The organism is Aquipseudomonas alcaligenes, assembly GCF_003205495.1.
GTDB classification, from domain to species: domain Bacteria; phylum Pseudomonadota; class Gammaproteobacteria; order Pseudomonadales; family Pseudomonadaceae; genus Aquipseudomonas; species Aquipseudomonas alcaligenes_B.
The window spans coordinates 216770-269389 of the sequence record NZ_QJRX01000003.1; the positions used below are offsets into that span (position 1 = coordinate 216770).

Sequence of the window (52620 nt, forward strand, 5' to 3'; positions counted from 1 at the left end):
CTGGAAACCCGGCTCGCCTTTCAGGATGACACCATCACGGCGCTCAATGATGTGGTGGTGGAGCAGCAGCGTGTGCTGGAGCGTCTGCAGTTGCAGATTGCCGCTCTGGCGCGTCGTCAGGAGGAAATGGCCGGCCAGTTCGGTATCGCCGAGGATGAGGCGCCGCCACCGCATTACTGAATAAATGAAAAAGCCCGCGTTCTGCGGGCTTTTTCATGGGGGGCGTTCAGCGCTGGCCGGGCAGGGCCACTACCACGTCTTCGGCCTGCAGGCCCTTGTCGCGCTGCATGACCGAGAACTCGACGCGCTGGCCTTCGACCAGGATGCGGTGGCCCTCGCCGCGGATGGCGCGGAAGTGCACGAAGATGTCATCGCCCCGGTCGCGGGAAATGAAGCCGAAGCCCTTGGACGTATTGAACCACTTCACCGTGCCGGTTTCGCGATTCTCGTCGAGTTCGCGGCGGGTGGTCTGGGGACGCGCGCTGCGCTTGCCCAGGTTGATGGCCAGATGCAGCAGGACTGCGGCCAGCAGTATGGCGAGGCTCAGGGCGACCGCCGGCTGGTTGCCGATCTGCGCCAGCGGGGCGAGCAGGATCAGTGCCTGCAGTACGCTGGCAAATACCAGCAGGGCCGATACCAGGGCCTGCAGCTGGTTGCGCAGGCCGACATGGCGTACCGGCAGCAACGGAGCCAGGAACAGGTTGGTCAGGCCGAACAGGGCCAGATAGAGCGCGTCGGGTTGTTGCAGGTAGGGCAGGGTTGCGCTGCGCAGGCTGGGCGCAAGGGACAGCAGCAGGGCGCCGCAGCCCGTGATCAGGTGAACGATCTTCAACATGGTCAAGAAACTCGCTTGTTCGAGATGGCTTATCGAGGAGCGGAGCCGGCGTGAACCCGATGAATGGATGCGACGGTCCGCCTATGCCGCCGTGGCGCGGCACAGGCAGTATTTAACCGCAAAGGGGATGGTCACTCAAATCAAGCGCTTAGCGCGGTTTCCGGGGTGGGTGGGTGGATCTGGTTGCGGCCATTGCGCTTGGCCTTGTAGAGAGCATCGTCGGCCCGGGTGACCAGGCTGTCGAAGGTGTCGCCCGGCTCGGCCAGGGCCAGGCCGAAGGATGCGGTGATGGTATCCAGTACCTTGTCGGTGCTGCGCACCTTGACCCGCAGTGCCTGGATTTTCTGGCGCAGCTGTTCGGCGAAGTCGCTGGCGGTGCCGATGTCGAAGCAGTCCTGGAGGATCACGCAGAATTCCTCGCCGCCGTAGCGGGCGGCCACGCCGCGGGCGGGCAGCAGGTCGCGCAGCAGTTGGCCGACGTGCTGCAGCACGCGGTCACCCAGGGGGTGGCCGTACTGGTCGTTGAACTGCTTGAAGTGGTCGATATCCAGCATCACTAGTGCCAGGCCCTTGGTGTCGCCAACCAGTGCCTGTTCCAGCAGGCGGGTGAAAGCATGGCGGTTGAAGACGTGGGTCAGGCTGTCCAGGGTGGCGGCGGCCTGGGCGCGCTCCAGCTGGCTGCGCAGGTTCTGGATCTCCGACTGGGCGGCGCGCAGTCGATAGAGGAACTGTTCCTGCTGATCCTGCATCTGCTGGGTGCTCAGCTGCAGCTCGTTGAGTACGCCGGGCAGGTCGTCGACTATCGGCTCCTGCAAGGCGGCCAGGCCCTGGGACAGGCTGGCCTGGTAGTGCTGGCTGCCGCTGACGCTGCGCGCCACGCCGTGCTCGATGTCGTCGACCAGTTCGATCACCTGCTGCTGGCCGGTACGCGCCTCCTCCAGCTCGCCATGGATCACGTATTCACGGAACAGTTTGAGTGCGGTTTCCGGGGGGAAGCTGATGAAGTCGTTGACGATCTTGTCCAGGCGCCGGTTCAACTCGGGCTCCCGGCCCTGGCAGTAGGTGTACCAGAGGGCGTAGTGCACCGGGTTCGGCGGGATGTCGTGGCGCACCATGTGCGGCACCGCCTGCTTGAGCAAGTCCGCGGCCTCGCGGGTTTCTTCCGGGTATTGCTCGAGGATGGAGGGAGCTTTCGGCGGCTGGCTCATGCACGTCACTGTGGGGTGGGGCGAATGGACAAAGAATAGAGTAGTTGGGGGCGAATCGCCTCGCAAAAGGCCCGGTCTGGCCGGGCCTTTCGTCTGCGCCGAGTGGTCAGGCCGCCAGCAGGCTGCGCAGCATCCAGGCGGTCTTCTCATGCACCTGCATGCGCTGGGTCAGCAGGTCGGCGGTCGGTTCGTCACTGACCCGGTCCAGCAGCGGGAAGATGCCGCGGGCGGTGCGCACTACCGCTTCCTGCCCCTGGACCAGCAGTTTGATCATGTCCTCGGCGGAGGGTACGCCTTCCTCTTCCTTGATCGACGACAGGCGTGCGTAGGCGGCATAGGTGCCCGGTGCCGGGAAGCCCAGGGCGCGGATGCGTTCGGCTATCAGGTCCACCGCCAGGGCCAGCTCGGTGTACTGCGCCTCGAACATCAGGTGCAGGGTGTTGAACATCGGACCGGTGACGTTCCAGTGAAAGTTGTGGGTCTTCAGGTACAGGGTGTAGGTGTCCGCCAGCAGGCGGGACAGTCCTTCGGCAATGGCGGCGCGGTCCTGTTCGGCGATGCCGATGTTGATTTCCATACCTTTATCTCCTCTCAGGTTGCCGGGGCAGACGCCCCCCTCGATGGCGGCAGCCTATCACAGGGCGGGCGGCGCTCGGCTTGTCTTGTGTCAATCGGGCTCATGGTCGCTGGCTATGGCGCTCGCCCGCTGTCACAGATGGGCCAGCTCCGGTCTGAGTTGCAAGGTGCGGTTGAAGTGCTCGACCCAGTGGCGGCTGAACTGCTGGCCGGCCAGGTTGTTGATCTCGAGGATGGCGCGCAGGCGCGGGCGCTTGCTCAGGGTCTGGTGGGCGCGCTCGTGGGTGCGGGCGTCGAAAGTGTCGGTGATGTTCAGCAGCAGGGCGCCGGGGTGGATCTCGGCTTCGCGCAGGCCTTTCGGGTAGCCGCTGCCGTCCGCATGCTCCTGATGTTGCAGGATGATTTCGCGCGCGCTGGCCCAGGCCGGCATGTGTTTGAGCAGTTCACCGGCCAGGCGCGGGTGACTCTGCATCAGACGGCGCTCCTCGCGGCTGAGTGCGCTCCGCTTGTGCAGCAGGTCCAGGGGCAGAAAGGCCATGCCGAGGTCGTGCAGGCATACCGCGGCGGCCAGTTGTGCCGGCTCCACCGGTTCTCCTGCGCTGTGGTTGATGGCCAGCGTCAGTTCGAGCAGGCGCAGGCCGCGGCCATGCCAGAAGGACGAGCGATGCTCGCCGGCGCTCATCAGTTCGATGAAGAACTGCAGGTCGGCATCCAGGGTTATGGCGTGGCGTTCGAACAGTTGGCGGATCTGTTCCTGGCTGGCGACCTCGGCCGGTTGCAAGCGGGTGCTGGGGTCCAGGTGCTGCAGCAGGGTGCGGCGGATCTCGTCCTGCTGCGCCGGCGGGGCAGCCGCCAGCGCCCGCAGGGCCTGGCACTGGCTGGCGATGCTGTGCGGATCGGGTGGCTCGGCCAGCCCCAGCGCCGCATCGATCAGGCTGCGCAGCTGGTCGAGGCTGAGCAGCAGGATGTCGCCGAGCAGGCTGTCGAAGTGCAGGGCGCCCTCGCGCAGACGCTCGAGCACGTCCTCCATGGCCTGTGGTAGCGGCAGCAGGTGGTTCAGCTCGACATAGCCCAGGCTGCCCTTGATGGTGTGTACCAGGCGGAACAGTTCGCGCAGGCGCGAGCTGTCGTCGGGAAAGCGTTCCAGCTCGATCAGCAGCTGCTCGCAGCGCGGCAGCTGCTCGGCGGTGTCGAGGCGGAACTCCTCCAGCAGTTCACTGGGGATGTCGGCGGTGCGGGGTAGGGCCATGGGCGGTCTCCGCGAGGCGGGAGTATCAGTATAGGAAGGTGCCGTATGGTCGCGCGGGCGGTGGGCTGCGCCTGGGCGATTAACCCTATATAATCGCGCCCCTTGTTGCGGATGCGGAATCGCACCGATCACGGCGCCTGGGTGCCATTGGTCGCCTGTTTCTGCTGTTTCCCCTCCGAATTGCAGAAAATGCCTGCTGCCTGTCGGGGTTTGCCCCGGGCGCGAATTCAAGACTGATTAGAGAAGCGAACCACGATCATGATGCGCAGCCACTATTGCGGCCAGTTGAACGAGAGCCTGGACGGCCAGGAAATCACCCTTTGCGGTTGGGTCCATCGCCGTCGCGACCATGGTGGCGTGATCTTCCTCGACATTCGCGACCGTGAAGGCCTGGCCCAGGTGGTATTCGACCCGGATCGCGCCGAGACCTTCGCCAAGGCCGACCGCGTGCGCAGTGAATACGTGGTCAAGATCACCGGCAAGGTGCGCCTGCGCCCGGCTGGCGCGGTCAACCCGAACATGGCTAGCGGTGCCATCGAGGTGCTGGGCTACGAGCTGGACGTGCTCAACGAGGCGGAAACCCCGCCGTTCCCGCTCAACGAATACACCGACGTCGGCGAGGAAACCCGCCTGCGCTACCGCTTCGTCGACCTGCGCCGCCCGGAAATGGCCGAGAAGCTCAAGCTGCGTTCGCGCATTACCAGCAGCATCCGTCGCTACCTGGACGACAACGGTTTCCTCGACGTCGAGACCCCGATCCTGACCCGCGCCACCCCGGAAGGCGCGCGTGACTACCTGGTGCCGAGCCGTACCCATGCCGGCAGCTTCTTCGCCCTGCCGCAGTCGCCGCAGCTGTTCAAGCAACTGCTGATGGTGGCCGGCTTCGACCGCTACTACCAGATCGCCAAGTGCTTCCGCGACGAGGACCTGCGTGCCGATCGCCAGCCGGAATTCACCCAGATCGACCTGGAAACCAGCTTCCTCGACGAAAACGACATCATGGGCATCACCGAGACCATGATCCGCAACCTGTTCAAGGAAGTGCTGGGCGTCGAGTTCGGCCCGCTGCCGCACATGACCCTGGCCGAGGCCATGCGCCGCTTCGGCTCCGACAAGCCGGACCTGCGTATCCCGCTGGAGCTGGTGGATGTCGCCGACCAGCTCAAGGACGTCGAGTTCAAGGTGTTCTCCGGTCCGGCCAACGACCCGAAGGGCCGCGTCGCTGCCCTGCGCGTGCCGGGCGCCGCTGCCATGCCGCGCAGCCAGATCGACGACTACACCAAGTTCGTCGGCAACTACGGTGCCAAGGGCCTGGCCTACATCAAGGTCAACGAGCGCGCCAAGGGCGTCGAGGGCCTGCAGTCGCCGATCGTCAAGTTCATCCCGGAAGACAACCTCAAGGTCATCCTCGACCGCGTCGGTGCCGTCGATGGCGACATCGTGTTCTTCGGCGCCGACCGCGCCAAGGTGGTCTGTGATGCCCTGGGTGCCCTGCGCATCAAGGTCGGTCACGACCTCAACCTGCTTACCTGCGAGTGGGCGCCGCTGTGGGTGGTCGACTTCCCGATGTTCGAGGAGAACGACGACGGCAGCCTGACCGCCATGCACCACCCCTTCACTGCGCCCAAGTGCAGCCCGGCCGAGCTCGAGGCCAATCCGGCCGCGGCCCTGTCGCGCGCCTACGACATGGTGCTCAACGGTACCGAGCTGGGTGGCGGTTCGATCCGTATCCATGACAAGGCCATGCAGCAGACCGTGTTCCGCGTGCTGGGCATCAGCGAGGAGGAGCAGCAGGAGAAATTCGGCTTCCTGCTGGACGCCCTCAAGTACGGTGCGCCGCCCCATGGCGGCCTGGCCTTCGGCCTGGATCGCCTGGTGATGCTGATGACCGGCGCCAGCTCGATCCGCGAAGTGATCGCCTTCCCGAAAACCCAGAGCGCGGCCTGTGTCATGACCCAGGCGCCGGGTGTGGTGGACAACAAGGCGCTGCGCGAGCTGCACATCCGCTTGCGCGAACAGGCCAAGGCCGAGTGAGTCGAACAGGAGCCTGGCATGCCAGGCTCCTTGCATTCTGCTAGAGCAAAACTGATCTGAAACAGACGGAGTGAGTTATGGCCGGTCATTCCAAATGGGCCAATATCAAGCATCGCAAGGGGCGTCAGGACGCCAAACGCGGCAAGATCTTCACCAAGCTGATCCGCGAGCTGACCGTGGCCGCCAAGCATGGCGGCGGCGTGCCGGCGGACAACCCGCGTCTGCGCCTGGCAGTGGATAAGGCCCTCACGGCCAATATGTCGCGCGATGTGATCGACCGCGCCATCGCTCGCGGCACCGGCAACACCGAAGCCGACAACATGGTCGAGCTGAGCTACGAGGGCTACGCGCCGAGTGGCGTGGCCATCATCATCGAAGCCATGACCGACAACCGCAACCGCACCGCCGCCGAAGTGCGCCATGCCTTCACCAAGTGCGGCGGCAACCTGGGCACCGATGGTTCCGTGGCCTACATGTTCGAGCGCAAGGGGCAGATCAGCTTTGCCCCCGGCGTGAACGAGGACGCCCTGATGGAGGCGGCCCTGGAGGCCGGCGCCGACGATGTGGAGATGGGCGAGGACGGCTCGGCGATGGTGTCGACCAGCTTCGCCGACTTCCTGGCGGTCAACGAGGCGCTGACCGCTGCCGGTTTCAAGGGCGAAGAGGCCGAGGTGGCGATGATTCCGTCGACCATGGCGCCGATCACCGACCTGGACACCGCCAAGAAGGTGCTCAAGCTGATCGACATGCTGGAAGACCTGGACGACGTGCAGAACGTCTACCACAACGCGGAAATTTCCGACGAGATCATGGAGCAGCTCGACTGATCCCGGTTCGCGTCGGCCAGGGCCGGAAGTCGCCACGCGCGCTTCCGGCTTTTTTATATCGGCGGCGCTCCGTATACTCGCGGCTGGATAAATAGACAGTGCCTTGGTGCGCGGAGCTGAACCCGGCATGACCCTGATTCTTGGCATCGACCCCGGCTCGCGCATCACCGGCTACGGCGTGGTGCGCGACACCGGACGCGGCTGCGAATACGTTGCCTCCGGCTGCATCCGCACCGGCGAGGGCGATCTGGCCAGCCGCCTGCAGAAGGTGTTTCGCGGCGTCAGCGAGGTGATTCGCCTGCACGAGCCGGTGACCATGGGCATCGAGCAGGTGTTCATGGCCAAGAATGCCGATTCCGCGCTCAAGCTCGGCCAGGCCCGCGGCGCGGCGATAGTTGCCGGCATCGAGGCTGGGCTGGATGTCAGCGAGTACACCGCCAGCCAGGTCAAGCAGGCCATCGCCGGTACCGGCGGGGCGGACAAGCAGCAGGTGATGATGATGGTCATGCACCTGCTCAGGCTCACCCAGAAGCCGCAGATCGACGCATCCGACGCCCTGGCCATCGCCCTTTGCCACGCCCATCACCGGCAGAGCCTGATTCCCCACGGCCTGCTTGGCGCCAAACGGCGCAGCGGCCGCCTGCGCCTGTAACAGAAGGAAGCGAATTCGTGATCGGACGCCTTAAGGGCACCCTGGCGGAAAAGCAGCCGCCGCACCTGATACTCGATGTCAACGGCGTCGGCTACGAGCTGGAAGTGCCGATGACTACCCTCTACCGCCTGCCGGCGGTGGGGCAGGCGGTGACCCTGCACACCCACCTGGTGGTGCGCGAGGATGCTCACCTGCTCTATGGCTTCTTCGAGAAGCGCGAGCGCGAGCTGTTCCGCGAGCTGATCCGCCTCAATGGCGTCGGCCCCAAGCTGGCCCTGGCGCTGATGTCCGGGCTGGAGGTGGATGAGCTGGTGCGCTGCGTGCAGGCCCAGGATACCTCGACCCTGGTGAAGATCCCCGGCGTCGGCAAGAAGACCGCCGAGCGCCTGCTGGTGGAGCTCAAGGATCGCTTCAAGGCCTGGGAGACCATGCCGTCCATCGCCACGCTGGTGGTGGAACCTCGTGCTGGCGTGGCAGTCTCAAGCGCGGAGAACGATGCCTTGAGCGCATTGATCGCCCTCGGCTTCAAGCCGCAGGAAGCCAGCAAGGCCGTGGCAGCGATCAAGGAAGAGGGTCTGTCCAGTGAAGAAATGATCCGTCGAGCCCTCAAGGGCATGGTCTAAGCAGTGATCGAAGCCGACCGTCTCATTACCGCCAGCAGCCGCGACCGCGACGAGCAGCTGGACCGTGCCATCCGCCCCCTGGCGCTGGCCGAATACATCGGCCAGCCGGTGGTGCGCGAGCAGATGGAGCTGTTCATCCAGGCCGCCAAGAACCGCCAGGAAGCCTTGGATCACACCCTGATCTTCGGCCCGCCCGGCTTGGGCAAGACCACCCTGGCCAACATCATCGCCCAGGAAATGGGCGTGTCGATCAAGAGCACCTCGGGCCCGGTGCTGGAGCGCCCGGGTGACCTGGCGGCGCTGCTGACCAATCTGGAGGCCGGCGATGTGCTGTTCGTCGACGAGATCCATCGCCTGTCGCCGGTGGTCGAGGAAGTGCTGTATCCGGCCATGGAGGACTTCCAGCTCGACATCATGATCGGCGAGGGCCCGGCTGCCCGCTCGATCAAACTCGACCTGCCGCCCTTCACCCTGGTCGGCGCCACCACCCGCGCCGGCATGCTGACCAATCCGCTGCGTGATCGTTTCGGCATCGTCCAGCGCCTGGAGTTCTATTCCAGCGATGACCTGGCCACCATCGTCAGTCGTTCGGCCGGCATTCTTGGGCTGCATATCGACCCCGAAGGCGCCTTCGAGATCGCCCGTCGCGCCCGTGGCACGCCGCGTATCGCCAACCGCCTGCTGCGCCGCGTGCGCGACTTCGCCGAAGTGCGCGCCGGCGGGCAGATCAGCCGGAGCATCGCCGACCAGGCGCTGAACATGCTGGACGTCGACGAACGTGGCTTCGACCACCAGGACCGCCGTCTACTGCTGGCCATGATCGACAAGTTCGACGGCGGCCCGGTGGGCATCGACAACCTGGCGGCGGCCATCGGCGAGGAGCGCGGCACCATCGAGGACGTGCTCGAACCCTACCTGATCCAGCAGGGCTACATCATGCGTACGCCGCGCGGCAGGGTGGTGACCCGGCATGCCTACCTGCACTTCGGCCTGAATCTGCCGAAGCGCCTGGGTGAAGCGCCGGTCGCGGACCTGTTCGACGGCAACGAATAGTCGAAAAACAAAGGCTTGCCCGGATTGGCAAGGCCAGGAGTAAACACTAGAGTATGCGCGCGCGAAACGAGGCTCAGCCTTTTGCCCTCAAGTGTCGGGTGTATTACGAGGACACCGACGCCGGCGGCATCGTCTACTACGTCAACTACCTCAAGTTCATGGAGCGGGCTCGTACCGAGTGCCTGCGCAGTCTGGGTTTCGCCCAGTCGCAGCTGGCCGGGGAGAACCTGCTGTTCGTCGTGCATTCCGCCGAGGCGCGCTATCACGCACCGGCCCGGCTGGACGACGAACTTTTTATCACCGCCGAGGTGATCGAGTTAAACCGTGCCAGCCTGCGTTTTCGTCAACAGGTGCGGCGGGCAACGGATGAGGCGCTGCTCTGCGAGGGGCAGTTCGTGGTGGCCTGTGTGCGCACCGACAATTTGAAACCCCGTGCCATCCCTGAGGCGCTGCGCGCAGCCTTCGCCGGCATGGGTCAAGTCACAGCAGGAGAGTAGCGTGGAAGCAACAGCCAACGCCGTTGACCATATGTCGATGTGGAGCCTGATCAGCAACGCCAGTCTGGTGGTGCAGCTGGTCATGCTGACCCTGGTCGCCGCTTCGGTGGTGTCCTGGATCATGATCTTCCAGCGCAGCACCATGCTGCGCGCGGCGAAGAAGTCGCTGGAGGTGTTCGAGGAGCGCTTCTGGTCCGGTATCGACCTGTCCAAGCTGTATCGCCAGGCCGGCAGCAACCCGGACCCGGATTGCGGCGTCGAGCAGATCTTCCGCGCCGGCTTCAAGGAGTTCTCCCGCCTGCGCCAGCAGTCCGGCGTCGATCCGGATGCGGTGATGGACGGCGTGGCCCGCGCCATGCGAGTGGCCATCTCGCGCGAGGAGGAGAAGCTGGAAACCAGCCTGCCGTTCCTCGCCACCGTCGGATCCACCAGCCCCTACATCGGTCTGTTCGGTACCGTGTGGGGCATCATGAACTCCTTCCGCGGCCTGGCCCAGGTGCAGCAGGCGACCCTGGCCACCGTGGCGCCGGGCATCGCCGAGGCGCTGATCGCCACCGCCATCGGCCTGTTCGCCGCCATTCCGGCGGTGATCGCCTACAACCGCTTCTCGGCGCAAGGCGATCGCCTGATTGGCCGTTACTACACCTTTGCCGACGAGTTCCAGGCGATCCTGCACCGCAAAGTGCACACCAGCGAGGACTGAGGCTCAGCCCATGGCCAGAATTCGCAACAGACGCAAGCCGGTCGCCGAGATGAACGTCGTGCCTTATATCGACGTGATGCTGGTGCTGCTGGTGATCTTCATGGTGACCGCGCCCATGCTCAACCAGGGCGTCAAGGTCGACCTGCCCAAGGTTTCCAGCGAGGCCCTGCCGCAGGACAACAATGCCCGTGTGCTGACCATCTCGATCAAGGCCGACAAGACCTACTACTGGAACATGGGCGAGGAAGTCGACCCGGACCAGGGCAAGGCCAGTGAGACCGCCACCGCGCTGCCGGCGCTGGTACAGACGGTGAGCGCGATCATGAACCAGAACGCAGCCCAGGGTAAGAAAGTTCAGGTCTTCGTGCGCGGCGACAAGTCGGTCGACTACGGCTCGGTCATGGCTGTCATGGGCGGTCTGCAGGAAGCCGGCGTGGGCAACGTCGGGCTGATCACCGAGGCGCCCTGATGCAGCAGAAGAGCGTGCGCTCCTCGTCGGAAAGCTACTTCTGGCCAACGGTCTGGGCCGTGACCATTCACGTCCTGCTGTTCGCCATGCTGTTCGTCAGCTTCCACTTCGCCCCGGAATTGCCGCCGGCGCGGCCGATCGTGCAGGCGACCCTGTACCAGCTGAAGTCGCAGAGCCAGGCGACCACCCAGACCAATCAGAAGATTGCCGGCGAGGCGCAGAAGACCAAGGCGCGCCAGTACGAGGTGGAGCAGCTGGAGACCAAGAAGGAAGAACAGCAGAAGCAGGAAGCGGCGGAACAAAAGAAGGTCGCGGCGGCCAAACAGGCTGAGGCGAAGAAGCAGGCCGAAGCGAAGAAGGCCGAAGAAGCGAAGAAGGCGGCCGAACAGAAGAGGCTGGCCGAGATCGCCAAGAAGAAGTCTGAGGAAGAGAAGAAGAAAGCTGCCGCCGAGGAGGCGCGCAAGAAAGCGGCCGAGCAGGCGAAGAAAAAGGCTGCGGAGGAGGCCAAGAAGAAGGCCGCCGCCGAGGCTGCGAAGAAGAAGGCCCAGGAAGCCGCACGCAAGGCCGCCGAGGACAAGAAGGCGCAGGCCCTGGCCGAGCTGCTGGGTGATACCACCGAGCGCCAGCAGGCGCTGGCCGATGAGGTGGGCGATCAGGTGGCGGGCAGTCTCGACGACCTGATTATCAAGCTGGTCAGCGAGCAGTGGCAGCGTCCGCCGTCGGCGCGCAACGGCATGAGTGTCGAGGTGCTGATCCAGATGCTGCCCGATGGCACCATCGTCAATGCCTCGATCACCCGCTCCAGCGGCGATGCGCCTTTCGACAGCTCGGCGGTGGCGGCCGTGAAGAACGTCGTGCGTATTCCGGAAATGCAGCAAGTTGATAGTGCCACCTTTAATGCCATGTACCGTCAGCGGCGGATGATTTTCAAACCGGAGGACTTGTCTCTGTGAACAGCTTGATTCGTATGGCCCTGCTTGGGCTGGCCTTGCTGGCCGGTGCCGTGCAGGCAGCGGACCCCTTGGTGGTCTCGACCGGCAGTGACCGCGCCATCCCCATCGCCGTGGTGCCTTTCGGCTGGCAGGGCGGCACCGTGCTGCCCGAGGACCTGGCCACCGTGATCGGCAACGACCTGCGCAACAGCGGCATGTACGAGCCGATCCCGCGGCAGAACATGATCAGCCTGCCGACCTCGGCGGCCGAGATCATCTACCGCGACTGGCAGGCCCTGGGCGCCCAGTACGTGATGGTCGGCAGCATCGTGCCGAACGGTGCGCGCCTGCAGGTGCAGTTCGCCCTGTTCAACGTGGCGACCCAGCAGCAGGTGGTGGCCGGCACCGTCGGTGGCACCACCGACCAGCTGCGCGACATGGCCCACCATATCGCCGACCAGGCCTTCGAGAAGCTCACCGGCATCAAGGGCGCCTTCTCCACCAAGATGCTTTACGTCACCGCCGAGCGTTTTGGTGTCAACAACACCCGCTACACCCTGCAGCGCTCCGACTACGACGGCGCCCGTGGCGTGACCCTGCTGCAGTCGCGCGAACCGATCCTGTCGCCGCGCTACGCGCCGGATGGCCGCCGCATCGCCTACGTGTCCTTCGAGCAGCGCCGTCCGCGCATCTTCCTGCAGCACATCGACACCGGTCGCCGCGAGCAGCTGACCAACTTCGAGGGCCTCAACGGCGCGCCGGCCTTCTCGCCGGATGGCAATCGCCTGGCCTTCGTGCTGTCCAAGGACGGCAACCCGGAAATCTACGTGATGGACCTGGGCAGTCGCCAGATCCAGCGCGTGACCAATTCCGGCTCGATCGAGACCGAGCCGTTCTGGGGCAAGGACGGGCAGACCCTGTACTTCACCAGCGACCGCGCCGGTAAGCCGCAGATCTACAAGCAGAGCATCTACGGCGGTGCCGCCCAGCGCGTGACCTTCACCGGCAACTACAATGCCAACCCGAAGCTGTCGGCCGACGAGAAGACCCTGGTTATGATCCATCGCCAGGACGGGTTCACCAATTTCAAGGTGGCCGCCCAGGATCTGGTGACCAGCCGCCTGCGCATTCTCTCCGAGACCAGTCTGGACGACTCGCCCACTGTTGCGCCCAATGGCACCATGCTAATCTACGCCACCCGCCAGCAGGGCCGCGGAGTGCTGATGCTCGTGTCCATCAACGGGCGTGTCAGGCTCCCGATTCCCACCGCTCAAGGTGATGTACGGGAACCGTCCTGGTCCCCTTACCTGAACTGATGCGGTACTGACTCTTTTTCTGCTGTAAACACACCTAGAACTCATTAGGAGCTCCACCATGGAAATGCTGAAATTTGGCAAATTTGCCGCTCTGAGCCTGGCCCTGGCCGTGGCTGTTGGTTGCTCGTCCAAAGGCGGCGACGCCTCCGGCGAAGGCGCTGTCGATCCGAACGCTGGCTACAACGCCGGTGGTAGCGGCGTTGACGGTGCCCTGAGCGAAGAAGCCGCTCTGCGCGCCATCACCACCTTCTACTTCGAGTACGACAGCTCCGACCTGAAGCCGGAAGCCATGCGCGCTCTGGACGTCCACGCCAAGGACCTGAAAGGCAACGGCGCTCGCGTCGTTCTGGAAGGCCACACCGACGAGCGCGGCACCCGCGAGTACAACATGGCTCTGGGCGAGCGTCGTGCCAAGGCCGTTCAGCGCTACCTGGTGCTGCAGGGCGTTTCCCCGGCTCAGCTGGAACTCGTTTCCTACGGCGAAGAGCGTCCGGTTGCCACCAGCAGCGACGAGTCCTCCTGGGCTCAGAACCGCCGCGTCGAACTGCGCAAGTAATTCGCCATGCGTAAGTGCCCTCGTATCCTGACCTCCCTGGTGCTTGCCCTGCCGCTCGCGGCGGTGGCCGAGGTTCCCGTGATCGATAGCAGCGCCGGCTACGGCAGCAGCTATCCGCCGGCGGGTTACGGTACGAGTGGTGCCTACGCCGGGGGCGGGGCGCAAGCCCCGACCTCGGCGCAGGGCGAGCTGTTCATGCAGCTGCAGCAGATGCAGCAGGATATCGCCCAGCTCCGTGGCCTGGTCGAAGAACAGCAGAACGAGATCGAGCGTCTCAAGCAGGAGAGCCTGGCGCGTTACCAGGATCTCGACAGCCGCCTGCAAGGCGGTGCCGCAGGTGCCCAGCAGGCACCGGCACAGAATTCCCCGGCCGGCGGCGCGATCAATGCCGCTGGCACCCCCGCTGCCCCGGCCTCGCAGCCCCCGGCAGCCAGCAACGAGCCGGCCGATCCGGCGAAGGAAAAGCTCTACTACGATGCGGCCTTCGACCTGATCAAGGCCAAGGACTTCGACAAGGCCAGCCAGGCCTTCGAAGGTTTCCTGCGCAAGTTCCCGCAGAGCCAGTATGCCGGCAACGCCCAGTACTGGCTGGGTGAGGTCAACCTGGCCAAGGGTGACCTGCAGGGCGCCGGCAAGGCCTTCGCCCAGGTTGCCGCCAGCTACCCGACCCATGCCAAGGTGCCCGATTCGCTGTTCAAGCTGGCGGACGTCGAGCGGCGCCTGGGTAACAATGACCGGGCCAAGGGCATCCTCCAGCAGCTGATTGCCCAGTACCCAGGCTCTTCTGCCGCCCAGCTGGCGCAGCGCGATCTGCAGCGTCTGCCCTGAGCCTTTCAACGTTGTGAAAAGCCCGCGCTGGTCGCGGGCTTTTTCATGGGCGCGTGCCCAGGTCGTCGCCTGCGCGGCGGGAAAAATGTTGCCCGGGCGCTTTTTCGCTTAGAATCGCCGCCCCAACTTTCCCGCAACGGAGGCGGATGGCCTGTTTCGCCGTCACGCCCGGTGCCGATATGCAAACAACCCTGCGCATTACCGAGATTTTCTACTCGCTGCAGGGCGAGACCAATACCAGTGGCCTGCCCACGGTATTCGTTCGCCTGACCGGCTGCCCGCTACGCTGCCAGTACTGCGATACCGCCTATGCCTTCAATGGTGGCGAGATCATGAGCCTGGAGGCCATCCTCGAGCGGGTAGCTTCCTTCAAGCCGCGTTATGTCTGCGTCACCGGTGGCGAACCGCTGGCACAACCCAATTGCATCCCTTTGCTCGAGCAGCTGTGTGACGCCGGCTACAGCGTGTCGCTGGAAACCAGTGGAGCCATGGATATTGCCCCTACGGACCGACGGGTCAGTCGGGTGGTCGATCTGAAGACCCCGGGCTCGCAGGAGGTCGCGCGCAACCTCTACAGCAACCTGGATGAGCTGACCGGCAACGACCAGGTGAAGTTCGTCATCTGCTCGCGCGAGGATTACGACTGGGCTGTCTCCAAGCTGATCGAGTACCGCCTCGATCAGCGTGCCGGCGAGGTGCTGTTCTCGCCCAGCCACCAGCAGGTGGATGCCCGCGCCCTGGCCGACTGGATCATTGCCGACAACCTGCCGGTGCGTTTCCAGCTGCAGCTGCACAAGATCCTCTGGAACGACGAGCCGGGGCACTGAAATGACCGACAAGAAAGCCGTGGTGCTGCTCTCCGGTGGCCTGGATTCGGCCACCATCCTGGCCCAGGCCAAGGCGGCCGGCTTCGCCTGCTACAGCATGAGTTTCGATTATGGCCAGCGTCACCGTGCCGAGCTGCAGGCGGCCGAGCGGGTGGCGCGCCAGCTCGGCGTGGTCGAGCACAAGGTGATCGGCCTCAACCTCAACGGCATCGGCGGCTCGGCCCTGACCGACAGCTCCATCGCCGTGCCGGAGAGTCCGACCGAGGGCATCCCGATTACCTACGTGCCGGCGCGCAACACGGTGTTCCTGGCCCTGGCGCTGGGCTGGGCCGAGGTGCTGGGTGCCCACGACATCTTCATCGGCGTGAATGCGGTGGATTACTCCGGCTACCCGGATTGCCGTCCCGAATTCATCGCCGCCTTCGAGCGGGTGGCCAACCTGGCGACCCGCGAGGGCGTGGAGGGCAGCGGTTTCCGCATCCAGGCGCCGCTGCAGAACCTGTCCAAGGCGCAGATCGTGCAGATCGGCTTGCAGCATGGCGTCGACTACGGTCTGACCGTGTCCTGCTACCAGGCCGATGATGATGGTCGTGCCTGCGGCAAGTGCGACAGCTGCCGCCTGCGCGCGGCGGGCTTCGCCGCGGCCGGCGTGGCCGACCCGACCCGCTACGCGTAAGTTTTTTTCGTGGAGTGTTGATTTCCTGAATCAAATCAGTATCATGCGCACCGCGTTGGGTCGTTAGCTCAGTCGGTAGAGCAGTTGGCTTTTAACCAATTGGTCGTAGGTTCGAATCCTACACGACCCACCATATCGCTAAAGCCAGTCATCAGACTGGCTTTTTTTATGCCCGCAAAAGATGCCGACAGAGGCGCTAGAGGGGCCGGTGGTATACTGGCCATTCGCGTACAGCGCTCGCAGGTTTCATGACATGACCCAGATTTCCGAACGCCTGCTGGTTCAGGCCCACCTCGCCGCCAAGCAGCCCAAGCCGCTGACCGCCGAGGAGGAGGCCTTCTACCGCAGCGAGATCGCCGCCGAGCTGAAGAAGCAGAATGCCGTGCTGGTGGCCCACTATTACTGCGATCCGGTGATCCAGGCCCTGGCCGAGGAAACCGGTGGCTGCGTGTCCGACTCCCTGGAGATGGCCCGTTTCGGCAACCAGCATGCGGCGCAGACCGTGGTGGTGGCCGGGGTCAAGTTCATGGGCGAGACGGCCAAGATCCTCAATCCGGAGAAGCGCGTGCTGATGCCGACCCTGGAGGCCACCTGTTCGCTCGATCTGGGTTGCCCGGTGGACGAGTTCTCGGCTTTCTGCGACCAGCACCCGGACCGCACCGTGGTGGTCTATGCCAACACTTCGGCGGCGGTGAAGGCGCGCGCCGACTGGGTGGTGACCTCCAGCTGCGCGCTGGAGATCGTCGAGAGCCTGATGGACAACGGCGAGAAGATCCTCTGGGCGCCGGACCAGCATCTGGGGCGCTACATCCAGCGCGAGACCGGTGCCGACATGCTGCTGTGGGACGGTGCCTGCATCGTCCACGAGGAGTTCAAGGCCAAGCAACTGGAAGACATGAAGGCGCTGTATCCGGAGGCCGCCGTGCTGGTGCACCCGGAGTCGCCCGAGGCGGTGATCGAACTGGCCGACGCAGTGGGCTCCACCAGCCAGCTGATCAAGGCGGCGCAGACCCTGCCGAACAAGACCTTCATCGTCGCCACCGACCGCGGCATCTTCTACAAGATGCAGCAGCTGTGCCCGGACAAGGTCTTCGTCGAGGCGCCCACGGCCGGCAACGGCGCCGCCTGCCGCAGCTGCGCGCACTGCCCGTGGATGGCGATGAATACCCTGCAGCGCACCCTGCAGTGCCTGCGTGAGGGCAGCAACGAGATCCTCGTGGAGCCGGCGCTGATTCCGCGCGCGGTCAAGCCGCTCAAGCGCATGCTGGATTTCACCCAGGCGGCGCGGCTGAAGCTGGCCGGCAACGCCTGACTATCCAGCACGCAGAAAAAAGCCCGGCCAGTGCCGGGCTTTTTCATGGCTGGGTTCAGCGCAGCATCTTGTCGATGGCGCGCTGCTCCTCCTGGAGTTCCTGCTGGCGTGCATCGATGCGCGAGGCCAGGGGGAAGTTGCTGCTGGCCCTGCGCTTGGCCAGGTCGAGCTGCTCCAGAGCCTGGTCGTAATCACCGACCAGGGCGAAGAACTCGGCGCGCGCCTGGTGCAGGCCGATGATATTGCCGGTCTGGCCGCGCACTTCGGCGACCTGATACCAGATGTCCGGGTCGTTGCCGCGCTGCTTGAGCAGTTCGTCGAGGGCGACCTCGGCGTCCTTGTGCCGGTTCTGCTTGAGCAGCAGGTCGATGCGCGCCTGCTCCAGCGGGTAGTTCTCGGGATACAGGCCGCGCAGGCGCTCGATGCGCTGGCCGGCCTCGGTCGTACGGTTGGCGGCGACATCCAGCTCGATCATTGCCAGGTTGTAGTGCAGGTCGTTGGGCGCCTTGAGCAGCAGTGCATTGAGTTCGCTGCGTGCCTCGTCGAGCCGGCCGCCCTTGATCTGCGCGATGGCTAGGCCGTAGCGCGCGGCGTCCAGCTGCTGGTTGCTGTCGAGCATGGCGCGGAAGCGTTTGGCGGCAATGCCCGGGGTTTCTTCGAAGATCAGCTGTACGCGGGCGCGCATCAGCTGGTACTCCAGGCTGTCCGAGCGGCCCTGGGCGGGGAATTGTTCGGCGCGGTTGCGGGTGTCGGCCACGCGCGACTCGGTCACCGGGTGGGTGAGCAGGAACTCCGGCGGCTTCGAATCGTAGCGGTACTGACGCATCAGGCGCTCGAACATGCTCGGCATGGCGCGTGGATCGTAGCCGGCACGCTCCAGGTTAAGCAGGCCGATGCGGTCGGCCTCCTGCTCGTTCTGCCGGGAGAAGCGCCGCTGTTCCTGAATGGCGGCAGCCTGGGCGCCCATGATGGTGGCGATGCCGGCATCGCCGGCGCCAGCGGCGGCGGCGACTATGCCGGCGAGCATGGCAGCCATCACCGGTACCTGCATGCGCTTCTGCGCTTCGACCCCGCGGGCGAAGTGGCGCTGCGACAGGTGCGCCAGTTCGTGGGCCATCACCGAGGCGTACTCGGCTTCGGTCTGGGCGTGCAGCAGCAGGCCGCCGTTGACCCCGACTATTCCGCCGGGGGCGGCGAAGGCGTTGATCTGCGGGCTGTTGAGCAGGACGAACTCCAGGCGCCGATCCTCCAGCTGGCTGGTTTCGGCCAGGCGATAGACGCTGCTTTCCACGTAGTCCTTGAGTTGCGGGTCGGACAGCTGGTCGATCTGACCACGCAGGATGCTCAGCCAGGCGCGGCCGAGACGATGTTCCTGTTCGGGCGAGAAGATCGAGGAGCTGGCGTCGCCCAGCGAAGGCAGGTCGCTGGCGCCGACGGGCAGGGCGAGGCAGGCGAGGGCGAGCAGTGTGGGGCGCAGAAGATTCATGCACGAGGCTCTGGCGTGGGCAAAGCCGTTACTCTAGCCGGCCAGGCCGGCCGCTGGCCAGGGTTGTGCGGTATCCTTGCCGGCCTGCGAGGAGATGCCCATGACCGAGATGCCCACCTGCGATGCCGAACTGGATGCCAGTGGCCTGAACTGCCCGCTGCCCCTGCTCAAGGCCAAGCTGGAGCTCAATCGCCTGCCCAGCGGCGCGGTGCTCAAGGTGATCGCTACCGATGCCGGCTCGCAGCGCGATTTCCGCGCCTTCGCCCGCCTGGCCGGGCACGCCCTGCTGCGCGAGGAAGAGGAAGACGGCGTGTTCCGCTACTGGTTGCAGAAGGCCTGATGGTGCTGCAATGAACAAGGGCCGCGTTTGCGGCCTTTGTCGTCATCCCTGGTGCAGCGCCTGCGCGGCTGCCAGCACCTCGTCCACGTGCCCCGGCACCTTCACGCCACGCCATTCGCGGCGCAGCACGCCCTCAGCGTCGATCAGGAAGGTGCTGCGGTCGATCCCCAGGTATTCCTTGCCGTACAGCTTCTTCGGCTTGATCACGTCGAACAGCTGGCAGAGCGCCTCGTCCTTGTCGCTGATCAGCTCGAAGGGGAAATCCTGCTTGCACTTGAAGTTCTCGTGGGACTTCATGCCATCGCGCGAGACGCCGAAGATCACCGTGTTGGCGGCCTGGAAGGCGGCATGCTGGTCGCGGAAGCCCTGGCCCTCGGTGGTGCAGCCCGGGGTGCTGTCCTTGGGATAGAAATAGATCACCACCTGGCGGCCCTTGAGCGCGCTCAGGGAGACCTGCTGGCCGCTGGTGGCGGCGGCGCTGAAGTCGGCGACGGGGTGGTCGAGGGAGACGGCCATCGTTAGCTCCTTACGGGTTCTGCGGGCGCCAGGGTTCGATCAGGGCGTCCAGGTTGAGAGCGTCGGCGAAGTCGAGGAACTGGTCGCGCAGCCAGCTGATCTGCGTGCCCGGCGGCAGGGTCACGGTCAGGGTGGCGTTGAGCAGGGTGCCGCCGGTCTGCGGTGCCTGGTAGGTGTCGCAGGTGATGTTCTCCAGCTCGACGCGGTGGTCGCTGAAGAACTGGCACAGCTCGTTGAGGATGTCCGGGCGGTAGGCGCAGCTGACGTAGGCGACGTAGGGCAGGGCGTTGGGGCGCACGTCGAGGGCGCCGCTACGCACCATGTTGACGTTGAAGTCGTGGCGCTTGGCCAGTGCTGGCAGGGCGCCTTCCAGGCGGGCCAGGGCATCCCAGCTACCGCTGACCTGCAGCACCAGGGCGCTGTATTCGCCGTGGCGGGTCAGGCGGCTGCTGACGACACCACAGCGGTTCTCCTGGCTGGCCCGGCAGAGCACGCTGGTCAGCTCCATGGGGTTGGCGCCGAGGGCACTGATGACGAGGAATTGTTCGCGAACCTGGGGGGTGGACATGCAGCTTTCCTGAAACGATGGGCGCCCGGCGCAATGGGGCGCCAAACAAAGGAGGAAGGGTAGCGAAAAGCGCCGCTCAGGGGAATGCTGCGGCGGTTGTGCAACACCGGAGCCGCCAGTACCATTACGGCTCTCTTTTTCCGGCAGGAGCGGTTGCATGATTTCGGGCAGTATGGTGGCACTGGTCACGCCCATGGACGCACAAGGCGGTCTGGACTGGGACGCCCTGAGCAAACTGGTCGACTTCCACCTGCAGGAAGGCACCAACGCCATTGTCGCCGTCGGCACCACCGGCGAGTCCGCCACCCTGGATGTCCACGAGCACGTGGAAGTCATCCGCCGCGTGGTCGACCAGGTGGCCGGGCGCATCCCGGTGATCGCCGGTACCGGCGCCAACAGCACCCGCGAAGCCGTCGAGCTGACCCAGAATGCCAAGAGCGTCGGCGCCGACGCCTGCCTGCTGGTCACCCCCTACTACAACAAGCCGACCCAGGAAGGCCTGTACCAGCACTTCCGCCACATCGCCGAGGCGGTGGCGATTCCGCAGATCCTCTACAACGTGCCGGGCCGCACCGCCTGCGACATGCTGCCGGAAACCGTCGAGCGCCTGGCCAAGGTGGCCAACATCATCGGCATCAAGGAAGCCACCGGCGACCTGCAGCGCGGCCAGGACATCCTCGACCGCGTCAGCGCCGACTTCCTGGTCTATTCCGGTGACGATGCCACCGCCGTCGAGCTGATGCTGATGGGCGGCAAGGGCAACATCTCGGTGACCGCCAACGTCGCGCCGCGCGCCATGGCCGAGTTGTGCGCCGCCGCCATGCGCGGCGATGCCGATACCGCCCGCGCCATCAACGAGCGCCTGATGCCGCTGCACAAGAACCTGTTCATCGAATCCAACCCGATCCCGGTGAAGTGGGCCCTGCACGAGATGGGCATGATGCAGGACGGCATCCGCCTGCCGCTGACCTGGCTCAGCCCGCGCTGTCACGAACCGCTGCGTCAGGCCATGCGCCAGTCCGGCGTCCTGGCTTAATTGAGGAAGCATTACGCATGAAGCGACTGGCTGGACTCTCCGCCCTTGCCCTGATCATCTCCAGCACCAGCGGCTGCGGCTGGCTGTGGGGCGACGAAGGCTACTTCCGTGACCGCTCCACCGACTACCTGGACGCGCGTCAGACCGCGGCCATGCAGATGCCGGCCAATGTCGACGCCAAGCGCATCGACCCGCTGTTGCCGGTGCCCGCGCACATCGCCACCAGCACCGCCACTCCGCAGGAGTTCGAAGTGCCGCGCCCGCAGGCCATCGGCATGAGCGGCGCGGCGGCCAGCGAATTCAGCCTGCAGAAGAGCGGCGACTCGCGCTGGCTGGTGGCCCAGCGCAGCCCGGCGGAAGTCTGGCCGGTGGCCCGCGCCTACTTCGAGAACAACGGCTTCCGCATCGCCGAGGAACGTCCGCAGACCGGCGAGTTCGTTACCGAGTGGCAGACTCCGGCCGAGCTGGCCCCGTCCATGGGGCGTCGCGTCGGCAGCCTGCTGTCCGACAGCGACAATCAGGTGCGCGCCCGTGTGCGCATCGAACCGGGCGTGGTGCGTGGTACCAGCGAGGTGTTCGTCGCCAGCGTCGAGCGCGAAGAGGGCAGTAGTGCCGACGTGGCCTTCCCGGCGCGCACCGGCATCGCCAGCCTCGAGGCCTCGCTGCTCGATGGCATGCTCGACGACCTGAGCAGCACCGCCGAGCACGGCTCCGTCTCTCTGCTGGCCGCGCGCAACTACGATGCGCCGAGCCGTGTCAGCCTGACCCAGGACGGTGCCGGCAACCCGGTGCTCAACCTCAGCACCGACTTCGATCGCGCCTGGTCCAGTGTCGGTCGCGCCCTGGAGCTGGCCGACGTGCGCGTCGATGACATCAACCGCAGCCTCGGCGTGTACTACGTCAACCTGGCCGAGGGTGCCAAGAAGCCGGAAGAAGAGAAGGGCTTCATCAGCGGCCTGTTCGGCAGCGAGCCGACCAAGGAAGAGATCGACGCCCGCGCCGAGCGCTATCAGGTGCGCCTGACCAGCAATGCCGGCGGCGACGTGCAGGTCTCGGTGGAGAAGGACATCAACACCGTGGCACCGGAAGACGTGGCCCGCCGCGTGCTGACCCTGATCCAGGAAAACCTCGGCTGATCGGTGCCGGCCACGCGCCGGCCATGCAGCGAATCGATAGGCGAAACCCGGTGGGTTTCGCCTGTTTCGTTTGAACCAGGCGGAAAACTCGACATGACCACTCCCTCTACCCTGAGCCTGAAGAAGATCTACTCCGGCAAGGTCCGCGACCTCTACGAGATCGATGCCAAGCGCATGCTGATGGTCGCCAGCGATCGCCTGTCGGCCTTCGATGTCATCCTCGAGGAGCCGATCCCGGAGAAGGGCAAGATTCTCACCGCCATCTCCAATTTCTGGTTCGACAAGCTCAAGGACCTGGTGCCCAACCACTTCACCGGCGACCAGGTCGAGGACGTTGTGCCGGCCGCCGAGCTGCCGCTGGTGGCCGGCCGTGCGGTGGTTGCCAAGCGCCTCAAGCCGGTGCCCGTGGAGGCCATCGTGCGCGGCTACATCGTCGGCTCCGGCTGGAAGGAATACCAGAAGAGCGGTACCGTCTGCGGTATCCAGCTGCCGGCCGGACTGAAGGAGGCGGCCAAGCTGCCGCAACCGATCTTCACCCCCTCGACCAAGGCCGCCGTCGGCGACCACGACGAGAACATCAGCTTCGCCCAGTGCGAGGCCATCATCGGTGCCGAGCTGGCGGCCAAGGTGCGCGACACCGCCATCGCCCTGTACAGTGCGGCGGTCGAGTACGCGGCCACCCGCGGCATCATCATCGCCGACACCAAGTTCGAGTTCGGCCTGGACGAGGACGGCACCCTGACCCTGATGGACGAGGCGCTGACCCCGGACTCCAGCCGCTTCTGGCCGGCCGACAGCTACGCCGAAGGCAGCAATCCGCCGAGCTTCGACAAGCAGTTCGTGCGTGACTGGCTGGAATCCACTGGCTGGAACAAGCAGCCGCCGGCCCCGGCCGTGCCGGCCGACGTCGCGCAGAAGACCGCCGACAAGTACCGCGAGGCGCTGACCCGCCTGACCCAGTGAGGCGTGGGCGCGTGAAGGAAGGGTAGCCTTGGCTCCCCTTTTTCATACGCACGGCGCAAGCGCCTGATCGGCCAAGAAAAATTGCTGGACTAAAGGCCCTCAGCTGGTATCATGCGCACCGCTTTGGGAAGATGCCGGAGTGGTCGAACGGGACGGATTCGAAATCCGTTGTGTCAGCAATGGCACCTAGGGTTCAAATCCCTATCTTCCCGCCATACTCAAAGCCTAAGCCCCTGAAATTCTTAGAGTTTCGGGGGCTTTTGCTTTTTGGCGCTTGCGACTGTCGATAAAGTGTCGAACTCCCTAGCACACGAAATACTGACGCGATAACCTCCCGAACAGTCGTCCACTGAAGTGGATCAATGCTCACAAGGGAGAGACAGATGGAAGTCGACTGGAACAGTGCTTTTTGGTGGTTAATGGGCGTTGCTGTTACGTGGATCGTTTTTATTCTGCAGGGCAGAAAAAAGAAGGCAATCCGACAAAGGCTCAGAGAGCTTGATCTGCACCTTGAATACGTAAACCGCCTAAAGGGCTCTCAAGAGTATTTATTCGGCATTGCATTCTTTGCCCTATTCATGGTGCTTTTTTTCATTTCTGTAGGGCTCATGCTTCCGGCTCTCGGCGAGTACCTGCTATCGATTCTGCCTTTTCCTCTGATTGCCAAGCTTTGCAACGCACTCTCAATGATGTCTTTCATGTTGGCGACAATAGTTGCGTTCACAGAAGCCCTGGCGTTTAGGGACTTCTCCAACATTGAGAGAACACAGCAACGCATAGAGAAAAAGCGTGCAAAGCTGCAGGAAGATCTCAACAACGCGTAATCGATTCTGCTTCATGCCACCAGATTGAGGGGCCAAATTTGGTGGCGTCCTGCAGGTGATCCGGCGCTAAGTGCGCATAGCGCATAGTCATTGCCAGCGACGTGTGCCCTAGGATTTTCTGCAGGGTCAGGATGTTGCCGCCGTTCATGATGAAATGGCTGGCGAAGGTGTGTCGGAGCACATGCGAGGACTGACCGGCAGGAACCGGTAAGCCGGATGCCCCCAGGGTCTTGTCGAAGCTGTTGATGCAGTTCGAGAAGGGGCCGTGCTGTTTGAAGTGGCGCTGAATCATCACCTCCAGCTCCTGGGCAATTGGTATCGACCGGGTGCGCTTGCCCTTGGTATTCGCGAACGTCACCAGCTGATTGCGTACCCGCTCGGGTGTGAGTGCCTGAGCTTCTCCCCAGCGCGCTCCAGTCGCCAAACAGATGGCCGCGATCATTGCGACGTGAGGCGTCTTGCAACGCTTGTGGATGGCCTCAAACAAAACCTTGATCTGGTCATTGGTCAGGTAGGTCAGCTCCTTTTCCTGAAGGCGTAGCGGGCGAACCCGTGCGAGTGGATTGGGGTAGTCGATTTCCCCGAGCTGCTGCAGCACGTTGAAGACAGACCGTAGGTAGCCGAGCCTGTTGTTTAGGGTTTTCGGATTGGCGCCGGCTTTGAGTGCTTGGGTGCGATACTCGGCGTATTCATTGCCGGTCATCTTGATGGCTACCGGGTCGCCCAGGGTCTTAGCCAGCTCATCCAGTAAGCGCCGGCGTGCTTCACCATCCGCCAGGGTGTAGGCGTGCAGGGTGGCCCAGCGGTCGATCAGCTCAGAGAGACGGCGCTTGTCCTTGGGCTTGGGGGACCAATCCGGGGTGTCGATGACCTTGGCCCTGCAGGTAGCTTCGAAGCGCAGCGCCTCAGCCTTGGTTTTGACCGTCTTGCGGAAGCGCTTGCCCTTGATGGGCTCTACATCGACCTTCCAGCGTCCGTTGGGTAGTTGCTCGATTGCCATCAGACAGCCCGCCCCCAGCGCACATGCCGCTCTTCGAGCAGGTTCTTGATGTGCTTGTAGATGTCGAACTCGGTCAGGTCCTTGGCGGCGTAGTGGTCGCGGATGACCGGCCAGCATTCCCATTCTTTCAGCCGGTCAAACGCCTTTTTTGCGCCCACCCGTTCCCTTGCCAGCAAGCTGACGAAGTTTCCCAGAAACAGCTCGACATTCTTCCCGGAGAAGCCGCGAGCGGTCTTGTAATGGCGCTTGTAATGGGTGTCCTCAAGCAGCGAGTCGGCGGCGATATCGACACGCACATCGTCACGAATCAGCGTCCAGATCGGCTCATATCTGCCGGGGCGGGATTGCAGGCGGAACTGGGTTAGGCCATAGCGCCAGAGGCCGTCGAGGTGGCTGGAGAAGGCTGCGAAGGTGCGCGTGTCGATCAGGGCGCCGGTGCGCACGTCCACTGAGCCGCTGGCGAACTGCTGGATGATGGAGTGGTGATAGCGCAGTTCGATGCGCCACACGTCCTGGGCCGGGTTGTAGTTGTCCGGGTCACCCTCGTCGAAGCTGTCACGACGACGCCAGACGCCTTCCCAATAGTCGAGCTTGTCCATGGCCCTGGCTTGCTCGGTCTTGTTGTAGATGCAGAGCTGAATGCCACCGGCAGAGCCGAACATGGAGGTTTCCCCACGTCCGTAGACGCTGGCTTTCGTGGCCCAGGAAATCTCATTGATGCCCGATATGTCGCGGTGGGTGCGCGCGCGGCAGTGCATGCGCGCCATCAGGTCGGCAGGCGGTTGCCAGCCCTGCAGGTCCAACGCCAGATGCACCGCGCACTGGTTGGTTTCCACATGGGTGAGGACTTCGCGGGCGTAGTAGTCGAGACGGGCTTGCAGACGCTCGGGGCTCAGTGCGTCCAGGGCATGCGGAGAGACTTCGATTTTCAGGTGAGGGCCAATGACGTCGAGCTTGGTGTTGAAGTTCTTTACCAGCAGCACGAAGCCCAGATCGGCGTTCTGCAGCTTGTACTGGTAACCGGAGTCACGCCCGACGCGACCGGAGTGCCAGCGCTGGCCGGCGAAATCGACAATGGTTCCGGGCTTCTCGAACAGCGCCATGATCTCGGGGCGGATCAGCCCCCGGTACAGCTGGCGGACCGTATCGACGCCGCAGCGCAGCAGACGGACTTTCGAGAGGTCTGTGAGGATGGCGGTTTTATCATCGAAGAACAGTCGCCCGGTCGGGGACTCGTTAAACTCGTTATCGACTCGCAGTTGATCCTTAACGCTCATGCTGTTCGCTCCAAATAGCTACGAATTGAAACTCGGTTAATCGGTTTATCTGACGTGTTACAGGGACGTCCCGCGCGCGCTTTTGGCGCCGCGCTCGTACCTCGCCACGGCGCGCAAAAGCGCCCAGGAGAAGGCGCGGATCACCATAGGAAGCGCCCTTTCTCGAACGGCACACCCTGCACAAGGGTTCCTTTCTGGGGCTGACCTGGGGGCTGCGGGGCGGCCTCCTGCTGCTGTCCCTGGCGGGGTTCGGGCATCTGGTCACGTCCACTGCCCCGATCGGCGATCGCCGGATCGAAGTAGCCGTGCTCAACGGTGTTCTTGCAGAAGGAAAACGAGGTCTTGTGCCACGTACCCTGCTGGGTGAAGCACTCGCAGATATAGGCCCGGTCGCCGGCCCGCACGACCCGATAGCGCTTGCGGTTGCGCTCGATGTAGCCCTCGTCACGACTCATCACGCAGGACAGGCGCGGATAGGTCTTGGGCTTGGTTAGCTCGTCATAGATGGGCGCCGAGCTGGGGATATCGGGGATGCGCGGGGTGCGCAGGGCGAGGTATTTCTGAGGGCTGATCGGCTCTTTGTCGGTTGCGGCGCCGACCGGGTTTATCAGGGAGCCGACCTGGCCTTTGACCTGCTCGACCAGGCCCTTTTCCGCAGCGGGCGCGCTCGCTTCCAGCTGGGGTTGTTCCTTGCCCAGTTCATAGCGCTCATAGGCGCGGTAGACCATGAACACCGCGCCGAGGATCACCGCACCGGCCAGGAGGAACTTGGTCGGCAGCTTGGTCTGGAAGTGATGGCTGGCGTTGCTGCTGGTGTAGACGCTGAAGAACTTGCGATCCAGGCGAACGGTTTTCTTGTCGGCATCCTTGAAGCTGCTTTTGACCTCGACCTTCTCGATCACCGAGTCGGACTCGAAGCGCAGCAGCTGGGAGGACTTGAACACCCGCCAGTAGTGAATGTGGCCATTGCACAGGCGGCGTAGGTGCACGTCGATATAGCGCGGGTCCTGGGTGACGAGGTGGACCTCATGGCCCTGATGGCGCATGGTCTCGAAGCGGCTGATGTGCTCCGGTGGCCGGCCTCGGGTATCGCGGGCACCGAACCAGCCCTGGGCCTCATCCACGACAATGATCGAGTCTTGCGGCAGCTGGAACCACAGCTCGGGATCTTCGAAGTGGAACCATGCCGCCCGCAGCAGTTCGGGCTTGAGGCCGTTGATGTTGTGGAAGTAGACCGGACGGCCCTCGTTGAACGCCTTTTCATCCACTTCGCGGATGGTGTTCAGCGTCTTGCCGTGGCCGGGCTTACCGGTGCGGATATAGAGCATGGGGCGGCCTCCTTATGCTTCGATGGAGGTGCCGCCCGGCTTGCGCCAGACCTGGGCACGACGGCGATCCTGGGCCTTGTTCAGACCGGCGATCACCAGCCGCGTAGTCACCGCGGCGAGGAAGATGTTGATGGCTACATCGATCTTGGCAAGCCCGAGAATCTGCTGGATGACCAGGGTGCTGGAGCCCATGCGGCTGACGACGTAGCTGGTGACCTGTTCGAGCAAGACGTTGTAGCCGACATAGGACACGAAGCCGATGCCGATCAGGCGGAAAATGAAGTTGATGAGCGGCTGGACCATCATGAAGACCAGCTGAACGGCCCATAGCCAAATAGGCATCACTCACCTCCAGTAGCGCGGCCGACATACACGGCGAAGAAGACTGCAGCAGCCGCCACGATCAGATAGGACAGGTCGCTGGCGAACTGGCACAGCGGCTCATAGGTGAAGGAGAAGGTGCGGCCACCGGCCAAGCTCAGGTGAACGGTCTTGTCGGGCGGGCAGCTGCTGGGCAGGAAGCGAGTGCCCTCACTGAACATGTTGCCGAGGTTGATTTCCTCGTCTTGCTCAGCCTCGAAGTCGGGGTTGTCGAGGAAGTCGCCAATGTCGTCACGCTGATCGGGGAAGTAGGCCGACTCCTTCTCACGACAGTGGTGTTCCTTCTGGACGTCGAGCTGAGCGCAGGCGATGGCATCCCCCTCGCAAACAAGCACCTGTTCGCAACCCCAACCAGAGGCTGAGCCGCCGCCATCGCTGCCGGAGTCTCCACCGCCGGTGTCGCCACCATCACCAGGATCACCACCACCGGTATCGCCACCGCCTGTGTCACCGCCTCCGGTATCACCGCCGCCAGTGTCACCACCGTCGCCGGGATCACCGCCGCCCGTGTCGCCGCCATCGCCAGGATCACCACCGCCAGAGCAGCCCTCTGCATTAGGGTCGGCTCCGCAGGGATCAGGTGGAGAAGAGCCCGGAGGAATATCGGGAGTAGCAGGATTGCCCCCACTGTTGCAGGCACTACCGTCGAGGGTATAGGTCAGGTTCGAATAGGCAATTTCAGCGGCAGGGTCGGCAGGGTCGGACTCTGCAAAAACATCGGAAGGCGCCGATGCATCGAGAATGCCCTGACAGCCAGAAAGGCAGTAGTTAAGCGGGTAAGGAAAACCAAAGTCCTGATAAGGGCGACTGTCGGTGTACTGGCGACCAAGAGGCCAAGAAAGGTTGTCGGTAGTGCCTGACTCGCAGGACGTGCGGACGATGTAGCAGAGAGAATCGCCGCAGTTGAAACCCTGGCCGGTGAAAACCTGGCCGTCGGAAGTGCGCTTGAAGTCAAAGAGACAGGGCTCTCGACCGGTCGCGCCACCATAACTAGCAAAAGCTCGGGTGATAGTGCCGTTAGTACGAGATGCCTGAGCAATGGGAATGGCCGCATCACATGCAGCCTGAGCCGTTGAGTAATACTCGCCGTTAGCTTCAAGTTGGAAGGTATAGGCAGCATAGGCGGGCTGGAGACTCAGTAGCAGAACCAGAAATAAGAGCCGGCGCATAGTCACACCCGCCCGAAAAACAGCGCCCACAGGGCGGCGATGGTGAGGATGAGAACGAACCATTCTTGAGACATGGCAGTGCTTCCAGCTGGATAAGAAAACCCCGCCGGAGCGGGGTTATTCTTGCCCGGCACGGGACGTGACGAGCAGGCTTACAGGGCGCGACGCATGTACTTGAAGGCCGCAGCGGCCACCAGTACGCCGAACACGGCCCAGCCGATGGTGCCGACGTCGGTGCCAGCGGTATCCAGAGCAGCGGTGGCCTCGGGCGGAACAGCGGCGTAAGCCTGCTGGATAGACAGGACACCAACAGCAGCAGCGGCGCCGAGGGTGCGTTTCAGGTTGTGCAGGTGTTGCTTCATGGGTGATACCTCATTGCTTGAGTACTTTTTTCAGGACGAGGAAGCCGAACACCAGGGCGAACAGGGTGATTGCTTCACCTTGCAGCTCGGCCACGTCATCCCAGGTCAGGGCAGTCCCGTAGAGGGCCTGCATTTCCTCCTGGGTGAGGCTGACCAGAGTTCCGGTGCAGATGGGTTCACCACCGGCACCGACGCTCCAGGCGCCCTCACACGCGAGGAAATTCACAGGGGGCTCCGGCAGCGCGGGCACGCCTGAATCAGTTGCCAGTCACGCGCCGGGGCGCAGGCGTGGCAGTGATTGCAGAAGATGCGCACCATCGGAGCCGCCCTCTAATCAGGACTTGGCGGCGTCAGCCGGTGCAGCCGGCTTGGCGGTCTGGGTCGGTTGCTGGGTCGGGCGCTGGGCCTGCTCGCGGGGCTTCACCGACTCGATGTGCAGGGCGAGATTCTTGCCCTTGTTCTGGCCGCCACGGTCCACCTCGAAGGTGATGCGGACCATTTCCAGCGGCTCGAAGTGAGCGCCAGCGGCGAACACCTCGTCGGCGTGGTCATCGGCCACTGCCATGCCGATGATGGAGAGGCCGTGCTCGGTCTTGCCGTCCGGCTCATCGCCGTAGAAGACCTTCACGTATTTCGCGCCTTCCATTTCGGTTTTCTGGGTGCCCAGGAATGCGACTTCCATAGTGGAACGTGCCATGTGTGTTACCTCGCTAGTGGTGCGCCTGATTGCGCGGTTTGCCTTTCAGCAGGCCGAGCGAGTCCACACGGGCGAACTTTTCAGTTTTTCGCCCGAGGGGTTTCTCGGTTTGCCGGGGTTTTACAACTCGGCCAATGCGCGGGCCGTTATCGCGTCAAACACCAAGGGCCACGGCCCTTGTCATCCCGTGTCGCCACCGTCGCCCGCGACTGGCGGGCCAGTCACGGACGCCGGAGGCGATGCAGTTGGCGGGGGATCGGTCGGGGCCGTGCAGGACTCGACCACCGAATGAATGGAGCGGGTCAGGCTGGATTCGAGCAGATCAGCCGTTTCGGTGAGTTGCCAGAGGCACAGGCCGGTGCCGAGGGTGATGCCGATAACGACCGGAATCGTCCACTCACCCAGCAGCCAGAACAGGTAACGGCCAAAGCTGACGGTCAGACTCATTAGCTCAGCCCTCCAGCTCGAACGGCTCCAGAATCGGCACGAAGGGCGTTGGATTGCCCGAGTCGTAGATAACGTTCCAGTACTTCGGGGGCCGGGGCGGTGGCGTGTGTTTCGCGCAGATAAAAGCCGGTGTCGCCCGCCAGATGCCATTTACCTTGGTAACTGACGCGGGGCGGCATTGGTCGCAGGGTATGGACTGGTAGGGAGCGGACGCCGGTACGCGACGGGACCAGCACACAGAGCAGTCGCAGTTGGCGGCGTGCGGTCGGTGCAGATAGCGGTCGAGAGTGTTCATGGCTCATGCCGTCCACTCCTGTTCCAGCAGCCAGGAGCGCAGCAGAGCGCTATTGACCATGCGCAGCTTGCCGAGCTTCACCGAGGGGAGAACGCCGCGATACACCCAGGCACGGGCAGTGCCGAAGCTGATGCCGTTGCGCTCAGCCCACTTCTCGATGGGTTCTACATCCTGTTGTGGCCCCGCGAGCTTGCCGGGCTCCAGCTCTTCCAGTTCCATGCTCGTTCCGTCACTATTCGTTGCAATAACACTTTACGTGTTGATGAATAATTTATCAGGCAGGCATATCGTACCTTTGATGAATTATTTATCAATAAATAATTCATCAATTATTAGAGCTTTTAGGAATGATCGAAGACCGCCTTAGAACCTTGGTGCGCCATCTGGGCGCCACAAGGCTGGCAGAGGCCACCGCGATCAAGGAGCGGCAGCGGTGGCAGACCGTTGCAACCAATAGGAAGGTAAAAGCCCGTATTGAAGATCTGGAAGAGCTACTGAAAGTCTTCCCACAGTACGAGCTGTGGCTTTGGAGGGGCGAGGTTGATCCAGCTAATGGACAGGTCTCGCCAGGTTATGAGCTGGCCGATTCAAACTTGCCAAATCAAAACGCGGGATAGCAATTACTAAAGAAGTAGCTAGACGCTGGTATCTCGATGGAGTGAGGCAGAAGCGATAAGGAGACTTTAAATTGAGAGATGTGCTAATTAATCAGCTTCTAGCGATTATCTCTGGTTATAGAGCTGGGCAGATTGCACCACTCGATGTGGCTCATGTAGAGCGCTGGTTGGCAAATTTTGATGAAGCTGTCCAGATTCCAGTATTAAACGAAATTGTCTACACATTAGGGCGAACCTATTATTCCTATGAAAGAGTTTGCGCGGAGCTTGTGCGCATACTTTCTCTGGATAGCCTTAACAGGCAATTTTGGCAGAATGTCTCTCTACTGGATATACAGCAAGGGGGAAATAGTCAACATGACATTGTGGGCATAGTAGCTCGGTTGGTCTTTGATAGAATGGGGCTGCGCCCGCAAATTAATGGCGCAAGTAATACTTATATTTACCTCGATGACGGTATATTTACTGGTAAGAGAGCGGAGCAGGATATAACTGCATGGGTAAACAATGCTGCTCCTGATGGTGCAACGTTATACGTTGTGGCTATTTGGGTGCATTCATATGGTTTGTTTGCTCTTAAAAATGCTTTGGATCGTGTTAATGCGGCATCAAATAAAAACATAGCGATCCGCTGGGTGCATGGCACTGTGGTTGAGGATCGGAAGGCATATACTTATTCGTCTGATGTGCTTCGACCGACCCGACCTCCGGCAGACGTAAACGTACAGAATTACATAGATCAAATGATATATGCTCCTGTATACCGTCAAGACGGAAGTGCTGGAGGCTTAGGCTTCTTTTCTTCATGCGCTGGTAGAGATGTTCTAGAACAGGAGTTTTTAAAGGCAGGGGCGTATATCCGTGCTGTTTGCCGAAATCTAGGGGTCAGGCAGCGGCCACTCGGCAATAGCGCTCTTGAAACACTTGGTTTTGGGGCGATGATGGTTACATATAGAAACTGCCCAAACAATGCTCCTCTGGCGCTATGGGTAGATGCGCCCTGGTATCCTCTCTTTCCACGAGAAACCAATGCCCAGGCTGCACATCGGCGTATGTTTGGTTTGGCCCCTTAAGGTTGCAATGTGAAAAAAATTGCGATTCGGACATATAGTCGAAAGGAGTGCGTGGTTTTTTTAAAAACCAACGAGGCATTTGGCGGTCTTTCGAATATGGCTGGTGGGTATCCACTGAATATTGCGGGGATTAGAATAAATACCTCGGAGGCACTTTATCAAGCTTGTCGCTTCCCTCATTTGCCAGATATTCAGCGTCTAATAATTAGCCAGTCAAGTCCGATGACTGCGAAGATGCGATCAAAGCCATATCGCGAACAAACGCGAGATGATTGGCTTAGAGTGCGAGTCAGAATAATGAAGTGGTGCCTTAGGGTTAAGCTAATGCAGAATTGGGCAGAATTTGGGAGTTTGCTTCTTTCCACCAATGGCCGGCCTATTGTTGAAGAATCTAGGAAGGATTCTTTTTGGGGGGCAATTTCTACCGACGAAGAGCATTTAAGCGGAGCCAATGTTCTTGGCAGGTTGCTAATGGAGCTTCGTGATGAAGTTGTTATGAATGGCGTAAATGCATTTAAGGTTCTGCCGCCGCCGGTAGTCGAGAATTTTAATTTAATGAATAACCCCATCTCAGAGATTTCCTTAGTAGAAGCCTCTATTGAGATGGGGGGGCTAACTCGACAAAGGGATATTTTTTAGGAGTCTTACTATTTTACAAGGTAAAGATTTGGCTTCTGTGTTTTCCTGAGTGGCGAAATGACTTCTTTTCCAAGGAGGTCCTCTAAAAATTCGATCTTAACATGCAGCGATTTAGCAATGCTCTCTGCATGTATTCCCTTTTTTTCCGCAAGCATTACGAGTGACCTAGATAGCATCTCTGGCGGTTCTTGTGGAACTAGGTGATCTTCTTTTTCTCTAGCCGCTTCGCCTTTCTTTAAAGTTATTATTCCGCTTTTATACTGGGCTTCGGATATTAGCTCTAGCTGCCTTGCCCTATATATTATTGCGGCCTTACTAACTTTCCACTTTAGCTTGAATTCTGACATTCCAATCCAGTCAAGGCGAGAGCCGTTTGGTTTTGGAAATAATTTGAACATCATTGATCTAGGCAGAAGGAATGAGCTTGCGAACCTGTTTGCTTGGCTTTCTGTAACTCTGTCACCTGTGACTATGCCTTCATGCATAACTAAGTGGCCTAGCTCATGTGCAATATCAAATCTTTGTCGGCAAGCGCTTTCTTTGGCTGTATTTCTGACAATAAAGGGACGTTCAACCGATACTGAAAGAGCATCAATTTCCTTCGAAAGACCCTCAAAGGTGGTCACGACTGCACCTAGATTTTCTACGAGTCTGGTCATGCTACCTACAGGCCCTAACCCTAGGCTCCATGCATTTCTGCAGTATTCCGCTGCTCGTTCAATGTCCTCTGTTGTTTGAATGTTGGGAAGGCTAGGAATATCGTTCTGAGGAAACTTAACTTCTTGCTCAAGAAGGCGAATAAGCGAGTCAATCATCTCGCCCCGAGCAATTGCTACTTGTTTGATCGTATTTTTCGTGGTCAGTAGCTTTCTGAAATGAAACTGATCTTCATTAAGTCTTCTTGATTTTGGTGCGAAAAAACCAACCTCTACATTTAATGAATCCGCAAGGTCTTGCATTAATTGTTCTGTAGGGGTGTTCTGATTTGTTTCAAGCTTGGAAATGTATTGGCGTGTTTTGCCAACCTTTTCCGCAACCTCTTCAAGAGCTAGCCCGCAAAAAATGCGGGCTAGTCTTAGGGATGCTCCGTCAAAATTGTTGCTCATTCTCTTTACTCGTTCTGAGCTTCTTCATTCCCTGCATCTTCGCGAATTTCTACCTTGGCAGGGGGGATCTCTTTAGTGTCGGGTGTGAAACTGTCGATAGAATACAATACTTGACTAGCAGAGCTGTAAGTCCACTGAGAAACCTTCTCTTGGAAGACGTTATACCCAATGAAAAAGACCTGATCTTCATCTTCTTCGGTCAGAGCTTTCTCGACAACAAATCTCCACATAACAGGTTGAGACTCATCGAGTGCAAAAAGGGTATCTACAGCGTTACGCTTAAAGAAACCGACCTTCTCTGGAAGCTCATGATCATCCCTGAAAAAGCGACAAGGTACTTGACCAATCCGGAATGTCACATCCATTGCCGGACTGGCGAGAGATAGCCAATCGTACTGAGCGCTCAAACACATATCGATAAGCATATTGCGGGAGCGACCAAAAACAGCTGTCTCTCGCGTATACGTATCATCATAATGTGAGTCCATCTCGCGGATTGTGTTGAAGCGGATGTCTAGGAGTTGCTCAGCAATGACCGCCAGGCGCTCATCGGTCAGCTCTGGATAAAACGAGGATGGGTGAGGATGAGTCATAAGCGTTCCTGGCAGATTTGCAGTTTTGTCAACCAAAGAATCTGACAAAAACCGGGTTTTGTCAACCTGCCGCTGGCCAGGCCGAAAATGCAGCAAAAGAGGCTCTAGAAGGGCAGCCCTAATGACTGCCGGCAAGCTCTAGGGACATGCCTTGGCCGGTCGTGCACGACGATATAAGCGAGGATCTCGGACATCGAACTCGCCAAGCTCTTCACGGAGAATCGCCACGTCATGCGGGGCCTCTATTGAGAGCCTGACGAGGCCGCGGCGAATGTCGCGGATTTCGATCATGATCCCCGCGGGATGAAGTTGCTCAGGATTTTGATTGGATAGGTATCGCGTTCAACGTGGATAAAAGACGTTCGTTTTCAAGGCGAGTTAGGACTGGGTGATGCATCGAGGCCATCCTTGGTGTGCGATAAAGAGAGCCTGAGCCTGGACAACGCACAAGCCAATGGCGAGGTACAAGCGTCGAAAATGTGTCGAAATCACTGTGCCGGATAGGCACGTAGTGAGACGGTCCAGAGTGCTGAGGCCCCAGAGTGAGCGGGTTTGAGACGCAACGACACCGCAAAAATAGGGTTCAAATCCCTATCTTCCCGCCATTCATAGAAAGCCCCTGAAATCCTCGGATTTCAGGGGCTTTTGCGTTTCTGGCAGGGCATGGGGATGCCGTGCATGCGCTTGTCGCGGTTTTCTGTGTCTGTTTTGCTGTTTATTTGCTATTTTTGTATCAAACGAACATCAGGAGGGCGCCATGAGTGCACTCAGCAAGCCCGGTGTCGACGCCGAAGCCGTCCTGCTCAAGGCCCTGCTCAATACCCGTGAGCAGCTGGGGCTGACCCAGCAGGAGCTGGCCGCTATCGTCGGGGTCAACCGTTCCGCCATCAGCCGCTGGAGCGACAGCGGTGGCCTGCGTCCGCAGAGCAAGACCGGTGAGCTGGCGCTGCTGCTGATCCGCATCTACCGCGCCCTGTTCGCCCTGTTCGGTGGCAATCTCGAGGACATGCGCCACTTCCTGCGTACCGAGAACCGGCATCTGGCCGGCGTGCCATTGCAGCAGATGAGCCAGGTGCAGGGGCTGGTGCGTGTGGTGGAGTACCTCGACGCCATTCGCGGCAAGGTCTGAGCCTTCTTTTCCCGTTATCCGCCGTGGCGGATTGAGCGAGTCCCGATATGGATATCTGGCAGGCCTGCGCCGGCGCAGAGCAGATGATTCCCCTGCGTGGTCGCCTGGTGCGGCTGGTGGAGAATCAGGAACAGGTGGCCACCTTGCAACTGGTGGAAAGCCTGGAGGAGCAGGCGCTGCTCGAGCAACTGCTGGAGACCAGCAAGCCACCACTGCCGCCCAGTGCCGAACCCCTGCATTATCTGTTGCACACGCCGTTCCGCTACCCGCCGCTGCGCTGGGGCTCACGCTTCGGCCGGCGCCACGAGCCAAGCCTGTTCTATGCCGCCTGCCGGCTGGAGACGGCCATGGCGGAGACCGCCTTCTATCGCTTCGTGCTCTGGCACGGCATGGTCGAGCCGCCACCGAGCGGGCGGATTGTTTCCGAGCATTCCTCTTTCGAGGCGCGCTATCAGGTGGAGCGCGGCATTCGCCTGCAGCTGCCGCCTTTCGATCGTCATCGCGAGGCGCTCACCCTCCGCAGCGATTACCGCGCCACCCAGGCTCTGGGCAGCGCCATGCGCGAGGCGGGGGTGGAGGCCTTCGAGTACCCCTCGGCGCGCTGCCCGCAGGGCGGCAACAACGTCGCGCTCTATGCCCCGGCCGCCTTTGGCGAGAAGCGCCCGCGCAACCTGCAGCCCTGGTTGTGCGAAACCACCGCCGGCTATGTGGCGTTCAAGAGCGCGCAGGCGCCGGACACGCCGCGCCTGTTCGCCCTGGACCTGTACCTGCTGGATGGCGTGCTGCCGCAGCCAGCCTGATTCAGTGCTGGTGCTCGGCGGCGGGCGCGTCCCTCTGCACGGCCACCTCGACCTCGATGTCGCCGGCCTTCTCGAAGCGCAGGGTCAGCGGGAAGCGCTCGCCGTCCCTGGGCTGTTGGCGTACGCCGAACAGCATGACGTGATAGCCCATGGGCGCGAACTGCACCTCGGCGCCGGCCGGCACGCTCACGGCCTGGACCTGCTGCATCTTCATCAAGCCATTCTGGTGCAGGTGCTCGTGCAGTTCGGCCTTCTGCGCCAGCGGGCTGCTGACGCCGATCAGGCGGTCGGCCGCGCCGCGATTGTGCAGGACGAAGAAGGCCGCGGCATTCGGCGCGCTGGGTGGCATGGCGCGCGCCCAGGGGTGGTCGATGTGGATCTGCCCGGCGCTGTAGTCGTGGGCCTGGGCCAGCAGCGGCGCCAGTAGCAAGGCGGCCAGCAGCAGAAGTTTGGATGGGTGCATGAGGGTTCTCCTCGTCGGGATAGGTGTGCCGAATCTGCGCGCGCCAGGGGCTGCGCTCGGTATGGTCGGCGGGTGTCCGGGGCGGCGGCGAATGGGTGGGGATGATCAGTGTGCCGGTGAGGCGCGTGGATTGGCCGAGGGCCAGCAGTGGCGCGGTGACGCCCGGTGTGGCAGTGCGCGCCGCGGGCCCAGGCCCGCCCGGGGCTGCAGCAGCCAGGCGAGGGCGAACAGCAGGCCCAGGCAGACCAGCGCGCTACCGCTCAGGGCACAGCTGAACGGGGTACCCGCGGAGGCGGAATCCAGGTCGTCGGCGAAGCCCGCCCCGTGATGGCCGTCGGTGGAGCAAAAGAGGCCGCTGCCGCTCAGCTGCAGTCCGCTGGACTGGCCGTGGGCGATGGCGCAGGCAGCCAGGTTGCTCAGGATGCACAGGCAGAGCATCCAAGCGGTGGCGGCGCGACGTGACGGACTGAGGTTCATGGGCAGCGACTCTAGCATCGCCGGCCAGCCGGCAGAATCCCCCCGGGCTGTGCCCGGATGCCGCAGCAGAGCGCTCCGAAACGGGGCGAAGCGCGGCCCTGAGCGGCGCACTTGTGCACAATCGCGAGGCAGCTTGTCAAGCTTCTGTCACAAAGCGGCGTAACCAGCTGATTCTGCGCGGCTATTTTTTAAGGTGTTGAAAAATAAAGAATTTTTCTGTTGGTGAAAAAAGCACCAGTTTGAGCTGGAGCCCCATTCCTTGGGGGATGGGCAAGGTTTTCACCCAGTTGTCCACGGAGTTATCCACAGCTTCTGTGGATTTTCTAGAGTCTTTGTTCTAGAGCGCCTTTTACCGTGCTTGGCAAGTCTTTACCCGGCAAAAAAAGAGAGTAGAGTGGCGCGCCCCGCAGTCAGCCAATGCTTACATGAAGTCTCGCGTCCTGCTCGCCGCCCAGCCGCAACCCGCCCCGACCACCCGCCTGCCGATCCGCCTGGCCCTGTGGCTGCTCGATCGTCCGCGCCTGGGTCATCACGCCAGTATCAAGCGCATCGCCGGGCGCCTGCTCAAGCAGCCGGCGCGCCAGGGGGTGGTCGCCGCGCAGAGTCGCCTCGGCCAGCTGCTGTGCCGTGACTGCGGCAACGCGCGTGACCGCCGCATCGGCCTGGAGCTGCTGCGCCAGGCCGCGCGCGCCGGTGACCTGCGCGCCCAGCTGGAGCTCGGCCGGCATTTCAGCCAGCCGCGCCAGCGCGAGCCGCTGCAGGCCCGGCACTGGCTGGAGGCCGCCGCGGCGCAGGGCTCGCACGAGGCGCAGCGGCAGCTGCAACGTCTCAACCCCTGAGGCGGCGCGGGTATACTGGCGGGCCTATCCGACCCGACAGCGAGCCCGCCCGTGCCTGTGTCCTTCGTTCCCGACTTGCCCAACCTGTTGCTCGGCATTCTGCTCGGCGCAGCGCCTCTGGCCGTCCTGGCCTGGCGCCTGCAGCGTGGCCTGGCGGCCCAGGCCGCCGAGCGCCTGTTGCAGGAGGAGCGCCTGAGCCAGCTGCGCCTGGCCCACGACGGACTCGCCGCCCAACTCGACGGAGCCCTCGACGACCTGCGCAGCCAGCAGCAGGAAGGCGCCCGCCAGCAGGCCGAGCTAGCCGCCCTGCGCCGCGAGAGCGAGCTGCTCGGCCGCGAGCGCCTGGAGGCGCAGGCCACGGCGCGGGAGTGGGCGCGCGAGCGCGAACTTAAGGAGGCCGAGCTGCGCCAGCTGGAAAGCCAGCGCGCCGCCCTGGCCGCCGAGCTGCGCGAGCAGCAGGAACACCAGCAGCAGCGCCTGAGCGATCTGCAGAACGCCCGCGACGAGCTGCGCGCGCAGTTCGCCGAGCTGGCCGGGAAGATCTTCGACGAGCGCGAGCAGCGCTTCGCCGAGACCAGCCAGCAGCGCCTGGGCCAGCTGCTCGACCCGCTCAAGGAACGTATCCAGGCCTTCGAGAAGCGCGTCGAGGAGAGCTACCAGAACGAGGCGCGCGAACGTTTCTCCCTGGCCAAGGAACTGGAGCGCCTGCAGCAGCTCAACCAGCGCCTGGGCGACGAGGCGACCAACCTGACCCGCGCCCTCAAGGGCCAGAAGACCCAGGGCAACTGGGGCGAACTGGTGCTCGAAAGGGTGCTGGAGCACGCCGGCCTGGAGAAGGGCCGCGAGTACCAGACCCAGGTCAGCCTCAAGGGCAGCGATGGCGAGCGCTTCCAGCCGGACGTGCTGATCCAGCTGCCCGGTGACAAGCAGGTGGTGGTCGATGCCAAGGTCAGCCTCACCGCCTACCAGGCGCTGGTCGCCGCCGAGGACGAGGCGGCGCGCGCCAGTGCCCTCAAGCAGCACGTGCTGAGCCTGCGCAGCCACCTCAAGGGCCTCTCGGTGAAGGACTACCAGCGCCTGGAGGGCCTGCACAGCCTGGATTTCGTGCTGCTCTTCGTGCCCATCGAAGCGGCGTTCGCCGCCGCCCTGCAGGCCGACCCGGGGCTGTTCCAGGAGGCCTTCGAGCAGCATGTGGTGATCGTCAGCCCGACTACCCTGCTGGCCACCCTGCGGGTGATCGACAGCCTGTGGCGCCAGGAGCGGCAGAGCCAGAATGCCCGCGACATCGCCGAGCGCGCCGGGCAGCTGTACGACAAGTTCGTCGCCTTCATCGCCGATCTGGACGAGATGGGCGGGCGCTTGCAGCAGCTGGACAAGGCCTACGCGGCGGCGCGCAACAAGCTGTGCGAGGGCCGCGGCAACCTGATCAACCGGGTCGAGAACCTCAAGCTGCTCGGCGCGCGTGCCAGCAAGAGCCTGCCGGCCGAGCTGATCGAGCGCGCCGCCGGTATGCCGCAGCTGGACGAGGCGGGCGACTAGCTCAGCAGCAGCGCCGCCAGGCCCAGCAGCAGGCCCAGGGCCATCACCGGCAGGGTGCGCAGGGCCAGTTCGCGGCCGCCGAGCAGGGCGATCAGCGCGGCCTTGACCAGGCTGTTGCTGAGGGCCGCCAGGTAGATGCCCTGCACGGCCAGCTCGCTGCTCATGTCGCCCTTGGCGCTGCGCGCCAGCGACAGGGTGATGGCATCCACGTCGCTCAGGCCGGACAGGATAGCCACGCCCCACACGCCGGCATCGCCGAACCAGGCGCGTGCTGCCTCGATCAGCAGCAGGATCAGTGCCAGCAGGGCGGCGAAGCGCAGGGCCGGGCCGAGCTCGAAGGGGTTCTTCAGCGGCGGCTCGACCACTTCCTGCAGCTCGTCGCCGGCGATGCGGTAGAACACCAGGGCTCCCGCGGCGTACACCAGCCCGGCCAGGCCCAACGGCAGCAACAGGTGCGGCAGTAGCTCGGCGTTGACCAGGCCGACCTCCAGCAGCACGCGCGGGAACATCAGTGCCGAGGTGGCCAGCAGTGCGCAGGTCAGCAGGGCGCGCAGCTGGCGGCCGTCATGCAGGCGCGAGAGGGTCATGGTCATGGCAGTGGAGGAGACGATGCCGCCGAGCAGGGCGGTGACCAGCAGGCCATGGCGGGTGCCGACCACGCGGATGGCCACGTAGGCGGCGAAGCCGATGGCGGCGATCAGCACCACCATCCACCACACCGCGTAGGGGTTGAAGGCCTGCCAGGGGCCGTAGCCCTGGTTGGGCAGCACCGGCAACAGCACTAGGGAAATGAACAGCAGCTTCAGCGCGCCGGACAGTTCGGCCTCGGAGAGGCGGCGCAGGCCACTGTGCAGCGGCTCCTTGAGGCTCAGCAACAGGGCCACCACCACCGCGCCGGCGGCTGCCAGGCTGCGTTCGTGGGCCAGCGCCAGGCTGCCGAGCAGGAAGGTCAGCAGCAGGGCCACTTCGCTGGTCAGCCCCAGGTCGCCGCTGCGCCTGACTTCGCCGATGTAGCCGGCCAGGGCATGCAGGCCGACCAGCACGGCGATGGTGATCCAGGCGGCCGCGCCAAAGTGGCTGCCGAGCAGCGCCGCCAGGCCGCCGAGCAGGCCGACCAGGCCGAAGGTGCGGATGCCTGCCACCAGGTGCGTGTCGTCACTGTCGCGGGCGCGCCAGCCGCGCTCGGCGCCGATCAGCAGGCCGGCGGCGAGGGCGGTGGCAAGGTTGAGGGCAAGTTCGACGGCGGGCGACATCGGCGTTCCTTCGACGGGCTGATGGCCGCAGTCTAGCCCGCCGCACCGGCCTTTCGCTTGCCTCAGATCAGGCTACGTCGACCAGCACCACTTCGCTGTCCTCCAGGGCGGTGACGCGCACCACCTCCTCGCCGGCGATGGCCACGCCGTCGCGCTCGTCCGCCGCCACGCCGTTGACCTCGATGCGCCCCTTGGCCGCCACCAGATAGCCCTTGCGCAGGCGGCCCAGGGGGTACTCGGCGCTCTGTCCGGCGGCCAGGGTGGCGGCGGCCATGCGCGCGTCGGCGCGGATGCGCAGGGCATCCTCGTCGCTGGCGTGGCCGCTGGCCAGGACCACGAACTGGCCGGCGCGCTCGCCGCGCGGGAAGGGCTTGGCGCCCCAGGAGGGTGCCTCGCCCTGCTGGTCGGGGATGATCCAGATCTGGAAGATCTTGGTGGTGACGTCCTCCAGGTTGTACTCGGAGTGGGCGATGCCGGTACCGGCGCTCATCACCTGCACGTCACCGGCCTCGGTACGGCCCTGGTTGCCCAGGTTGTCGCGATGGCTGATGGCGCCTTCGCGGACGTAGGTGATGATCTCCATGTCGTGGTGCGGGTGCGGCGGGAAGCCCGAGCCTGCGGCGATCTCGTCGTCGTTCCAGACGCGCAGGCGGCCCCAGTTGACCCGCTGCGGGTCCTGGTACTCGGCGAAGGAGAAGTGATGGCGGGCGTTGAGCCAGCCGTGGTTGGCATGGCCGAGGGTGGCGAAGGGGCGGACTTCGATCATGGCGAGACTCCAGTGACTGCAGCGCGGCAGTGCGGTGCAGGAATGGCTGCATGATCTATCGATTTATAGCTGAATAAAAGCGCAAAAAATCCAGTTTATAAATCTACTAATTAGATTGGTTTGGGCCGTGCCAGGCAGGCACGGCCCAAACCCAGGCCTTCGCAGCTTACAGGCGCGGGTAGTCGATGTAGCCGACCGGGCCCTGGGCGTAGAACAGCTCGGGGCGCGGCTCGTTGAGCGGGGCGTCCTGGGCCAGGCGCTCGACCAGGTCGGGGTTGGCGATGAAGGGGATGCCGAAGGCCACGGCGTCGGCCTTGCCTGCGGCCAGCCAGGCGTTGGCCTGCTCCTTGGTGAAGCGCTCGTTGGCGATCACCAGGCCGCCGAACTGCTCCTTGAGGTAGGGCGTCAGGCTGTCCTCACCTTCCTTCTCGCGGGTGCAGATGAAGGCCACGCCGCGCTTGCCCAGCTCGCGGGCCACATAGCCGAAGGTCTCGCGCGGGTTGGCGTCGCCCATGTCGTGGGCGTCCTGGCGCGGTGCCAGGTGCACGCCGACGCGGTCGGCGCCCCACACCGAGATGGCGGCATCGGTGACTTCCAGCAGCAGGCGCGCGCGGTTCTCCACGGAGCCGCCGTACTGGTCGTTGCGCTGGTTGGTGCTGCTCTGCAGGAACTGGTCGAGCAGGTAGCCGTTGGCGCCGTGGATCTCCACGCCGTCGAAGCCGGCGGCCTTGGCATTCTCGGCGCCGTGGCGGTAGGCCTCGACGATCTCGGCGATCTCCTCGGTTTCCAGGGCACGCGGGGTGACGAATTCCTTGATCGGGCGCACCAGGCTGACATGCCCGGCTGGCTTGACGGCGCTCGGTGCCACTGGCAGCTCGCCGTTCAGGTAGACGGGGTCGGAGACCCGGCCGACGTGCCACAGCTGCAGGAAGATGCGCCCGCCGTTGGCGTGCACGGCGCGGGTGATGTTGAGCCAGCCGCGCACCTGGTCCTCGGACCAGATGCCGGGGGTGTCCGGGTAGCCCACGCCCATCGGCGTCACCGAGGTGGCTTCGCTGAGGATCAGGCCGGCCGAGGCGCGCTGCACGTAGTACTCGGCCATCAGCGCGTTGGGCACGCGGCCTGCGTCGGCGCGGCAGCGGGTCAGCGGGGCCATGATGATGCGGTTGGGCAGCTCCAGGCTGCCGAGCTTGAGCGGATCGAACAGGGTGGTCATGGTGCGGTCTCCAGTGGGTCAGTCGAGCAGAGGTTCGGCGGCAGGGATGCTGCCGAGGGAAGTCGTGAGCAGGGCGGCGAGCAGCGCCAGGGCGGCCAGCGCGGCGGCGGCCAGGGGCACACTGGTGAGGCCCAGGCCCTGGCTGATCACCAGGCCGCCGACCCAGGCACCGAGGGCATTGCCCAGGTTGAAGGCGCCGATGTTGAGGGTGGCCACCAGGTTGGGGGCGGCTTGGCCGAAGTTCATCACGTTGACCTGCAGGGCCGGCACGGCGGCGAAGGCGGCCATGGCCCAGAGCAGCAGGTTGATCTCCAGCGGAACCAGCAGTGGGCTGCTCCAGCGCACCAGCGAGGAGAGGATCGCCAGGGTCAGCAGGATGCCGGCCAGGGCGGTGGCCAGGTTCCAGTCGGCCAGGCGGCCACCGATCAGGTTGCCCAGGGTCAGGCCGACGCCGATCAGCAGCAGGGTCCAGGTGATGCCGCGCGGCGACACACCGGTGACCTCGCCGAGCAGCGGGGCGATGTAGGTGAACAGGGCGAATACGGCGGCGGAGAACAGCACGGTGGTGCTCAGCGCCAGCCACAGCCCGGCGCCGCGCATGGCGGCCAGCTCGCCGCGCAGGTCGGCCGGCTCCTGCTGCTGATTGTTCGGCAGCACGCGCCACAGGCCGATGAAGGCGATCACGCCGATCGCGGTCACCGCCCAGAAGGTCGAGCGCCAGCCGGCGTATTGGCCCAGCGCGGTACCCAGCGGCACGCCGAGCACGTTGGCCAGGGTCAGGCCGGTGAACATCAGGGCCACGGCCGAGGCCTTGCGGTTCTCCGGCACCAGGCTGGCGGCGACCACCGAGCCGATACCGAAGAAGGCGCCATGGCAGAGCGCGGTGACCACCCGTGCGACCATCAGCAGCTCGTAGTCGGCGGCAGTGGCGCACAGCAGGTTGCCGATAACGAAGATGCCCATCAGGCCGAGCAGGGCCAGCTTGCGTGGCCAGTTGGCGGTGACCAGGGCCATGAACGGCGCGCCCAGGGCCACGCCCAGCGCGTAGCCGGTGACCAGCCAGCCGGCGCCGGGGATGGACACGCCGAGGTCAGCGGCCACCTCGGGCAGCAGGCCCATGATGACGAATTCCGTGGTGCCGATGGCAAACGCGGACAAAGCGAGGACGAGAAGCGGTAACGGCATGGGGCCGGCTCCTGAAACGAATCGGTGATGGAAGGGCCCGTCGTGCCGGGCAGGGCTCAGAGTTGTTGGTCGAGGCTTCTCAGGAAGGCCTGGATGACGGCCTCGTTACGCTTGAAGAAGCTCCACTGGCCGACCTTGCGGCTGCTGATCAGGCCGGCACGCTGCAGCGTCGCCAGGTGCACCGAGACGCTCGACTGGGACAGGCCGCAGCGCTCGAACTTGCCGGCGCACACGCCCAGTTCCAGCGGGTGGTCCTGGTCGGCGAAGTGCTTTTCCGGCTCCTTCAGCCACTGCAGGATTTCGCGGCGCACCGGGTGGGCCAGGGCTTTGATGATTTCGTCGAGGTCGATGGAGTCGGACATGGCGGCGGACTGCGCGTATCGGATTGAGGCGAACTGTATATCGGGCTTTCCCGATACGCAGATCGTTTGTTCCGATAGCGACTATCGACGCTGCTGATGGGCAGGCCGCGAGCCTGCGCGTGGCTCGCGGCCGGGGTGGGTCATTCGGACAGCGGCTCGAACTCGTCCTTCACCCGGATCGCGCAGTCCGGGCAGGCGAAGTCGTCCGGCAGGGCGTCCCACGGCGTGCCAGCCGGGTAGCCCTGGTGCGGCTCGCCACGGGCCTCGTCGTAGCAGTAGCCACATTCCGGGCAGCGGTAGCGGCTCATGCGGCGTGCTCCTGCAGGCCGTAGCGGCGCATCAGGCGCTCGCGCAGGCCCGGCTGGAAGTTGATGCGTGCCGCATCGCCCTGTACCGCCGCGATCAGCCGCGGGTTCATCAGGCGGAACCACAGCGGCGGCACGTAGGCCAGCAGGTACATGCCGAAGTAGCCGCTGGGCAGGCGCGGCAGATCGGGGAAGTTGCGCAGCGACTGGTAGCGCCGGGTCGGGTGGGCGTGGTGGTCGGAATGGCGCTGCAGGTGGAACAGCGCCCAGTTGGAGAACAGGTGGTTGCTGTTCCACGAATGGTGCGGCTGGCACACCTCGTAGCGGCCATTTTCCAGCTTGCGCCGCAGCAGGCCGTAGTGCTCCAGATAGTTGGCCGAGGTCAGCTGGAAGGCGCCCCAGAACGCGCTGAGCAGCAGGAACGGCAGGATCTGCCAGCCCAGCGCGGCCACCAGCGCGCCGTACAGCGCCAGGCTGATCAGCGCCGGCTGCAGCACTTCGTTGTCCAGGCTCCAGGGACTCTTGCCGCAGCGCGCCAGGCGTTCCCGCTCCAGCTGCCAGGCACGGCGGAAGCCGCCCGGCATCTCGCGCAGGACGAAACGGTAGATCGACTCGCCCATACGCGACGAGGCCGGGTCGACCGGCGTCGCCACATCGCGGTGATGGCCGCGGTTGTGTTCGATGTAGAAGTGCCCGTAGCAGGCCGGCGCCAGCGCCAGCTTGGCCAGCCAACGCTCCAGGGTGCTCTTCTTGTGGCCAATCTCGTGGCCCAGGTTGATGGCGAAACCCAGGCCGCCGCCGGTGTTGATGATCATCGCCAGCAGGCCGGTTGCGCTCAGCGGCTGGCTGGCGACGAATACGCAGATGGCGATGAACGAGGCCCACAGCACCGGCACCAGCAGGTAGGTGATCCAGCGGTAGTAGGGATCGGCTTCCAGCGCCGGCACTTCGGACTCCGGCGGGTTGCTCGGGTCCTCGCCGATCAGTGCGTCCAGCAGCGGGATGCCGAAATAGAAGAACAGCGGCGACAGCCACAGCCAGAGTTCGCTGGGCGACACCAGCAGGTACAGCGCCGGGCCGATCAGCCCGAGGATGGGAACGAACAGCGACAGCAGCCACAGTGGGCGCTTGTGATCACGGTAGGGCAGGGCGATTTCCATGTTGTTCTCTCCGAGGTTCTACGACCTGTGGCCAGCATGGACCGCATTGGTGTTGCGCAGAACCGTTGAGATGGGCAGAAAATCGTCATATGGTGACAGTCGAGCCCCGCGCCGGAAGCCGCCATGGAACCCAGCCTCGTCCCGCTGCAACCCTGCCTGCACCCGATCTACGCCCGCCTGCTGTGCGCGGCGCTGCGCCAGCGCGGCTTTACCGAGGACGACATCCTCAGCGGTACCGGGCTGGACTGGCAGCACCTGCACCGCGACAACCGCCCGCTCAACTTCGCCCAGGTGCAGCGCCTGGTGCGCCGCGCCATCGTGCTTACCGACTGTCCCTGGCTGGGCCTGGAGGTCGGCTGTGCCACGCCGGTGTCGGCCCATGGCCCGGTGGGCTACGCCGCGGCGTTGTGCCCGGACCTGCGTGGCGTGCTGCAGGTGCTGGAGCGCTTCAGCGTGCTGCGCCTGTCCAGCCTGCGCCTGTCGGGGAGCGAGGAGGGGGAGCGCTATCGCATTCGCGTCGACGAGCTGTTCGACCTGGGCGATGTGCGTGAGCACATCCTCACCAGCCTGGCCGGGGTCTGCCTGCGCCTGCTCGAGGCGGTGTGCGGCGGCCTGCCGGAAGGCCGCCTGGAGTTCGCTTTTCCTTTCGCCGAGCCGCCCTGGGGCGCGCGCTACCGCGAGCTGCTGGGGCCACACGTGAGCTTTGCCGCCGAGGCCTGCAGCGTCTGCCTGCCGCTGGCCTGGCTCGACCGACCGAGCCTGAGCGCCGACGCCCAGGCCGCGCGCATCGCCCTGCGCGACTGCGAGCACCAGCTGCTCGGTACTCGTCATGGCGGTGACTGGACCAGCAAGGTGCAGCTGCGCCTGCTGGCCTGCAGCGGCAGCTACCCGACCCTGGAGCAGTTGGCCGAGGAGTTCCACCTGTCCGAGCGCACCCTGATCCGCCGCCTGCGCGAGGAGGGCGCCCACTACCAGCTGCTGCTCGACGAGGTGCGCCAGGAGCTGGCCTGCTGGCTGCTGCAGAACACCGAGCTGAGCGTTGAAGCGGTGGCCGAGCGCCTCGGCTATCGCGACACCAGCAATTTCAGCCGTACCTTCCGCCGCTGGCTGGGCATGACCCCCAATGCCTGGCGCAAGGCCGCGGCGTGAACTACCTGGCACACCTGCATCTGGGCGGCGATAGCCCGGCGCAGCTGCTTGGCAGCCTGTACGGCGATTTCGTCAAGGGACCGCTGGCGGGGCGCTTTCCGCCCGACCTCGAAGCGGCCATCCGCCTGCACCGGCAGATCGACGCCTTCACCGACCGCCACCCGCTGGTCGAGCAGGCGCGGGCGCGCTTTCCCGCCGAGCGGCGGCGTACTTCGGGCATTCTGCTGGACCTGTTCTTCGATCATTGCCTGGCGCGCGACTGGGCGGACTACCACGCTGAACCACTGCCGCAGTTCACTGGCCGGGTCTATGAGGTGCTGGCGGCCCAGCGCGAACTGCCCGAGCGCCTGGCCTACATCGCCCCGCGCATGGCGGCGCAGGACTGGCTGGGCAGTTACCGCGAGTTCGCCGTGCTGGAGCAGGTCATCGGCGGCATGAGCCGGCGCCTGTCGCGGCCGCAGCTGCTGGAGGGTGCCATGCTGGAACTGGAGCGCCTGTACCAGCCGCTCAGCGATGACTTCCGCGCCTTTTATCCCGAGCTGCAGGCATTCGTCGCCTCAGCTGGCGTTGCGCGTCGCCCCTGAGTCACGCCAGGGCAGCGGGTGGGGGGCCTTGAGGCGGGTCTCCAGAGTGGCGATGAACTCCAGCGCCTCGCGTTCACTGCGGAAGCTGACGCCGTGCTGGTCCAGGCAGACCTGCCAGCGTGGGCCATTGGCGGTGCTGAGTTGGCGGATACGGATGTCCATGGCAGACCTCCAGAGAAAACCGGAATCTGCAGTGTAGATGGCACGGATCAGGCTTCCATGACCTGGATCAACCGACCGACTGATGGTCGCTGTGTAGCCAGTGCACCAGTTGCACGGCGCTCAGCGGACGGCTGAACAGGTAGCCCTGACACTGCTCGCAACCGAGCTGGCGCAGGGCGCGCAGTTGCTCGGGCGTCTCCACCCCCTCGGCCAACACGCGCAGCTTGAGGTTGCGTGCCAGGCCGATGATGGTGGCGACTATCTCCAGGTTGGCCTGGTCCTCCGGCACGCCACGCATGAAGCTCTGGTCGATCTTCAGCTTGTCCAGCGGAAAGCGTTGCAGGTAGGCCAGCGACGAGTAGCCGGTGCCGAAGTCGTCGATCGCCAGCTTCAGGCCCAGCGCCTTGAGCGCCGCCAGGCTGGCCTGGGCCTGTTCGACGTTCTCGATCAGCGCGCCCTCGGTGATCTCCAGTTCCAGGTACTCGGGTGGCAGACCGCTGTCATGCAGGGCCTCGCGCACCTGCTGCAGCAGGTCGGCCTGGCGGAACTGGCGTGGCGACAGGTTCACCGCCAGGGTCTGCAGCGCCACGCCCTGCTGGCGCCAGAACTGCATCTGCCGGCAGGCCTCGCGCAGCACCCAGGTGCCGATCGGCACGATCAGCCCGGTCTCCTCGGCCAGCGGGATGAACTGCGCCGGCGACACCATGCCCTCGCTGCTGTGCCAGCGCAGCAGGGCCTCCACGCCGATGGCGCGGCCGCTCTCGGCGTCCACCAGCGGCTGGTAGTGCAGCAGCAGTTCGTTGCGCTTGAGCGCCTGGCGCAGGCGGCCCTCCAGGGTCAGGCGGGTGTGCGCCTGGTGGGTCAGGCCCTGGGTATAGAAGCGGAAGGTGTTGCGCCCCTCCTGCTTGGCCTGGTGCAGGGCGCTGTCGGCGTTGCGCAGCAGGTCGTCGCCGGACAAGCCGTCGTCCGGGTACAGGCTGATGCCGATGCTGGCGCTCAGGTAGGCCTCGCGACCGCCGTTGCCCAGCGGCAGCGGGCGCTCCAGCAGCTCGATCAGGGTGCGCGCGATGGTGGCCGCCTCTTCGGGGCGCTGCAGGTTCTCCAGTACCACGAGGAATTCGTCACTGCTCAGCCGCGCCAGGGTGTCCTCGTTGCGCAGGCGCTGCTGCAGGCGACGGGCCACGGCCACCAGCAGCTCATCGCCGACCTTGTGGCCGAGGCTCTCGTTGATGGTCTTGAAGTTGTCCAGGTCGAAGTACAGCACCGCCACCCGTTCGTTGTGCCGCTGCGCATGCTCCAGGGCATGGTTGAGGCGCTCCATGGCGTACAGGCGGTTGGGCAGGTCGGTGAGGGTGTCGAAGTGCGCCAGGTGGGCCAGGCGCTCCTGGCTGTCGCGGTACTGGCTGAGGTCGGTGAAGGTCAGCACGTACTGCGGCTGCTGCGGGTCGCAGTCACGCACCTGGCTGACGGTGAGCCAGAAGGGGAAGCGCGAGCCATCCTGGCGCCGGCTGCTCAGTTCGCCTTGCCAGTGGCCGCTGTCCTGCACCTTGCGCCATAGGGTGCGGTAGCGGGTGCGGTCCAGATCGCTGCCGGGCAGCAGCGGCAGGCGCCGGCCGAGCACTTCCTGCTGGCTCAGCCCGGTGATGCTGGTGAAGGCCGGGTTGCTGGTGAGGATGCGGCGCTGGGCATCGACCACCACCACGCCTTCCTGGGTGCTCTCGAACACCGTGGCGGCCTGGCGCAGGGCCTGTTCCTGCTGCTTGCGCAGGCCGATGTCCTCGACCACCGAGATGAAGTAGTGCGGCTCGCCATTGGTGTGGCGCACCAGGGTGGCGCTGAGGTTGGCCCACAGTGTGCTGCCGTCGCGGCGCACATAGCGCTTCTCCATGTTCAGGCGGGACAGTTCGCCGCTCAGCAACTGCTGGGTCAGGCCCAGGTCGTTCTGCAGGTCGTCCGGGTGGGTGACGTCCTGGAAGGTCAGCTGGATCAGTTCCTCGCGCGCGTAGCCGAGCATCTGGCACAGGCGCTGGTTGACCCGCAGCCAGTGGCCGTCCGGTGCCAGGTGGGCGATGCCGACGGCGGCCTGCTCGAAGGTGGCGCGAAAGCGCAGCTCGCTCTGCAGGCGTTCGCTGTCGCGCTGCTGCTGGCGCACGGCGAGGCCGGCCAGGCGGGTGAACTCGACCACCAGGGCGATGTCGTCGGCCGAGGGGCGGGTCACCCGCCGGTGGTAGATGCCGAACACGCCGAGCACATCGCCCTGGTCGTTCTTGAACGGTAGCGACCAGCAGGCGCGCAGCCCGGCCAGGCGGGCGACCTCGCGGAACTCGAGCCAGTACGGGTGCTCGCGGATGTCCTCGACCACGGTCAGCTCGCCGCTGGCAGCGGCGTGCCCGCAGCTGCCAACACCGAGCCGCGCGGCGCTGCCATCGACCTGCTCGACGTACTGGCCGGGCAGGCTGGGGGCGGCCAGCACGCGCAGGCGGCCCTGCTCCAGGCGCATGATCGAGACCAGCATCTGCGGGTTGATCTGCTCCAGGCGCCGGGCCATGTCGCCCAGGCTCTCCTGCAGCGGGCGCTGCGCCAGCATGCGGTCCAGCACGGCGTTGCGCGCCTCCTGCAGGGCCTGGCTGTGGCGCCGTTCCTGGATATCGCTGAGGCTGCCGCGCAGGCCCGGTTCAGCGGCCGCCAGACGCAGCGATATCCAGTGCGGACTGCCGCCGGCGTCGCGCAGGCGCAGCTCGCCGAGCCAGCCGCTGGCCTGGCGCGCGAGGATGGCGGAGATCTGCTGGCCGACTTCTTCCTGGTGGTCGTCCTCGACGAAGTCGAGCAGCGGACGGCCCAGGCTTTCCTGGATGCTGTAGCCGCTGATGGTCTGCCAGGCCGGGTTGACGAAGCTCAGGCGGCCGCTGGCGTCGGTGAGGAAGATCGCCTCGTGCAGCTGCTCGACCAGTTCGCGGTAGCGTGCCTCGCTGCTCTCCAACTGCTGGTGGGCCAGGTGCTGCTGGCCCAGGTCGATGTCGACGCAGTACAGCTCCAGCTGGTTGCGCGCGTTACGCAGGATCAGGTGGCTGGAGTACACGTGCACCGCGCGGCCGTCGCGGTGCTGCAGGGTCAGCTCGGCGGCGGGGATGGCCGGGCCGCCGATCATCCAGGCGTTGATGTCGTTGACTACCTGGTTGCGCATGGGCGGCGGGATGATCAGCTCCTCCAGGCGCCGGCCCATGGCCTCGGCCACGCTGTAGCCGTAGAGCTGGGCGCTGGCCTGGTTCCAGAAGATCACCCGGCGCTCGCGGTCGTAGCCCTGCACGGCGATGCGCGGGGTCTGCTCGAACAGCTGGCGGAAGCGCTGCTCGCTCTCGCGCAGGGCCTGTTCGTCGCGTTTCTGCCCGCTGATGTTCTGCACGCTGCCATGGGCGTGGCCGCTGCCGTCGAGGGTGCCGCGCAGCATCAGCCAGACCACCGGTTCGCTGCCCGGGCGATTGAGCCGGGCATTGACCAGCAGCGGCGTGCCGGCCTCCAGCATGATGCCGAAGGCACGCTGCACGGCGTTGCGGTCGGCCGGGTAGAGCCAGCCGAGCAGGTCGTCGAGGTGGCCGGTGTTGTCGCTGTCGGGACGGCCGAGCAGGCGCAGGGCCTCGGGCGACCAGTGCAGCTGGCCGTCGAAGTTCCAGGTGCCGAGGCCGGCATCTCGCTGGGCCTGCTGCAGCTGCAGCAGGTGCTGGCGCAGGCCGTGTTCGAGGCGTTGCTGGACCTGCTGTTCGTGCCGGCACAGGAGCAGGATCAGCAGGCCGCTGAGCAGCACGAACAGCAGACCCTTGGCGGTCTGTAGCCAGGCCAGGGTGGATTCGTCACTGACCAGCGTCTGCAGCAGGGAGTCGCTCAGCAGAATCCAGGCAACGCTGAACAACAGATAGATGGCGGCCACGCGCAGCGGCCTGGTGATGGTGGGTTGCATCCTGAACCCTCTCGGCGGTCCGGTCGATTCCCCCGGACCACTGCCGAAAGGCCGGGTCTGCTTGAGTCTAGCTGCTGTTGCTCATCCTGCCGGCGGGGCGACGGAGCGCAGTTGCTGCAGGGCCCGTTCGGCGCCTTCGTGCAGCGGTACGCCGAGTCCACGCTGGGCGTTGTCCGGCGACAGCTGGCCACCCTGCACGCTGCCGTACTGCAGCCACTGGCGGTCGAGGTCGAACAGCTGGCGCACCAGT

Annotated in this window: 63 protein-coding genes and 2 tRNA genes (2 of these 65 only partly in view); 32 read left to right on the forward strand and 33 right to left on the reverse strand. The window is 64.0% G+C overall.

Annotated features, from left to right (window positions below; translation table 11 throughout):
* Positions 1-180, forward strand: partial view of a SlyX family protein gene (locus tag DMO17_RS06350; protein WP_021700675.1) — the 3' portion only. Its footprint begins 27 nt before the window's first position; 180 of the gene's 207 nt are visible here — the last part of the coding sequence; its start codon lies beyond the left edge, outside the window; its stop codon occupies positions 178-180.
* Positions 181-226: 46 nt separating this feature from the next.
* On the opposite strand, the gene DMO17_RS20190 is transcribed toward DMO17_RS06350, so the two are convergent.
* From DMO17_RS20190 to DMO17_RS06370, 4 genes are all read right to left on the reverse strand, one after another.
* Positions 227-835 (reverse strand): cold-shock protein, encoded by a 609-nt coding sequence (locus DMO17_RS20190; protein WP_110681659.1) that lies wholly within the window; start codon positions 833-835, stop codon positions 227-229.
* Between the two features lie 140 nt (positions 836-975).
* Complete coding sequence (locus tag DMO17_RS06360) at positions 976-2043, reverse strand: GGDEF domain-containing protein (protein WP_110681660.1); 1068 nt, start codon at positions 2041-2043, stop codon at positions 976-978.
* A gap of 106 nt (positions 2044-2149) precedes the next feature.
* The gene (locus DMO17_RS06365; protein ID WP_021700672.1) at positions 2150-2620 is read right to left on the reverse strand and encodes a Dps family protein; all 471 of its coding nucleotides are present in this window, start codon (positions 2618-2620) and stop codon (positions 2150-2152) included.
* Positions 2621-2752: 132 nt separating this feature from the next.
* The gene (locus DMO17_RS06370; RefSeq protein ID WP_110681661.1) at positions 2753-3868 is read right to left on the reverse strand and encodes an HD domain-containing phosphohydrolase; all 1116 of its coding nucleotides are present in this window, start codon (positions 3866-3868) and stop codon (positions 2753-2755) included.
* Positions 3869-4126: 258 nt separating this feature from the next.
* Between DMO17_RS06370 and aspS the strand changes: the two genes are divergently transcribed.
* The 16 genes from aspS (at position 4127) to nadA (ending at position 17173) form a co-directional block, all read left to right on the forward strand.
* Positions 4127-5902 (forward strand): aspartate--tRNA ligase, encoded by a 1776-nt coding sequence (gene aspS / locus DMO17_RS06375; protein ID WP_110681662.1) that lies wholly within the window; start codon positions 4127-4129, stop codon positions 5900-5902.
* Positions 5903-5979: 77 nt separating this feature from the next.
* Entirely contained in the window at positions 5980-6729 is a 750-nt protein-coding gene (locus DMO17_RS06380; protein WP_110681663.1) for a YebC/PmpR family DNA-binding transcriptional regulator, read from the forward strand.
* Between the two features lie 127 nt (positions 6730-6856).
* Complete coding sequence (gene ruvC / locus DMO17_RS06385) at positions 6857-7381, forward strand: crossover junction endodeoxyribonuclease RuvC (protein WP_110681664.1); 525 nt, start codon at positions 6857-6859, stop codon at positions 7379-7381.
* Between the two features lie 17 nt (positions 7382-7398).
* Positions 7399-8004, forward strand: coding sequence for a Holliday junction branch migration protein RuvA (gene ruvA / locus DMO17_RS06390; RefSeq protein ID WP_110681665.1), 606 nt, complete (start codon positions 7399-7401; stop codon positions 8002-8004).
* A gap of 3 nt (positions 8005-8007) precedes the next feature.
* Positions 8008-9057, forward strand: coding sequence for a Holliday junction branch migration DNA helicase RuvB (ruvB, locus tag DMO17_RS06395; RefSeq protein ID WP_110681666.1), 1050 nt, complete (start codon positions 8008-8010; stop codon positions 9055-9057).
* 53 nt (positions 9058-9110) lie between these two features.
* Positions 9111-9554 carry a tol-pal system-associated acyl-CoA thioesterase gene (ybgC, locus tag DMO17_RS06400; protein ID WP_110681667.1) on the forward strand — a complete coding sequence of 148 codons (444 nt, stop codon included), beginning with the start codon at positions 9111-9113 and terminating at the stop codon, positions 9552-9554.
* Between the two features lie 31 nt (positions 9555-9585).
* Positions 9586-10257, forward strand: coding sequence for a protein TolQ (gene tolQ, locus DMO17_RS06405; RefSeq protein WP_110681668.1), 672 nt, complete (start codon positions 9586-9588; stop codon positions 10255-10257).
* A 10-nt stretch (positions 10258-10267) separates the two neighbouring features.
* Positions 10268-10726 carry a protein TolR gene (tolR, locus tag DMO17_RS06410; RefSeq protein ID WP_110681669.1) on the forward strand — a complete coding sequence of 153 codons (459 nt, stop codon included), beginning with the start codon at positions 10268-10270 and terminating at the stop codon, positions 10724-10726.
* The gene (tolA, locus tag DMO17_RS06415) at positions 10726-11679 is read left to right on the forward strand and encodes a cell envelope integrity protein TolA (protein ID WP_110681670.1); all 954 of its coding nucleotides are present in this window, start codon (positions 10726-10728) and stop codon (positions 11677-11679) included. The genes tolR and tolA overlap by 1 nt, the downstream gene beginning before the upstream one ends.
* Positions 11676-12974: a Tol-Pal system beta propeller repeat protein TolB gene (gene tolB, locus DMO17_RS06420; RefSeq protein WP_110681671.1), complete on the forward strand. Its 1299-nt coding sequence runs from the start codon at positions 11676-11678 to the stop codon at positions 12972-12974. Before tolA ends, tolB begins: the two co-directional genes overlap by 4 nt.
* 58 nt (positions 12975-13032) lie before the next feature.
* Complete coding sequence (gene pal / locus DMO17_RS06425; protein WP_110681672.1) at positions 13033-13530, forward strand: peptidoglycan-associated lipoprotein Pal; 498 nt, start codon at positions 13033-13035, stop codon at positions 13528-13530.
* A 6-nt stretch (positions 13531-13536) separates the two neighbouring features.
* Positions 13537-14358: a tol-pal system protein YbgF gene (gene ybgF / locus DMO17_RS06430; protein WP_110681673.1), complete on the forward strand. Its 822-nt coding sequence runs from the start codon at positions 13537-13539 to the stop codon at positions 14356-14358.
* A gap of 179 nt (positions 14359-14537) precedes the next feature.
* Complete coding sequence (queE, locus tag DMO17_RS06435) at positions 14538-15185, forward strand: 7-carboxy-7-deazaguanine synthase QueE (protein ID WP_110681955.1); 648 nt, start codon at positions 14538-14540, stop codon at positions 15183-15185.
* Position 15186: 1 nt separating this feature from the next.
* Positions 15187-15861: a 7-cyano-7-deazaguanine synthase QueC gene (queC, locus tag DMO17_RS06440; RefSeq protein WP_110681674.1), complete on the forward strand. Its 675-nt coding sequence runs from the start codon at positions 15187-15189 to the stop codon at positions 15859-15861.
* 57 nt (positions 15862-15918) lie between these two features.
* A tRNA-Lys gene (locus DMO17_RS06445) sits at positions 15919-15994 on the forward strand.
* A gap of 120 nt (positions 15995-16114) precedes the next feature.
* Positions 16115-17173 carry a quinolinate synthase NadA gene (gene nadA, locus DMO17_RS06450; RefSeq protein ID WP_110681675.1) on the forward strand — a complete coding sequence of 353 codons (1059 nt, stop codon included), beginning with the start codon at positions 16115-16117 and terminating at the stop codon, positions 17171-17173.
* A gap of 55 nt (positions 17174-17228) precedes the next feature.
* On the opposite strand, the gene DMO17_RS06455 is transcribed toward nadA, so the two are convergent.
* Complete coding sequence (locus DMO17_RS06455; protein ID WP_110681676.1) at positions 17229-18659, reverse strand: M48 family metalloprotease; 1431 nt, start codon at positions 18657-18659, stop codon at positions 17229-17231.
* A gap of 94 nt (positions 18660-18753) precedes the next feature.
* Between DMO17_RS06455 and DMO17_RS06460 the strand changes: the two genes are divergently transcribed.
* Positions 18754-18999 carry a sulfurtransferase TusA family protein gene (locus DMO17_RS06460; RefSeq protein WP_373387568.1) on the forward strand — a complete coding sequence of 82 codons (246 nt, stop codon included), beginning with the start codon at positions 18754-18756 and terminating at the stop codon, positions 18997-18999.
* Positions 19000-19041: 42 nt separating this feature from the next.
* Here the strand turns inward: DMO17_RS06460 and DMO17_RS06465 are convergent, their stop codons facing one another.
* Both DMO17_RS06465 and DMO17_RS06470 read right to left on the reverse strand, forming a co-directional pair.
* A complete protein-coding gene (locus tag DMO17_RS06465) occupies positions 19042-19515 on the reverse strand; it encodes a peroxiredoxin (RefSeq protein ID WP_110681678.1) in 474 nt (157 codons plus the stop codon).
* Positions 19516-19525: 10 nt separating this feature from the next.
* The gene (locus tag DMO17_RS06470) at positions 19526-20083 is read right to left on the reverse strand and encodes a glycine cleavage system transcriptional repressor (RefSeq protein WP_110681679.1); all 558 of its coding nucleotides are present in this window, start codon (positions 20081-20083) and stop codon (positions 19526-19528) included.
* Positions 20084-20240: 157 nt separating this feature from the next.
* Here DMO17_RS06470 and dapA point away from each other — a divergent pair, with 157 nt between their 5' ends.
* From dapA to DMO17_RS06495, 5 genes are all read left to right on the forward strand, one after another.
* Positions 20241-21119, forward strand: a complete 879-nt coding sequence (gene dapA, locus DMO17_RS06475) for a 4-hydroxy-tetrahydrodipicolinate synthase (RefSeq protein ID WP_110681680.1) — start codon at positions 20241-20243, stop codon at positions 21117-21119.
* Positions 21120-21136: 17 nt separating this feature from the next.
* Entirely contained in the window at positions 21137-22255 is a 1119-nt protein-coding gene (gene bamC / locus DMO17_RS06480; protein ID WP_110681681.1) for an outer membrane protein assembly factor BamC, read from the forward strand.
* Between the two features lie 93 nt (positions 22256-22348).
* On the forward strand, positions 22349-23218 hold the full coding sequence (locus DMO17_RS06485; protein WP_110681682.1) for a phosphoribosylaminoimidazolesuccinocarboxamide synthase: 870 nt from the start codon (positions 22349-22351) through the stop codon (positions 23216-23218).
* A gap of 125 nt (positions 23219-23343) precedes the next feature.
* A tRNA-Ser gene (locus DMO17_RS06490) sits at positions 23344-23433 on the forward strand.
* Between the two features lie 168 nt (positions 23434-23601).
* Entirely contained in the window at positions 23602-24042 is a 441-nt protein-coding gene (locus DMO17_RS06495; RefSeq protein ID WP_110681683.1) for a hypothetical protein, read from the forward strand.
* Here the strand turns inward: DMO17_RS06495 and DMO17_RS06500 are convergent.
* From DMO17_RS06500 to DMO17_RS06550, 11 genes are all read right to left on the reverse strand, one after another.
* The gene (locus tag DMO17_RS06500) at positions 24029-25042 is read right to left on the reverse strand and encodes a phage integrase (protein ID WP_110681684.1); all 1014 of its coding nucleotides are present in this window, start codon (positions 25040-25042) and stop codon (positions 24029-24031) included. The genes DMO17_RS06495 and DMO17_RS06500 overlap by 14 nt on opposite strands.
* Positions 25042-26319, reverse strand: coding sequence for a hypothetical protein (locus tag DMO17_RS06505; RefSeq protein ID WP_110681685.1), 1278 nt, complete (start codon positions 26317-26319; stop codon positions 25042-25044). Before DMO17_RS06505 ends, DMO17_RS06500 begins: the two co-directional genes overlap by 1 nt.
* Before the next feature lie 140 nt (positions 26320-26459).
* The gene (locus DMO17_RS06510) at positions 26460-27647 is read right to left on the reverse strand and encodes a zonular occludens toxin domain-containing protein (protein ID WP_110681686.1); all 1188 of its coding nucleotides are present in this window, start codon (positions 27645-27647) and stop codon (positions 26460-26462) included.
* A 12-nt stretch (positions 27648-27659) separates the two neighbouring features.
* Entirely contained in the window at positions 27660-27989 is a 330-nt protein-coding gene (locus DMO17_RS06515; RefSeq protein ID WP_110681687.1) for a DUF2523 family protein, read from the reverse strand.
* On the reverse strand, positions 27989-29197 hold the full coding sequence (locus DMO17_RS06520) for a virulence factor TspB C-terminal domain-related protein (protein ID WP_110681688.1): 1209 nt from the start codon (positions 29195-29197) through the stop codon (positions 27989-27991). The genes DMO17_RS06515 and DMO17_RS06520 overlap by 1 nt, the downstream gene beginning before the upstream one ends.
* Positions 29198-29349: 152 nt before the next feature.
* The gene (locus DMO17_RS06525) at positions 29350-29559 is read right to left on the reverse strand and encodes a major capsid protein (RefSeq protein WP_110681689.1); all 210 of its coding nucleotides are present in this window, start codon (positions 29557-29559) and stop codon (positions 29350-29352) included.
* 10 nt (positions 29560-29569) lie between these two features.
* Complete coding sequence (locus DMO17_RS06530) at positions 29570-29785, reverse strand: hypothetical protein (RefSeq protein WP_110681690.1); 216 nt, start codon at positions 29783-29785, stop codon at positions 29570-29572.
* Positions 29786-29893: 108 nt separating this feature from the next.
* Entirely contained in the window at positions 29894-30256 is a 363-nt protein-coding gene (locus tag DMO17_RS06535; protein WP_110681691.1) for a hypothetical protein, read from the reverse strand.
* Positions 30257-30436: 180 nt separating this feature from the next.
* Complete coding sequence (locus DMO17_RS06540; RefSeq protein WP_110681692.1) at positions 30437-30703, reverse strand: hypothetical protein; 267 nt, start codon at positions 30701-30703, stop codon at positions 30437-30439.
* 4 nt (positions 30704-30707) lie between these two features.
* Positions 30708-30998 (reverse strand): lysogeny maintenance protein PflM, encoded by a 291-nt coding sequence (gene pflM, locus DMO17_RS06545; RefSeq protein ID WP_110681693.1) that lies wholly within the window; start codon positions 30996-30998, stop codon positions 30708-30710.
* Positions 30999-31001: 3 nt separating this feature from the next.
* Positions 31002-31217 (reverse strand): DNA-binding protein, encoded by a 216-nt coding sequence (locus DMO17_RS06550; protein ID WP_110681694.1) that lies wholly within the window; start codon positions 31215-31217, stop codon positions 31002-31004.
* Positions 31218-31345: 128 nt separating this feature from the next.
* On the opposite strand from DMO17_RS06550, the gene DMO17_RS06555 reads away from it, so the two are divergent.
* From DMO17_RS06555 to DMO17_RS06560, 3 genes are all read left to right on the forward strand, one after another.
* The gene (locus DMO17_RS06555; protein WP_110681695.1) at positions 31346-31615 is read left to right on the forward strand and encodes a DNA-binding protein; all 270 of its coding nucleotides are present in this window, start codon (positions 31346-31348) and stop codon (positions 31613-31615) included.
* Positions 31616-31695: 80 nt separating this feature from the next.
* Positions 31696-32688, forward strand: coding sequence for a phosphoribosyltransferase-like protein (locus DMO17_RS19515; RefSeq protein ID WP_463604184.1), 993 nt, complete (start codon positions 31696-31698; stop codon positions 32686-32688).
* Between the two features lie 9 nt (positions 32689-32697).
* Positions 32698-33327, forward strand: a complete 630-nt coding sequence (locus tag DMO17_RS06560) for an NADAR family protein (RefSeq protein WP_110681696.1) — start codon at positions 32698-32700, stop codon at positions 33325-33327.
* Positions 33328-33335: 8 nt separating this feature from the next.
* Here DMO17_RS06560 and DMO17_RS06565 read toward each other — a convergent pair whose 3' ends face one another.
* The 3 genes from DMO17_RS06565 to DMO17_RS20030 all read right to left on the reverse strand — a co-directional run bounded on the left by DMO17_RS06565 (position 33336) and on the right by DMO17_RS20030 (position 35317).
* Positions 33336-34433: a helix-turn-helix domain-containing protein gene (locus DMO17_RS06565; RefSeq protein WP_110681697.1), complete on the reverse strand. Its 1098-nt coding sequence runs from the start codon at positions 34431-34433 to the stop codon at positions 33336-33338.
* Positions 34434-34438: 5 nt separating this feature from the next.
* Complete coding sequence (locus DMO17_RS06570) at positions 34439-35026, reverse strand: hypothetical protein (RefSeq protein WP_110681698.1); 588 nt, start codon at positions 35024-35026, stop codon at positions 34439-34441.
* A 138-nt stretch (positions 35027-35164) separates the two neighbouring features.
* Positions 35165-35317: a carbon storage regulator gene (locus tag DMO17_RS20030; protein ID WP_110681699.1), complete on the reverse strand. Its 153-nt coding sequence runs from the start codon at positions 35315-35317 to the stop codon at positions 35165-35167.
* 466 nt (positions 35318-35783) lie between these two features.
* Here DMO17_RS20030 and DMO17_RS06580 point away from each other — a divergent pair, with 466 nt between their 5' ends.
* Together DMO17_RS06580 and DMO17_RS06585 are read left to right on the forward strand one after the other, a co-directional pair.
* Positions 35784-36155 carry an antitoxin Xre/MbcA/ParS toxin-binding domain-containing protein gene (locus DMO17_RS06580; protein ID WP_110681700.1) on the forward strand — a complete coding sequence of 124 codons (372 nt, stop codon included), beginning with the start codon at positions 35784-35786 and terminating at the stop codon, positions 36153-36155.
* Between the two features lie 47 nt (positions 36156-36202).
* A complete protein-coding gene (locus DMO17_RS06585) occupies positions 36203-36955 on the forward strand; it encodes an RES family NAD+ phosphorylase (RefSeq protein ID WP_110681701.1) in 753 nt (250 codons plus the stop codon).
* A gap of 1 nt (position 36956) precedes the next feature.
* Here the strand turns inward: DMO17_RS06585 and DMO17_RS06590 are convergent, their stop codons facing one another.
* Both DMO17_RS06590 and DMO17_RS06595 read right to left on the reverse strand, forming a co-directional pair.
* The gene (locus tag DMO17_RS06590; RefSeq protein WP_110681702.1) at positions 36957-37418 is read right to left on the reverse strand and encodes a copper chaperone PCu(A)C; all 462 of its coding nucleotides are present in this window, start codon (positions 37416-37418) and stop codon (positions 36957-36959) included.
* Positions 37419-37523: 105 nt separating this feature from the next.
* The gene (locus DMO17_RS06595) at positions 37524-37895 is read right to left on the reverse strand and encodes a DUF2946 family protein (RefSeq protein ID WP_146224898.1); all 372 of its coding nucleotides are present in this window, start codon (positions 37893-37895) and stop codon (positions 37524-37526) included.
* A 425-nt stretch (positions 37896-38320) separates the two neighbouring features.
* Here DMO17_RS06595 and DMO17_RS06600 point away from each other — a divergent pair, with 425 nt between their 5' ends.
* Together DMO17_RS06600 and DMO17_RS06605 are read left to right on the forward strand one after the other, a co-directional pair.
* Entirely contained in the window at positions 38321-38734 is a 414-nt protein-coding gene (locus DMO17_RS06600; RefSeq protein WP_110681704.1) for a tetratricopeptide repeat protein, read from the forward strand.
* 75 nt (positions 38735-38809) lie between these two features.
* Positions 38810-40273: a DNA recombination protein RmuC gene (locus DMO17_RS06605; protein ID WP_394335635.1), complete on the forward strand. Its 1464-nt coding sequence runs from the start codon at positions 38810-38812 to the stop codon at positions 40271-40273.
* Here the strand turns inward: DMO17_RS06605 and DMO17_RS06610 are convergent.
* From DMO17_RS06610 to DMO17_RS06640, 7 genes are all read right to left on the reverse strand, one after another.
* Positions 40270-41526, reverse strand: a complete 1257-nt coding sequence (locus DMO17_RS06610) for an MgtC/SapB family protein (protein ID WP_110681705.1) — start codon at positions 41524-41526, stop codon at positions 40270-40272. The two genes, DMO17_RS06605 and DMO17_RS06610, sit on opposite strands and share 4 nt — an antisense overlap.
* A 67-nt stretch (positions 41527-41593) precedes the next feature.
* Entirely contained in the window at positions 41594-42292 is a 699-nt protein-coding gene (locus DMO17_RS06615; protein ID WP_110681706.1) for a pirin family protein, read from the reverse strand.
* A gap of 166 nt (positions 42293-42458) precedes the next feature.
* Positions 42459-43508 (reverse strand): alkene reductase, encoded by a 1050-nt coding sequence (locus DMO17_RS06620; RefSeq protein WP_110681707.1) that lies wholly within the window; start codon positions 43506-43508, stop codon positions 42459-42461.
* A gap of 18 nt (positions 43509-43526) precedes the next feature.
* Positions 43527-44693, reverse strand: coding sequence for an MFS transporter (locus DMO17_RS06625; protein WP_110681708.1), 1167 nt, complete (start codon positions 44691-44693; stop codon positions 43527-43529).
* A 56-nt stretch (positions 44694-44749) separates the two neighbouring features.
* The gene (locus tag DMO17_RS06630; protein WP_061903675.1) at positions 44750-45055 is read right to left on the reverse strand and encodes an ArsR/SmtB family transcription factor; all 306 of its coding nucleotides are present in this window, start codon (positions 45053-45055) and stop codon (positions 44750-44752) included.
* Between the two features lie 140 nt (positions 45056-45195).
* Positions 45196-45363: a rubredoxin gene (locus DMO17_RS06635; RefSeq protein ID WP_110681709.1), complete on the reverse strand. Its 168-nt coding sequence runs from the start codon at positions 45361-45363 to the stop codon at positions 45196-45198.
* A complete protein-coding gene (locus DMO17_RS06640) occupies positions 45360-46520 on the reverse strand; it encodes an alkane 1-monooxygenase (protein ID WP_110681710.1) in 1161 nt (386 codons plus the stop codon). The genes DMO17_RS06635 and DMO17_RS06640 overlap by 4 nt, the downstream gene beginning before the upstream one ends.
* 123 nt (positions 46521-46643) lie before the next feature.
* Here DMO17_RS06640 and DMO17_RS06645 point away from each other — a divergent pair, with 123 nt between their 5' ends.
* Together DMO17_RS06645 and DMO17_RS06650 are read left to right on the forward strand one after the other, a co-directional pair.
* Positions 46644-47669: an AraC family transcriptional regulator gene (locus tag DMO17_RS06645; RefSeq protein WP_110681711.1), complete on the forward strand. Its 1026-nt coding sequence runs from the start codon at positions 46644-46646 to the stop codon at positions 47667-47669.
* Positions 47666-48253, forward strand: a complete 588-nt coding sequence (locus DMO17_RS06650) for an acyl carrier protein phosphodiesterase (RefSeq protein WP_110681712.1) — start codon at positions 47666-47668, stop codon at positions 48251-48253. Before DMO17_RS06645 ends, DMO17_RS06650 begins: the two co-directional genes overlap by 4 nt.
* Here DMO17_RS06650 and DMO17_RS06655 read toward each other — a convergent pair.
* From DMO17_RS06655 to DMO17_RS06665, 3 genes are all read right to left on the reverse strand, one after another.
* Positions 48227-48415, reverse strand: a complete 189-nt coding sequence (locus DMO17_RS06655; protein ID WP_110681713.1) for a hypothetical protein — start codon at positions 48413-48415, stop codon at positions 48227-48229. The two genes, DMO17_RS06650 and DMO17_RS06655, sit on opposite strands and share 27 nt — an antisense overlap.
* A gap of 67 nt (positions 48416-48482) precedes the next feature.
* Positions 48483-52370 (reverse strand): PAS domain S-box protein, encoded by a 3888-nt coding sequence (locus DMO17_RS06660; RefSeq protein ID WP_110681714.1) that lies wholly within the window; start codon positions 52368-52370, stop codon positions 48483-48485.
* A gap of 81 nt (positions 52371-52451) precedes the next feature.
* A protein-coding gene (locus DMO17_RS06665) for a TAXI family TRAP transporter solute-binding subunit (protein WP_110681715.1) crosses the window boundary here: on the reverse strand, positions 52452-52620 show its final stretch. It continues 1325 nt past the right edge of the window; 169 of the gene's 1494 nt are visible here — the last part of the coding sequence; its start codon lies off the right edge, out of view; its stop codon occupies positions 52452-52454.

What these genes read in the sequence shown, in the direction of transcription:
- DMO17_RS20190 (WP_110681659.1), bottom strand. Translation starts at nt 835, where the DNA reads ATGTTGAAGATCGTTCACCTGATCACGGGCTGCGGCGCCCTGCTGCTG.
- DMO17_RS06360 (WP_110681660.1), bottom strand. Translation starts at nt 2,043, where the DNA reads ATGAGCCAGCCGCCGAAAGCTCCCTCCATCCTCGAGCAATACCCGGAA.
- DMO17_RS06365 (WP_021700672.1), bottom strand. Translation starts at nt 2,620, where the DNA reads ATGGAAATCAACATCGGCATCGCCGAACAGGACCGCGCCGCCATTGCC.
- DMO17_RS06370 (WP_110681661.1), bottom strand. Translation starts at nt 3,868, where the DNA reads ATGGCCCTACCCCGCACCGCCGACATCCCCAGTGAACTGCTGGAGGAG.
- aspS (WP_110681662.1), top strand. Translation starts at nt 4,127, where the DNA reads ATGATGCGCAGCCACTATTGCGGCCAGTTGAACGAGAGCCTGGACGGC.
- DMO17_RS06380 (WP_110681663.1), top strand. Translation starts at nt 5,980, where the DNA reads ATGGCCGGTCATTCCAAATGGGCCAATATCAAGCATCGCAAGGGGCGT.
- ruvC (WP_110681664.1), top strand. Translation starts at nt 6,857, where the DNA reads ATGACCCTGATTCTTGGCATCGACCCCGGCTCGCGCATCACCGGCTAC.
- ybgC (WP_110681667.1), top strand. Translation starts at nt 9,111, where the DNA reads ATGCGCGCGCGAAACGAGGCTCAGCCTTTTGCCCTCAAGTGTCGGGTG.
- tolQ (WP_110681668.1), top strand. Translation starts at nt 9,586, where the DNA reads ATGTCGATGTGGAGCCTGATCAGCAACGCCAGTCTGGTGGTGCAGCTG.
- tolR (WP_110681669.1), top strand. Translation starts at nt 10,268, where the DNA reads ATGGCCAGAATTCGCAACAGACGCAAGCCGGTCGCCGAGATGAACGTC.
- tolA (WP_110681670.1), top strand. Translation starts at nt 10,726, where the DNA reads ATGCAGCAGAAGAGCGTGCGCTCCTCGTCGGAAAGCTACTTCTGGCCA.
- pal (WP_110681672.1), top strand. Translation starts at nt 13,033, where the DNA reads ATGGAAATGCTGAAATTTGGCAAATTTGCCGCTCTGAGCCTGGCCCTG.
- ybgF (WP_110681673.1), top strand. Translation starts at nt 13,537, where the DNA reads ATGCGTAAGTGCCCTCGTATCCTGACCTCCCTGGTGCTTGCCCTGCCG.
- queE (WP_110681955.1), top strand. Translation starts at nt 14,538, where the DNA reads ATGCAAACAACCCTGCGCATTACCGAGATTTTCTACTCGCTGCAGGGC.
- queC (WP_110681674.1), top strand. Translation starts at nt 15,187, where the DNA reads ATGACCGACAAGAAAGCCGTGGTGCTGCTCTCCGGTGGCCTGGATTCG.
- nadA (WP_110681675.1), top strand. Translation starts at nt 16,115, where the DNA reads ATGACCCAGATTTCCGAACGCCTGCTGGTTCAGGCCCACCTCGCCGCC.
- DMO17_RS06455 (WP_110681676.1), bottom strand. Translation starts at nt 18,659, where the DNA reads ATGAATCTTCTGCGCCCCACACTGCTCGCCCTCGCCTGCCTCGCCCTG.
- DMO17_RS06460 (WP_373387568.1), top strand. Translation starts at nt 18,754, where the DNA reads ATGCCCATGACCGAGATGCCCACCTGCGATGCCGAACTGGATGCCAGT.
- DMO17_RS06465 (WP_110681678.1), bottom strand. Translation starts at nt 19,515, where the DNA reads ATGGCCGTCTCCCTCGACCACCCCGTCGCCGACTTCAGCGCCGCCGCC.
- DMO17_RS06470 (WP_110681679.1), bottom strand. Translation starts at nt 20,083, where the DNA reads ATGTCCACCCCCCAGGTTCGCGAACAATTCCTCGTCATCAGTGCCCTC.
- dapA (WP_110681680.1), top strand. Translation starts at nt 20,241, where the DNA reads ATGATTTCGGGCAGTATGGTGGCACTGGTCACGCCCATGGACGCACAA.
- bamC (WP_110681681.1), top strand. Translation starts at nt 21,137, where the DNA reads ATGAAGCGACTGGCTGGACTCTCCGCCCTTGCCCTGATCATCTCCAGC.
- DMO17_RS06485 (WP_110681682.1), top strand. Translation starts at nt 22,349, where the DNA reads ATGACCACTCCCTCTACCCTGAGCCTGAAGAAGATCTACTCCGGCAAG.
- DMO17_RS06495 (WP_110681683.1), top strand. Translation starts at nt 23,602, where the DNA reads ATGGAAGTCGACTGGAACAGTGCTTTTTGGTGGTTAATGGGCGTTGCT.
- DMO17_RS06500 (WP_110681684.1), bottom strand. Translation starts at nt 25,042, where the DNA reads ATGGCAATCGAGCAACTACCCAACGGACGCTGGAAGGTCGATGTAGAG.
- DMO17_RS06505 (WP_110681685.1), bottom strand. Translation starts at nt 26,319, where the DNA reads ATGAGCGTTAAGGATCAACTGCGAGTCGATAACGAGTTTAACGAGTCC.
- DMO17_RS06510 (WP_110681686.1), bottom strand. Translation starts at nt 27,647, where the DNA reads ATGCTCTATATCCGCACCGGTAAGCCCGGCCACGGCAAGACGCTGAAC.
- DMO17_RS06515 (WP_110681687.1), bottom strand. Translation starts at nt 27,989, where the DNA reads ATGCCTATTTGGCTATGGGCCGTTCAGCTGGTCTTCATGATGGTCCAG.
- DMO17_RS06520 (WP_110681688.1), bottom strand. Translation starts at nt 29,197, where the DNA reads ATGCGCCGGCTCTTATTTCTGGTTCTGCTACTGAGTCTCCAGCCCGCC.
- DMO17_RS06525 (WP_110681689.1), bottom strand. Translation starts at nt 29,559, where the DNA reads ATGAAGCAACACCTGCACAACCTGAAACGCACCCTCGGCGCCGCTGCT.
- DMO17_RS06535 (WP_110681691.1), bottom strand. Translation starts at nt 30,256, where the DNA reads ATGGCACGTTCCACTATGGAAGTCGCATTCCTGGGCACCCAGAAAACC.
- DMO17_RS06540 (WP_110681692.1), bottom strand. Translation starts at nt 30,703, where the DNA reads ATGAGTCTGACCGTCAGCTTTGGCCGTTACCTGTTCTGGCTGCTGGGT.
- pflM (WP_110681693.1), bottom strand. Translation starts at nt 30,998, where the DNA reads ATGAACACTCTCGACCGCTATCTGCACCGACCGCACGCCGCCAACTGC.
- DMO17_RS06550 (WP_110681694.1), bottom strand. Translation starts at nt 31,217, where the DNA reads ATGGAACTGGAAGAGCTGGAGCCCGGCAAGCTCGCGGGGCCACAACAG.
- DMO17_RS06555 (WP_110681695.1), top strand. Translation starts at nt 31,346, where the DNA reads ATGATCGAAGACCGCCTTAGAACCTTGGTGCGCCATCTGGGCGCCACA.
- DMO17_RS06565 (WP_110681697.1), bottom strand. Translation starts at nt 34,433, where the DNA reads ATGAGCAACAATTTTGACGGAGCATCCCTAAGACTAGCCCGCATTTTT.
- DMO17_RS06570 (WP_110681698.1), bottom strand. Translation starts at nt 35,026, where the DNA reads ATGACTCATCCTCACCCATCCTCGTTTTATCCAGAGCTGACCGATGAG.
- DMO17_RS20030 (WP_110681699.1), bottom strand. Translation starts at nt 35,317, where the DNA reads ATGATCGAAATCCGCGACATTCGCCGCGGCCTCGTCAGGCTCTCAATA.
- DMO17_RS06580 (WP_110681700.1), top strand. Translation starts at nt 35,784, where the DNA reads ATGAGTGCACTCAGCAAGCCCGGTGTCGACGCCGAAGCCGTCCTGCTC.
- DMO17_RS06585 (WP_110681701.1), top strand. Translation starts at nt 36,203, where the DNA reads ATGGATATCTGGCAGGCCTGCGCCGGCGCAGAGCAGATGATTCCCCTG.
- DMO17_RS06590 (WP_110681702.1), bottom strand. Translation starts at nt 37,418, where the DNA reads ATGCACCCATCCAAACTTCTGCTGCTGGCCGCCTTGCTACTGGCGCCG.
- DMO17_RS06595 (WP_146224898.1), bottom strand. Translation starts at nt 37,895, where the DNA reads ATGAACCTCAGTCCGTCACGTCGCGCCGCCACCGCTTGGATGCTCTGC.
- DMO17_RS06600 (WP_110681704.1), top strand. Translation starts at nt 38,321, where the DNA reads ATGAAGTCTCGCGTCCTGCTCGCCGCCCAGCCGCAACCCGCCCCGACC.
- DMO17_RS06610 (WP_110681705.1), bottom strand. Translation starts at nt 41,526, where the DNA reads ATGTCGCCCGCCGTCGAACTTGCCCTCAACCTTGCCACCGCCCTCGCC.
- DMO17_RS06615 (WP_110681706.1), bottom strand. Translation starts at nt 42,292, where the DNA reads ATGATCGAAGTCCGCCCCTTCGCCACCCTCGGCCATGCCAACCACGGC.
- DMO17_RS06620 (WP_110681707.1), bottom strand. Translation starts at nt 43,508, where the DNA reads ATGACCACCCTGTTCGATCCGCTCAAGCTCGGCAGCCTGGAGCTGCCC.
- DMO17_RS06625 (WP_110681708.1), bottom strand. Translation starts at nt 44,693, where the DNA reads ATGCCGTTACCGCTTCTCGTCCTCGCTTTGTCCGCGTTTGCCATCGGC.
- DMO17_RS06630 (WP_061903675.1), bottom strand. Translation starts at nt 45,055, where the DNA reads ATGTCCGACTCCATCGACCTCGACGAAATCATCAAAGCCCTGGCCCAC.
- DMO17_RS06635 (WP_110681709.1), bottom strand. Translation starts at nt 45,363, where the DNA reads ATGAGCCGCTACCGCTGCCCGGAATGTGGCTACTGCTACGACGAGGCC.
- DMO17_RS06640 (WP_110681710.1), bottom strand. Translation starts at nt 46,520, where the DNA reads ATGGAAATCGCCCTGCCCTACCGTGATCACAAGCGCCCACTGTGGCTG.
- DMO17_RS06645 (WP_110681711.1), top strand. Translation starts at nt 46,644, where the DNA reads ATGGAACCCAGCCTCGTCCCGCTGCAACCCTGCCTGCACCCGATCTAC.
- DMO17_RS06655 (WP_110681713.1), bottom strand. Translation starts at nt 48,415, where the DNA reads ATGGACATCCGTATCCGCCAACTCAGCACCGCCAATGGCCCACGCTGG.
- DMO17_RS06660 (WP_110681714.1), bottom strand. Translation starts at nt 52,370, where the DNA reads ATGCAACCCACCATCACCAGGCCGCTGCGCGTGGCCGCCATCTATCTG.